This is a genomic window from Neobacillus drentensis (assembly GCF_021560175.1).
Taxonomy (GTDB): domain Bacteria; phylum Bacillota; class Bacilli; order Bacillales; family Cytobacillaceae; genus Neobacillus; species Neobacillus drentensis_A.
On sequence record NZ_CP091110.1, the window covers coordinates 898,357 to 956,027 of the forward strand.

At 39.4% G+C, this 57,671-nt stretch carries 54 protein-coding genes (2 of these 54 only partly in view); 37 read left to right on the forward strand and 17 right to left on the reverse strand.

From position 1 onward, the window contains the following. The 8 genes from ilvD to L1999_RS04290 all read right to left on the reverse strand — a co-directional run. Positions 1 to 1,008, reverse strand: partial view of a dihydroxy-acid dehydratase gene (gene ilvD / locus L1999_RS04255; RefSeq protein ID WP_215041308.1) — the 5' portion only. It extends 663 nt beyond the left edge of the window; 1,008 of the gene's 1,671 nt are visible here — the first part of the coding sequence; the start codon lies at positions 1,006 to 1,008; its stop codon lies off the left edge, out of view. 364 nt (positions 1,009 to 1,372) lie between these two features. Continuing rightward, positions 1,373 to 2,107, reverse strand: a complete 735-nt coding sequence (locus tag L1999_RS04260) for an exonuclease domain-containing protein (protein WP_235742439.1) — start codon at positions 2,105 to 2,107, stop codon at positions 1,373 to 1,375. Next, positions 2,094 to 3,083 (reverse strand): DUF294 nucleotidyltransferase-like domain-containing protein, encoded by a 990-nt coding sequence (locus tag L1999_RS04265; RefSeq protein WP_235742440.1) that lies wholly within the window; start codon positions 3,081 to 3,083, stop codon positions 2,094 to 2,096. Before L1999_RS04265 ends, L1999_RS04260 begins: the two co-directional genes overlap by 14 nt. A gap of 67 nt (positions 3,084 to 3,150) precedes the next feature. Then, entirely contained in the window at positions 3,151 to 4,413 is a 1,263-nt protein-coding gene (locus L1999_RS04270; protein ID WP_235742441.1) for an ammonium transporter, read from the reverse strand. 195 nt (positions 4,414 to 4,608) lie between these two features. Further along, entirely contained in the window at positions 4,609 to 4,935 is a 327-nt protein-coding gene (locus L1999_RS04275; protein ID WP_235742442.1) for a MerR family transcriptional regulator, read from the reverse strand. 139 nt (positions 4,936 to 5,074) lie between these two features. Further along, the gene (gene fbpA / locus L1999_RS04280) at positions 5,075 to 5,233 is read right to left on the reverse strand and encodes a Fur-regulated basic protein FbpA (RefSeq protein ID WP_235742443.1); all 159 of its coding nucleotides are present in this window, start codon (positions 5,231 to 5,233) and stop codon (positions 5,075 to 5,077) included. 21 nt (positions 5,234 to 5,254) lie between these two features. After that, positions 5,255 to 5,392 carry a hypothetical protein gene (locus L1999_RS04285; RefSeq protein WP_215041302.1) on the reverse strand — a complete coding sequence of 46 codons (138 nt, stop codon included), beginning with the start codon at positions 5,390 to 5,392 and terminating at the stop codon, positions 5,255 to 5,257. Between the two features lie 170 nt (positions 5,393 to 5,562). Next, positions 5,563 to 5,919, reverse strand: a complete 357-nt coding sequence (locus tag L1999_RS04290) for a PspA/IM30 family protein (RefSeq protein ID WP_215041301.1) — start codon at positions 5,917 to 5,919, stop codon at positions 5,563 to 5,565. Between the two features lie 405 nt (positions 5,920 to 6,324). Between L1999_RS04290 and L1999_RS04295 the strand changes: the two genes are divergently transcribed. The 3 genes from L1999_RS04295 to L1999_RS04305 all read left to right on the forward strand — a co-directional run bounded on the left by L1999_RS04295 (position 6,325) and on the right by L1999_RS04305 (position 8,599). Continuing rightward, a complete protein-coding gene (locus L1999_RS04295) occupies positions 6,325 to 7,125 on the forward strand; it encodes a basic amino acid ABC transporter substrate-binding protein (RefSeq protein WP_235742444.1) in 801 nt (266 codons plus the stop codon). A 98-nt stretch (positions 7,126 to 7,223) separates the two neighbouring features. Then, on the forward strand, positions 7,224 to 7,880 hold the full coding sequence (locus tag L1999_RS04300) for an amino acid ABC transporter permease (RefSeq protein ID WP_235742445.1): 657 nt from the start codon (positions 7,224 to 7,226) through the stop codon (positions 7,878 to 7,880). Continuing rightward, on the forward strand, positions 7,877 to 8,599 hold the full coding sequence (locus L1999_RS04305; protein WP_235742446.1) for an amino acid ABC transporter ATP-binding protein: 723 nt from the start codon (positions 7,877 to 7,879) through the stop codon (positions 8,597 to 8,599). The genes L1999_RS04300 and L1999_RS04305 overlap by 4 nt, the downstream gene beginning before the upstream one ends. A gap of 330 nt (positions 8,600 to 8,929) precedes the next feature. Here L1999_RS04305 and L1999_RS04310 read toward each other — a convergent pair whose 3' ends face one another. Both L1999_RS04310 and L1999_RS04315 read right to left on the reverse strand, forming a co-directional pair. Next, complete coding sequence (locus tag L1999_RS04310; RefSeq protein WP_235742447.1) at positions 8,930 to 9,043, reverse strand: zinc ribbon domain-containing protein; 114 nt, start codon at positions 9,041 to 9,043, stop codon at positions 8,930 to 8,932. Between the two features lie 44 nt (positions 9,044 to 9,087). Further along, the gene (locus tag L1999_RS04315; RefSeq protein ID WP_235742448.1) at positions 9,088 to 9,597 is read right to left on the reverse strand and encodes a hypothetical protein; all 510 of its coding nucleotides are present in this window, start codon (positions 9,595 to 9,597) and stop codon (positions 9,088 to 9,090) included. A gap of 272 nt (positions 9,598 to 9,869) precedes the next feature. Between L1999_RS04315 and L1999_RS04320 the strand changes: the two genes are divergently transcribed. Next, entirely contained in the window at positions 9,870 to 12,623 is a 2,754-nt protein-coding gene (locus L1999_RS04320) for a dynamin family protein (RefSeq protein WP_235742449.1), read from the forward strand. Positions 12,624 to 12,717: 94 nt separating this feature from the next. Here the strand turns inward: L1999_RS04320 and L1999_RS04325 are convergent, their stop codons facing one another. Beyond that, positions 12,718 to 14,145: a DUF5074 domain-containing protein gene (locus L1999_RS04325; RefSeq protein ID WP_235742450.1), complete on the reverse strand. Its 1,428-nt coding sequence runs from the start codon at positions 14,143 to 14,145 to the stop codon at positions 12,718 to 12,720. 168 nt (positions 14,146 to 14,313) lie between these two features. Continuing rightward, entirely contained in the window at positions 14,314 to 15,276 is a 963-nt protein-coding gene (locus tag L1999_RS04330; protein WP_235742451.1) for a D-2-hydroxyacid dehydrogenase, read from the reverse strand. A gap of 666 nt (positions 15,277 to 15,942) precedes the next feature. On the opposite strand from L1999_RS04330, the gene L1999_RS04335 reads away from it, so the two are divergent. After that, positions 15,943 to 16,710, forward strand: coding sequence for a 3-hydroxyacyl-CoA dehydrogenase (locus L1999_RS04335; RefSeq protein WP_235742452.1), 768 nt, complete (start codon positions 15,943 to 15,945; stop codon positions 16,708 to 16,710). 101 nt (positions 16,711 to 16,811) lie between these two features. On the opposite strand, the gene L1999_RS04340 is transcribed toward L1999_RS04335, so the two are convergent. Continuing rightward, positions 16,812 to 17,018, reverse strand: coding sequence for a zinc ribbon domain-containing protein (locus L1999_RS04340; RefSeq protein ID WP_235742453.1), 207 nt, complete (start codon positions 17,016 to 17,018; stop codon positions 16,812 to 16,814). 338 nt (positions 17,019 to 17,356) lie between these two features. Between L1999_RS04340 and L1999_RS04345 the strand changes: the two genes are divergently transcribed. The 5 genes from L1999_RS04345 to recQ all read left to right on the forward strand — a co-directional run bounded on the left by L1999_RS04345 (position 17,357) and on the right by recQ (position 24,880). After that, a complete protein-coding gene (locus L1999_RS04345; protein ID WP_235742454.1) occupies positions 17,357 to 18,502 on the forward strand; it encodes an acyl-CoA dehydrogenase family protein in 1,146 nt (381 codons plus the stop codon). 12 nt (positions 18,503 to 18,514) lie between these two features. Continuing rightward, entirely contained in the window at positions 18,515 to 19,669 is a 1,155-nt protein-coding gene (locus L1999_RS04350) for a thiolase family protein (RefSeq protein WP_235742455.1), read from the forward strand. Between the two features lie 140 nt (positions 19,670 to 19,809). Further along, positions 19,810 to 21,381 carry a fatty acid--CoA ligase gene (locus L1999_RS04355; RefSeq protein ID WP_235742456.1) on the forward strand — a complete coding sequence of 524 codons (1,572 nt, stop codon included), beginning with the start codon at positions 19,810 to 19,812 and terminating at the stop codon, positions 21,379 to 21,381. A 15-nt stretch (positions 21,382 to 21,396) separates the two neighbouring features. Next, positions 21,397 to 22,491: a CaiB/BaiF CoA transferase family protein gene (locus tag L1999_RS04360; RefSeq protein ID WP_235742457.1), complete on the forward strand. Its 1,095-nt coding sequence runs from the start codon at positions 21,397 to 21,399 to the stop codon at positions 22,489 to 22,491. A gap of 262 nt (positions 22,492 to 22,753) precedes the next feature. Continuing rightward, on the forward strand, positions 22,754 to 24,880 hold the full coding sequence (gene recQ, locus L1999_RS04365; RefSeq protein ID WP_235742458.1) for a DNA helicase RecQ: 2,127 nt from the start codon (positions 22,754 to 22,756) through the stop codon (positions 24,878 to 24,880). Between the two features lie 832 nt (positions 24,881 to 25,712). Here the strand turns inward: recQ and L1999_RS04370 are convergent. Next, entirely contained in the window at positions 25,713 to 26,507 is a 795-nt protein-coding gene (locus L1999_RS04370; protein WP_374104001.1) for a formate/nitrite transporter family protein, read from the reverse strand. Between the two features lie 207 nt (positions 26,508 to 26,714). On the opposite strand from L1999_RS04370, the gene yfkAB reads away from it, so the two are divergent. The 4 genes from yfkAB (at position 26,715) to L1999_RS04390 (ending at position 30,935) form a co-directional block, all read left to right on the forward strand. Beyond that, positions 26,715 to 27,836, forward strand: a complete 1,122-nt coding sequence (gene yfkAB / locus L1999_RS04375) for a radical SAM/CxCxxxxC motif protein YfkAB (RefSeq protein WP_235742459.1) — start codon at positions 26,715 to 26,717, stop codon at positions 27,834 to 27,836. Between the two features lie 133 nt (positions 27,837 to 27,969). Beyond that, a complete protein-coding gene (hprK, locus tag L1999_RS04380; RefSeq protein ID WP_235742460.1) occupies positions 27,970 to 28,893 on the forward strand; it encodes an HPr(Ser) kinase/phosphatase in 924 nt (307 codons plus the stop codon). 255 nt (positions 28,894 to 29,148) lie between these two features. Then, on the forward strand, positions 29,149 to 29,379 hold the full coding sequence (locus L1999_RS04385; RefSeq protein ID WP_235742461.1) for a hypothetical protein: 231 nt from the start codon (positions 29,149 to 29,151) through the stop codon (positions 29,377 to 29,379). A gap of 224 nt (positions 29,380 to 29,603) precedes the next feature. Further along, the gene (locus tag L1999_RS04390) at positions 29,604 to 30,935 is read left to right on the forward strand and encodes a GntP family permease (protein ID WP_235742462.1); all 1,332 of its coding nucleotides are present in this window, start codon (positions 29,604 to 29,606) and stop codon (positions 30,933 to 30,935) included. A gap of 53 nt (positions 30,936 to 30,988) precedes the next feature. On the opposite strand, the gene L1999_RS04395 is transcribed toward L1999_RS04390, so the two are convergent. After that, the gene (locus tag L1999_RS04395) at positions 30,989 to 31,834 is read right to left on the reverse strand and encodes a MurR/RpiR family transcriptional regulator (protein ID WP_235742463.1); all 846 of its coding nucleotides are present in this window, start codon (positions 31,832 to 31,834) and stop codon (positions 30,989 to 30,991) included. A gap of 149 nt (positions 31,835 to 31,983) precedes the next feature. Between L1999_RS04395 and gnd the strand changes: the two genes are divergently transcribed. Next, positions 31,984 to 32,880, forward strand: a complete 897-nt coding sequence (gene gnd / locus L1999_RS04400; RefSeq protein ID WP_235742464.1) for a phosphogluconate dehydrogenase (NAD(+)-dependent, decarboxylating) — start codon at positions 31,984 to 31,986, stop codon at positions 32,878 to 32,880. 145 nt (positions 32,881 to 33,025) lie between these two features. Here gnd and gntK read toward each other — a convergent pair whose 3' ends face one another. Next, entirely contained in the window at positions 33,026 to 34,570 is a 1,545-nt protein-coding gene (gene gntK, locus L1999_RS04405; RefSeq protein ID WP_235742465.1) for a gluconokinase, read from the reverse strand. A gap of 361 nt (positions 34,571 to 34,931) precedes the next feature. Between gntK and L1999_RS04410 the strand changes: the two genes are divergently transcribed. From L1999_RS04410 to L1999_RS04495, 18 genes are all read left to right on the forward strand, one after another. Beyond that, positions 34,932 to 35,696, forward strand: a complete 765-nt coding sequence (locus L1999_RS04410; protein ID WP_235742466.1) for a threonine/serine exporter family protein — start codon at positions 34,932 to 34,934, stop codon at positions 35,694 to 35,696. Between the two features lie 17 nt (positions 35,697 to 35,713). After that, positions 35,714 to 36,172, forward strand: a complete 459-nt coding sequence (locus tag L1999_RS04415; RefSeq protein ID WP_235742467.1) for a threonine/serine exporter family protein — start codon at positions 35,714 to 35,716, stop codon at positions 36,170 to 36,172. A gap of 164 nt (positions 36,173 to 36,336) precedes the next feature. Next, on the forward strand, positions 36,337 to 37,086 hold the full coding sequence (locus L1999_RS04420) for a C39 family peptidase (protein WP_235742468.1): 750 nt from the start codon (positions 36,337 to 36,339) through the stop codon (positions 37,084 to 37,086). A gap of 779 nt (positions 37,087 to 37,865) precedes the next feature. Continuing rightward, positions 37,866 to 39,281, forward strand: coding sequence for a branched-chain amino acid transporter BcaP (locus L1999_RS04425; RefSeq protein WP_235742469.1), 1,416 nt, complete (start codon positions 37,866 to 37,868; stop codon positions 39,279 to 39,281). 181 nt (positions 39,282 to 39,462) lie between these two features. Continuing rightward, the gene (locus L1999_RS04430) at positions 39,463 to 40,704 is read left to right on the forward strand and encodes an ATP-binding protein (protein WP_235742470.1); all 1,242 of its coding nucleotides are present in this window, start codon (positions 39,463 to 39,465) and stop codon (positions 40,702 to 40,704) included. Positions 40,705 to 40,875: 171 nt separating this feature from the next. Further along, positions 40,876 to 42,039, forward strand: coding sequence for an HD-GYP domain-containing protein (locus L1999_RS04435; protein WP_235742471.1), 1,164 nt, complete (start codon positions 40,876 to 40,878; stop codon positions 42,037 to 42,039). A 142-nt stretch (positions 42,040 to 42,181) separates the two neighbouring features. Beyond that, positions 42,182 to 43,363, forward strand: coding sequence for a hypothetical protein (locus L1999_RS04440; protein ID WP_235742472.1), 1,182 nt, complete (start codon positions 42,182 to 42,184; stop codon positions 43,361 to 43,363). Between the two features lie 205 nt (positions 43,364 to 43,568). Beyond that, the gene (locus tag L1999_RS04445; RefSeq protein ID WP_235742473.1) at positions 43,569 to 44,654 is read left to right on the forward strand and encodes a hypothetical protein; all 1,086 of its coding nucleotides are present in this window, start codon (positions 43,569 to 43,571) and stop codon (positions 44,652 to 44,654) included. Continuing rightward, entirely contained in the window at positions 44,641 to 46,809 is a 2,169-nt protein-coding gene (locus tag L1999_RS04450) for a molybdopterin oxidoreductase family protein (RefSeq protein ID WP_235742474.1), read from the forward strand. The genes L1999_RS04445 and L1999_RS04450 overlap by 14 nt, the downstream gene beginning before the upstream one ends. Further along, entirely contained in the window at positions 46,809 to 47,369 is a 561-nt protein-coding gene (locus L1999_RS04455; RefSeq protein WP_098527312.1) for a 4Fe-4S dicluster domain-containing protein, read from the forward strand. The genes L1999_RS04450 and L1999_RS04455 overlap by 1 nt, the downstream gene beginning before the upstream one ends. A gap of 12 nt (positions 47,370 to 47,381) precedes the next feature. Further along, positions 47,382 to 47,906, forward strand: a complete 525-nt coding sequence (locus L1999_RS04460; protein WP_235742475.1) for a Rieske (2Fe-2S) protein — start codon at positions 47,382 to 47,384, stop codon at positions 47,904 to 47,906. After that, entirely contained in the window at positions 47,896 to 48,087 is a 192-nt protein-coding gene (locus L1999_RS04465) for a hypothetical protein (protein ID WP_235742476.1), read from the forward strand. The genes L1999_RS04460 and L1999_RS04465 overlap by 11 nt, the downstream gene beginning before the upstream one ends. After that, positions 48,080 to 48,391, forward strand: a complete 312-nt coding sequence (locus L1999_RS04470) for a hypothetical protein (RefSeq protein ID WP_235742477.1) — start codon at positions 48,080 to 48,082, stop codon at positions 48,389 to 48,391. The genes L1999_RS04465 and L1999_RS04470 overlap by 8 nt, the downstream gene beginning before the upstream one ends. Next, positions 48,378 to 48,650: a hypothetical protein gene (locus L1999_RS04475; protein WP_235742478.1), complete on the forward strand. Its 273-nt coding sequence runs from the start codon at positions 48,378 to 48,380 to the stop codon at positions 48,648 to 48,650. Before L1999_RS04470 ends, L1999_RS04475 begins: the two co-directional genes overlap by 14 nt. A 62-nt stretch (positions 48,651 to 48,712) precedes the next feature. Further along, the gene (locus L1999_RS04480; RefSeq protein WP_235742479.1) at positions 48,713 to 49,372 is read left to right on the forward strand and encodes a sensor histidine kinase; all 660 of its coding nucleotides are present in this window, start codon (positions 48,713 to 48,715) and stop codon (positions 49,370 to 49,372) included. 20 nt (positions 49,373 to 49,392) lie between these two features. Beyond that, positions 49,393 to 50,046 carry a response regulator gene (locus tag L1999_RS04485; protein WP_275677365.1) on the forward strand — a complete coding sequence of 218 codons (654 nt, stop codon included), beginning with the start codon at positions 49,393 to 49,395 and terminating at the stop codon, positions 50,044 to 50,046. Positions 50,047 to 50,058: 12 nt separating this feature from the next. Further along, complete coding sequence (locus L1999_RS04490; protein ID WP_235742480.1) at positions 50,059 to 50,526, forward strand: GAF domain-containing protein; 468 nt, start codon at positions 50,059 to 50,061, stop codon at positions 50,524 to 50,526. Between the two features lie 2 nt (positions 50,527 to 50,528). Then, positions 50,529 to 51,557: a PAS domain-containing sensor histidine kinase gene (locus L1999_RS04495; protein WP_235742481.1), complete on the forward strand. Its 1,029-nt coding sequence runs from the start codon at positions 50,529 to 50,531 to the stop codon at positions 51,555 to 51,557. A gap of 104 nt (positions 51,558 to 51,661) precedes the next feature. Here L1999_RS04495 and L1999_RS04500 read toward each other — a convergent pair whose 3' ends face one another. Continuing rightward, the gene (locus L1999_RS04500; protein WP_235742482.1) at positions 51,662 to 53,320 is read right to left on the reverse strand and encodes a glutamine--tRNA ligase/YqeY domain fusion protein; all 1,659 of its coding nucleotides are present in this window, start codon (positions 53,318 to 53,320) and stop codon (positions 51,662 to 51,664) included. 229 nt (positions 53,321 to 53,549) lie between these two features. Between L1999_RS04500 and L1999_RS04505 the strand changes: the two genes are divergently transcribed. From L1999_RS04505 to L1999_RS04520, 4 genes are all read left to right on the forward strand, one after another. Continuing rightward, complete coding sequence (locus L1999_RS04505; protein ID WP_235744247.1) at positions 53,550 to 54,530, forward strand: Gfo/Idh/MocA family protein; 981 nt, start codon at positions 53,550 to 53,552, stop codon at positions 54,528 to 54,530. A gap of 130 nt (positions 54,531 to 54,660) precedes the next feature. Beyond that, complete coding sequence (locus L1999_RS04510) at positions 54,661 to 55,677, forward strand: 4Fe-4S binding protein (RefSeq protein ID WP_235742483.1); 1,017 nt, start codon at positions 54,661 to 54,663, stop codon at positions 55,675 to 55,677. 185 nt (positions 55,678 to 55,862) lie between these two features. Next, entirely contained in the window at positions 55,863 to 56,228 is a 366-nt protein-coding gene (locus L1999_RS04515) for an SCP2 sterol-binding domain-containing protein (RefSeq protein ID WP_235742484.1), read from the forward strand. A gap of 254 nt (positions 56,229 to 56,482) precedes the next feature. After that, positions 56,483 to 57,671, forward strand: the 5' portion of a protein-coding gene (locus L1999_RS04520) for a WG repeat-containing protein (RefSeq protein WP_235742485.1). Its footprint extends 776 nt past the window's final position; 1,189 of the gene's 1,965 nt are visible here — the first part of the coding sequence; it begins with the start codon at positions 56,483 to 56,485; its stop codon lies off the right edge, out of view.

The following is a 57,671-nucleotide window of genomic DNA, read 5'->3' on the forward strand; positions in this document are numbered from 1 at the left end:
CAAAGCACCTTCAACTTTATAAAGTTCATTGATGATGGCACTTACACCACCGGCACGATGAACATCGTCCATTGAATAATCAGATGCTGGCATAATCTTGGAAAGGTATGGAACCCTCTCAGCAATTTTATTAATCTCGCTAAGATCATAATCGATCCCGGCTTCATGGGCGATGGCTAATGTGTGTAACACGGTATTAGTGGAGCCGCCCATGGCCATATCTAGTGCAAAGGCATTATCAATGGCTTCTCTAGTAATGATGTCACGTGGCTTAATATCATTTTTAACTAATTCAATAAGATGTCTAGCAGCTTGCCTAATGAGTTCATGTCTTTCTTCGGATGTAGCAACCATCGTACCGTTACCAGGAACCGTCATTCCTAAAACTTCCATTAAACAGTTCATGGAGTTCGCGGTAAACATTCCGGAACAGGAACCGCATGTAGGACAGGCATTGGTTTCAATTTCAAGTAGTTGCTGTTGGCTGATTGTACCGTTGTGGTAAGCACCTACGCCTTCAAAAACTGAAGTAAGGGAAAGATTTTTACCTGTCGATGGTGAAACGCCAGCTTCCATTGGACCGCCAGATACAAAAACAGATGGCACGTTTGTTCTTGCGGCAGCCATTAACATCCCTGGAGTGATTTTGTCACAGTTTGGGATATAAAAAACACCATCGAACCAGTGTGCGTTAATGACTGTTTCAGCACTGTCGGCGATAATTTCACGGCTTGGAAGGGAGTAGCGCATCCCTATATGTCCCATCGCAATTCCGTCATCGACGCCAATTGTATTAAACTCAAATGGAATACCACCGGCTTCCCGGATTGCCTCTTTCACAATTTCCCCGAAATGATTAAGATGTTTATGTCCTGGGATAATGTCAATATACGAGTTACAAACTCCAATAAATGGTTTTTCTAGATCACTCGTTTTTACCCCTGTTGCATATAATAAACTTCGGTGGGGAGCACGATCAATTCCCTTTTTAATCATATCGCTTCGCATTTTTTTAGCTCCTAACTGACAATAGCATGGTTTGCCCCTTCTGGGTAACAAGTCATTCCGTCGATTGTTACAAATCGTCTGTAAATGATTGAAGATTTATTTGCAGTAATCATACAACCAATTGAAAACATGGTCAATATAGAAATCTGACAATTCTAACAAATTAATTAAGCTGATAGCGTTTTCATTATTGATCTAATAAGGAATTTGTAAATAAAAAATTTTTAAAAAATTTTTTATTCGTTACTAGTGAGTAGAAGAAATTCGGAGAAATTTCAGTAGTAAGTAAGGGAGAGGGGAATAAATGACCAATTGGAAACTACTATGCTGATAGGTGAAAATATTAGACTAGAATAGTAGTTTATCATCCGATTTTTGCCAAATACTCATAAACCTGACGTAAATAGCGGAAGCCTTTTTCTTCTGCTAGCTGTAAATAATATCTCCAAACCTTTGCTGTCATGAGGGCATCACTAAGAGCATGGTGTCGATTCTCCACCTCAATACCGCAAATCTCACAAACCTCTTCTAGTGGGGCAGATTTCAAATAGGGGTTTGAAAGACGGATGAGAAAAGAAGTATCGACAATTCGATGGTCGAATCTTGTTCGTAATACCTCGCTTGTGATTTTTTTCATAAAGGCCTGCTCGTGACTGGAATGGTGCGCGACTAGAAGATCACTTTTGATAAATTGAAAGAATTGCAGTAGTGCTTCTTGAGCAATCGGGGCAGTGCTTAAGTCTTCTTCGTAAATATTGGTTAAAGCAGATAGTTCATTTGATAGTTGAAGATCTGATTTTACTAATGTATAAAAGGTTTCCTGTTCATTTAGTTGGTCGCCTATCATTTTGACCGCACCAATGGAAATGATTTGGTCACCTTTTTCGGGATAAAAACCGGTCGTTTCTAGATCAAAGACGACCACCCTTAATTCTTTCAGCGGAACGTCTAAGCTGTTCTTTTCTTTCATTTCTCTTTGTATTTCTCTAAGGAAAGCCATCTGCTGCAATGAGGATTGATTTGGTAAACTAGCGAATAGGTTTGAGTTTGCTTTTCCAGATATTTGGCGAAAAAATTGGATCATATTATTTATTCTCATCTGAATCCTCCTTTTCTAGTAACCTTTTCATATGATGAAAGAGAGCAGCACCATTTTTGATGATTTCCTTTACCTCTCGAGCCTGTTCTTTTGTCAGTTGAGTGACAGTTAAATAATGACCTGAATCATAATCTTTATGGTCAGAAAATAATAATCGATAGGATAGCAGTTTTAAGAATTGCTTTTTAAAAAAAGCTTTGTCACTTGCAGGGAAATACACCTCTGGTATTTTGTCGAGACGTAAAAGGGATGAGGATTCGTGCAATCTTTCTTTCATTGAAAGGAGACGAATCGCATTTACATATGGAAAAAGACCAATTTCTTTGATATTTAGTTTACCGGCATGATTGCCGTGTGTTTCTGTTAAGAACTGACCTAATACATTGATTCCTTTTTTGAGATGGAGAGTATTGCTTAGTGATTTATGCAGTAAATGATGTTGCTCCATGTTTTGATAAATATAGTTCTTTAGGTTTTCAACATAGGTGTTCTCTCCATAGATCGATCTTCCGTCTAGAAATATGAGAAGATAACGGATCGATTCCCAAGTGGATTCAATCATCCAGTTCGATAATTGCTGCTCCCATTCGCTAATCGATTTACACCAGAACGGGTTGCTGGCCATCACGCCCCCGTCACAATATCTGTATCCTGCTTGAAAGAGTCCTTTCGAAATTTCTTTTCCTAATATTAAAAAGTATGATTTGGCATCAACCGATGAATCAAGATAAATCATTCCGTGGTCTTGGTCGCTCCATACCGATTGTTCCATCCTGCCAGCGCTGCCCATGACGAAGAATGTAAAGGGTGATGGTGGAGGTCCGTGTTGGGTTGAAACCTGGTTTATCGCGATGGCTGCTACCCGGTGAATCAAATCATCATGCAGCTCGTTAAGTTTAAAATGGTTATAGCAAACATTTTTCAGTTTTTCGTCTCTAATCTGAAGTAATACCGAATATGGATCATGATGCAACATGTAACCCCCTAAATTCAACTAGCAGTCATACCCTTTAAACAGGAATGACCGCTGTTAATTCCTTCCATTATTGAACTTTAATTTGCTGTTCTGCTCTTACTAATTCAGGGTAACCGTAGCTGCCGTGCTCGCTTATATCTAAACCGATAATTTCTTCTTCTTCAGTGACACGTAATCCATTCATTACTTTCTTCATTACAGCTAGAAGAATGAAGGAAACGATAAAGGCAAAGGCGGCACAGGTGAATACCCCTAATGCTTGAACACCAAGCTGGTGTAATCCGCCGCCGTAAAATAAACCTGGCTTACCAACAGTGGCTAATTCTTTTGTTGCGAAGAAACCGTTCGATAAGGTTCCCCAAACTCCAGCGGTCCCGTGAACAGATAAAGCTGCAATCGGGTCATCAATTTTAACTTTCTCAAAAAACCTGATACTATAAAACACTAATATTCCAGCGATAAAGCCAATAAGGACGGCGGCCCAGGTTTCTACGAAAGCACAGGATGCTGTGATTGCTACAAGGCCGGCTAAAGCACCGTTTAACATCATCGGAACATCTGCTTTCCCTAAGACGATCCAAGAAACGATCATGGCTGCAATTGTTCCAGCTGCAGCAGCAAGATTGGTATTCATGGCAACAAACCCGAAGAATCCTTTGTCAACCGATAACGTACTGCCTGCATTGAATCCGAACCAGCCAACCCATAATAGTAAGACGCTTAAGGCTGTGAATACTTGGTTGTGTCCGGCAAGATTGTTAGCGGAACCGTCTTTGTTATATTTTCCAATCCGCGGCTTTAATAGAATGGTAGCAGCAAGTGCTGCCATTGCTCCGGTTAAGTGAACAACCGTTGAACCAGCGAAGTCTTGTTTACCATGCTCGGCTAACCAGCCGCCGCCCCAAATCCAGTGAGCAATTGGAGGATACACAATGACTGAGAAAAGAACGGCAAATACAAGGTAAGCACTTAGTTTAGCCCGCTCTGCAAACCCGCCAAACGCAATCGTTAATGAAATACCTGCAAAAGCTAATTGGAATAAAAAGAAAACTGAACCAGAGAGTGATAAACTATCCATATCATAGCCTGAATACAAGAAATTTGAGAATCCAATTAGTGAGTTTCCTTTACCAAAAATTAAACCAAAACCGACTGCCCAAAAGATTATGGAACTGATACTAAATGTTAGGATGGTTTTACCAGCGATATGTCCAGCATTTTTCATACGAGTTGATCCTGTTTCTAATAAGATAAAACCACCGATCATTAAAATAACGAGGACTGCTCCTAACATAACCCATAGACTGTTCATTAAGAATGTCGTATCCATTTATACTCCCCCTTTTTAATGATGTTAATTTATATAACATCCTCTGTAGTTGTAACTTTACATCAATCAAGAGGTTGCATCTATAATTGTGGGAGATTTTCTAACAGGGTTTTTAGGAGGGGAGAAAATAACCTTAAATAGCCATAGAAAAGCCTCGGTTCTGATAAAAAGAATCGAGGCTTTTTCTAATCTTTGTTAGCGTCTTCGAATACCAAACTGGGCATTAAGCTGTCCTTGAATCATTTTTCTGCGGATATCTTCTTGATTCTGTTTCTTCTGTTCCCGTAACATTTCCTTTCTGATTTCATGTGTTTGAATTCCGTCCTCGATTTTGTTGGCGATATCCATTAATAGCTCGACATCGGTAAAGGAAAATTTACGGCTCCCGCCTGGAGACCGTTCAGGGAAAATCAGTTTTCTTTCTTCATAATAACGGATTTGTCTTTCGGACAGCCCAGTCAGATCTCTGACAATGCCAATTGTAATAACCTTTTTATCTTTATAAGACATATCTTTTCCCATTTTAGCCGCTCACCACACCCCGTTGTTACCATAGTTAGAATATTTTTAATATTATACGTTACATTTTCTCACATGAGAATGGATAATTGTACTGATATGCATTATTTTATGAAGTAAATTTTTAAAGGAGTAGAGGACGTTATTTTTTAGAGGGTATCGACTTCTTATAAAGAATCTCCAGTTCACTGATGGTAAGTGATTGAAGCTCGGCAGATGAATAAAAGATATCTGAACCAGCTAACTTTTTAATGTAAAACTGCTTTAGTCGTTCAAGGCCTCTTCGTAAGTGGGTTGTCAACGTCTTTCCCTCCTTTTGATATTAGGCGTTTTGCAGCTTTCGTAAAAGTTCATGTCCTTTAGAGCCCATCGTTTTCATGAGTTCCTCATATAATTCATCACGTAATTTATCTAATTGTAAGATTTGCATCGCTAATTTGATTTCATGCCGTTGATTCATGTGAATTCTCCCCTTCGATAAGTTTATAATCAAAAATTACCTGATTTTTTAGCTCTTGTCAGGGAAGATGTTAGAAAGGTTAACAGGATATTTTCTTGGGCATGGATTGATTTGAAAGGATTTCTGACTAATGAAAAAGAACCGGAAAAAGACCGGTTCTTCATGAGGCTTTAAAATTCTCCTTCAAAAGGTGTAAAGGGAATGTGGAGACGATTTTCAATTGCTCTTACTCGTTGATTGACGCGTACGAGACGTCTTTGGAGTTGAGTTACATCCCGTTGAAGTTGAGTAATTTCTCTGATTTGACGTTCATTTTGTCTCTCAAGCTGACTCACTCGGCGTTCAAGCTGCTGTGGCTGACGATTTGGGTCATAGGGGTCAAGCGGCGCATAATGATTCACTTGATCAATTGGCGCGTAGGTATGAATAGGTTCTGTTGGAACGTAGGATGAATACTGTTCTGCAGGAACATAGCTATGATACTCAATTGGCATTTGTGGAACTTGATAATATTCGTAGGGATTCATTTAGGCATCTCTCCTTATGTGATATTCCCCTATAGATTATGTAACGGTGGGTTTGGAGAAACGGCGAATGCCTATAAAGGATAATTTATTCTGAAGATAGACCTGTTCATCTACTATCTATAAATTATTCATATTTTTCATAATAATGGAAGGTGATTGGATGGAAAAATTAAAGAGTTTTATTGGATTTATTTCAGATGGATTTTACTATTTCACGAGCCCATAACCTTATTGTAATTAGGTTAAAACTTCTATGTAATAATTGATTTTATCCTATTAACTTATTAGTATAGTAAGAAAATAGAATATTGAATAAAAACACCAAAGATATTATAATCATTATAGTCTAAAAATTTTCAATGTTTAAAAAATAGTATTCATAAAAAATAATTAGGAGGCTTAAACATGAAAAAATTAAAGGTAGTGACAACTCTTATGGTAGTAGGTTTGCTCCTGCTGCTATCCGCTTGTGGTACTAGTAAAACAGGGGGAAGCGAGAAGAAAACACTAAGAGTTGTAACCGATGCGGCCTATGCGCCATTTGAATATCAAGAAAAAGGAAAAGTCGTCGGATTTGATGTTGATTTTGTTAACGCAGTTGCCAAGGAAGCTGGGTACAATGTGAATATTGAGCATGTTGGCTGGGATCCAATCTTCGTTGAGATTGAAAAGAAAACTGCAGATTTCGCTGTATCTGCGATTACCATCACGCCAGAACGTCAGCAGAGCTATGACTTTACAGTTCCATATTTCTTATCCAGAAATGAAATCTTAGTGCCAAAAGGAAGTTCTATAACAAGTGCAAAGGATTTAGAAGGCAAAAAGATTGCTGTACAAAATGGAACAACAGGACAGGAAGTAGTCGAAAAACTATTTGGGAAAAATAACCAGAACCTTAAGAAGTTTAAAAATAACAATCTCGCCATTCTTGAATTGAAAAATGGCGGAGTTGACGCCGTTGTTGCTGATAACTCAGTTATTGAAACCTATGTAAAAAACAATCCAAAAGACAACTTTAAATTCATAGAAGATGATGCTGCTTTTTCAAATGAATTTTATGGATTATTGTTACCAAAAGGCAGTAAGCTGAAGGGTGAGTTAGACAAAGCAATGAAGTCTGTTATTGACAACGGGACATATGCAAAAATCTATAAAAAGTGGTTTGGTGTGGAACCTAATACACAAACATTGAAAGACCAACAATAGTACTCTATTGAAATTGCGTAACTTCTATATAATAGGCAGTTACGCAATTTTTGCTTAATAAACGAATTAGCCTACTCAATTGTGTCGGGGGGATCGTAATGGATTTTAGGTGGGATATTATAGTAGATTATGCGCCCTTACTTTTAAAGGGGACATTATTAACAATTGGTTTTTCAATCGCAAGTATTATAATTGGTACCATTCTTGGTTTATTTATTGGTTTAGGGAAAATGATGAAAAAAAAGTTATATTCCTTGCCATTTAGATGGTACATAAACTTTTTCCGCGGCACACCGTTAATGGTCCAAATTCTATTAATTCATTTTGCCGTTGTACCAGCATTTCTTCATTCCACCAATGCCATCGTTGCTGCCATTTTAGCACTATCCTTAAACTCGGCAGCCTATGTGGCGGAAATCTTCCGGGCCGGGATTCAATCGATTGATAAGGGCCAAATGGAGGCAGCCCGTTCACTTGGGATGACACATGTACAAGCTATGCGATATGTTATTTTGCCTCAAGCTGTTAAACGAATGATTCCTCCGCTGGGGAATGAATTTATCGTTTTAATCAAGGATTCTTCATTGGCGGCACTGATAGCGGCTCCTGAATTAATGTACTGGGGACAGGCAATGCAAGGGGAGTATATGCGCCCATGGGAACCATATCTATCATCAGCGGCTATTTATCTAGTGTTAACCTTATCTCTTAACTTCCTATTAGGTAAACTTGAAAGGAGGTTTGCAACAGAATGATTCAGGTGAAAAATTTAAAAAAGTCGTTTGGGACGAATGAGGTTCTTAAAGATATTAACGTAACGGTCAAACCACAAGAGGTGGTGGTTGTTATTGGGCCTTCAGGATCAGGGAAATCAACGTTTCTTCGTTGTATTAATATGCTTGAAACCATTACTGGCGGACATGTTCTAATAGAAGGCGTTGATATTACGGATAAAAAAACAGATATCAATAAAATTCGCACGGAAGTAGGAATGGTGTTTCAGCAATTTAATCTTTTCCCCCATAAAAAGGTGATTGATAATATTATGCTGGCTCCGATGAAGGTAAGAAATATTCCTGCTGAAAAGGCGCGAGCAAAAGCAATCGAACTGTTACGAAAAGTTGGTCTTGAGGATAAAGCTGATGCTTATCCGGATTCATTATCAGGCGGACAGAAGCAACGGGTAGCGATTGCCAGGGCACTGGCGATGGAGCCAAAGATCATGCTGTTTGATGAACCAACCTCTGCACTAGACCCAGAGATGGTTGGTGAGGTTTTAGAAGTAATGAAGGATCTTGCGAAAGAAGGTATGACGATGGTGGTCGTTACCCACGAGATGGGGTTTGCGAAAGAGGTTGGGGACCGGGTTATCTTCATGGACGGCGGTTTGGTCGTGGAAGAAAAGGTTCCTGCTGAGTTGTTTGACAATCCACAAGAAGAGCGGACGAAGGCGTTTTTAAGTAAGGTATTATAGTTGGTTATTGGGAGCCTGACACAAGGGCTCCCTATTTGTTTGAGCTGTATCTGGTGGAATGTGCCTGAGAAGCTCAAATTTTGGGTGGAACGGTCAAAATAAAAGATATTTGTGCCCACAGGAGCCCGAATTTGGGTGGAACGGTCAAAATAAAAGATATTTGTGCCCACAGGAGCCTGAATTTGGGTGGAACGGTCAAAATAAAAGATATTTGTGCCCACAGGAGCCTGAATTTGGGTGGAACGGTCAAAATAAAAGATATTTGTGCCTACAGGAGCCCAAAGCTCGGTGGGACGGTCAAAATAAAAAATAATTTTGCTTATGGGGGGGCTAACCAAGAGTAAATTCACCATTCAAAAAGCAATGGCTGCAATATTTAATGCGAGTGGTTCCATTTTTCTCCGTTCCGCCGCCTAACTCATCTTTTGCTATAAGGCATCCCACAGCTTTGACAGTTTTTATAAACTCCCATTTACCACACCATCATTTCAATTTTCAAAATCAAACACTTCGGTAATCTTATCCGCTTTAATTCGGTTTTGGCAAAGCTTGAACAGCTGTGTCAAAAAATCTTCCACATCAGCAGGTGAGGATGGCAATTTAATATAAACGGTCGTCGATCCAAACATCTGTTTAAAATATGCCTTTCTCTGGTCATTTTTCCCATCGCGTTTAAACGGTTTATAGGACCAAATCAGATGGGGTCCATCCTCCAAATCTTGTATTTGCCGTATCTCGGCACAGGTAGTGGATTTATCATGAGCATACATCACTAAGTAATAGTTGTCATTGCGATGCCAATCTATGAATAAAAGATAATAGCCGAGTTCACTTTCTGGCCGGAATACTTCATATGCGGCCAATACTTGCTTGCCATTCGTCCATTGATGGAACTTTGGCAGCATCCCGCTCACGGTTTCTAGCTTCTTAAGCTCATATCTTATTGGATTTGAGCGTTGTATTTGTCCGGTTAAATAAATTGCTTGACCCTTTTCCAAATGAATATCCCCTTTAGGTATTTGTCTTCATTATACGTTGAAAATCGAAAAAAAAGGAAGAAAGACCGAAGCTATTTTTCATACCCTTAACCATAGAAAGAGGTGTTTGTCTTCAAAATGAAATACAACTGACATCATTTTAAAAAATTCCTTTGTTAGAATCGATATAATTGGGACTTAAAATCCATACATACTGCGAATAGTATATGGAATAAATATGACTCTTTTCCATATGAATGACATAGAGTGTTTTGCAATTGGAGGGAAAGAAAATGACGTTAGAAGAGCAGCTAAAACAAAAGACGTATTATAAAATGTTCATCGATGAGCATGAAAACATTCATCCGATACGCGTTCTTGGCGAAGCGTTTCAGGATGAGGCAGCAAAGGATCTCCCAAACCTATCATCGATACGCTTTGCCCAAGGGGAAGTGTATTTTCACCATAAAGACTATGAAACAGCGATTTTTAAATGGGAAAACATCACCGATGAACTCGTCCCATGGGCAAAGAAAAATATAGGTGATGCCTATTATGAACTAGGGTTGCTTTCGACTGCTGAGGATATTTATACAGCAATCTCAAGCGATAATGCAACACTAAATACCGAAGTAGCATTACAGCTATTCTCGCTTTATATCGAACGTGGGAAGCTGGAGTCAGCGGTTGCCACAATTAAAAGGACAATTGCTGCAAACCCGGAGTATCCGAATGTTACCGAAATCGCCAGAACTTTTTTCGAAGAACAGCAGGATTGGGAGCATGCGGTTGAATTAGCCGTCTCCGAAGCCATGCGTTCGGAGGATCCAAATTGGTTTCATATCCTAAATAGCTATGTAGACAAGGGTGTTACTAAAAGCCATGCACCGAGCTATTTCACCCCAACTTTAATTCGCTTGTTTCAACTAGATAAGAAAAAATTTGAACAGCTCGTCTCTTCACTATGGAAAAGTTACGAACACGAAGAATCTTATTTCTCTTGGATCAGAGAAATCAACCAGCTATTATTACAACTTGACCTCGAAAGAGAAGATAACTGGTATGAACTTTCAAAGCTTCATAAAGATGCTTATTTCGATTTAATAGAAGGCAGATATTTTATTAAAATGCTCCAAGAATTTATTCCAGACATGTTGACCAACTGGCTTCGCTTAGCGGATGAAAGAAATGTCGTGTTAGCATCTGCTGCGGTGCTTTCTTGGAATGAATTGTTCCCTGCCACGATCAGTTTATCCATCGTTTCTGAAGCCGAGCAGCTGATTAGCATAACAGAGACGGACATCAATGAACTCGAGGAGAGCCTGGCGTTATTTGATACCATCGTCGATTGGGCAGCGGCACATGAGATGGGCGAGAATAACCGATATAAATGGCTTGTCGAGCAACTGGTAGATTTTGATAGGCACCATCTCCTTATTACTGGGTTAACTGGGAGTGGAAAATCGACCTTTGTTAATACCGTTCTTGGAGAAGACCTTCAAGACAGCCCAACGTCATCACTCGTTATGTTTAGAGATAGTGATGAGGAAGAAATAATCGAAATAACTGATTGGCAGATTGCTAGCTTAGAGGGATTTACTGAATTCCAAGAGCGAATGGACCGCCGCCGTAATGCCTTAGAATCCATTATCGAATTCAAGCTTCCCAACGGATTTATGCAGGAAAACAAAGTGACCTTTATTGATACACCAGGGTTAAAGGGAAATCACAATGACCGTTATGAAGTATTAAAAAACTTGCAAGTAGCTGACACTGTCTTGTTTGTGCTGGATGGAAACTCTCCGTTTACCGACAAAGAACGAGGGGCTCTCGTACAAATACAAGAATTAGCACCTGATATTCCTGTCCACTTTTTATTAAGCAAAATGGATACGATTGTTGGTGAGCAGGAAGCGGTAAGAATATATGAAGAAACCAAGTCGAGGATTCACGATATTATCCCGGATGCAAGCGTGTTTGCCTTTTCTTCGCAATATGAACGCGGCCAGCAGATGAGGGACATTAAAGAGTTTATTCAATCGGTTAAGGTTACTAGAAATCTAGAGGATAAACGACTTGCTAAGCTATTGTTTTTTATTCGGACCACTATCGCAAGTTTATTGCAAAAACGAATTGATGTGGAAAACCAACTAGTAGAAGCGATTCGCTGGAATGAAGATATGCACATGAAATTAAATGGCGCTGTTAATCAGTTAAAGGATACGGAAGTACAAAAAACAAGGGCCATTACGAAATCGTACCGAACGATTAGGGAAAGCATTCATAAGGACATGGCCAGTACGATTCCTGCTATGTTGAAAGAATGCTCCGCTCTTATTAAGGAAGACAGCAACTTTAGTAATATTCATTTAGAACTGAACGAAGAAATGAATAAGAGACTACAAGAATACTTGGAACAAACCGTGATGCCTAAATTCTATCGTTCCTTGCAGGATTGGATTGGCTATAGCAAAGAGGAGTTTGACCAGGCACAGGAATTTTTAAATGAGATGGCTGATGGCTTTAACCAAATGTACGGGGAAGAACATCTGGCGCTTGCTTGTGATTTCAAGGTGCTTGATGATTGGCTTCGCGACACAGACCGGATGACAAGCAGATTCCAGCTGGAATCCGTCAATATTCTCCTTCGCCGGACGCCTTCGCAATTTTTATTAAAGAGTGCCGGAAAATTATTCGGGGCACTATCGCAAAACAAGGCAATGCTTTATAACAAATACAAAGCATTTGTAGAAAATGAGGATTACACAGATACAATTGAAGAAGTTAGTAAGCAATTTTTCCAGCCGTTTGAGCTGTTCGAAAAATCTCTAGAGCGTGATGTAACCTTATTCTTCAAGAGCCCGTTAAGGAATTTAACTACGGCAGCAGATGAGGCTAAGCTGGGAATTGAATCAAATCAGGAGCAACTTAATAAGATGAATACCAATCCGGAAATGTTCCGCGATCCATTAACATTATTCGGGGTAAGGCTTCGACAGTTCGAATGGATGACTGTGGCCGGAAAAGGGATACAAACTGTATATTAATAGGTAAAAGGAGAACCTTTGGGGGTTCTCCTTTTTTGGACTAACGTTAAGATTCAAATCTTTTATGCTAATTGAAGGATTTTTTACATCTATATTATTTTTTCTCAGATAACCATTTGGCGATTTTCTCAGAATCTTGGTCAGAAAGCAAGTTACTTGGCATCATCCCTCTGCCATCTTTCACAATGCTGAGGATTTCTTGCTCGCTGTATTTACCGCCCACTTTAGAAATATCTGGGCCGGCTCCGCCTTTTAAATCATTTCCATGGCAGCTAAGGCACGTTTTCTTAAAAATCTCTTCTGCCGCAGATACTGTGTCATGATTTCCATGAGAAGACTCTTTTGCAGCTTCTGTTTTCGGTGTGAACACACTGTAAGGAACAAATTGGATTTCATGAGGTACACCATCTGCGACAATTTCCGTAATTAATTTGCCTGTCTCAGTATCCCAAACCTGGACCCCGCTTACAGCGGCACCGCCAAGCGTATAAGGATAACGCTTATCCATTCCGTGGTTTAGTGTCCAAAGCTCTTTACCATCAGGAGTTACGCCAACATGGGCGGGAACTGTTGTCCCTGTTGAGCTCCACTCAATTTTATGAGTTTTTACATTAATTTTATAAATTTGATTTCCGCCTGTTGTCACATACCCATATTTGCTGTCGGGACTAAAGGTAATGTGAATCGGGCCTTCTTTTAACTTAATTTCGCCAGAAACTTCAAGTGTTTTTGGATTAATGATGGCTACCTTTTTTGCGCCCATGACGGCTGCCCAAACGTATTTGCCATCTGGAGTTAGGTTTGTACCATGAACCATCCCGCCAACCGGAATGTTTTTCACGATTTCATTCGTCTTCATATCAATCGCAACAACTTTATTTTCGCTCTCAACACTTAAGAACATGTACTGTGTATCAATGGCCTTTCCATCCCAATACATTGTTGGACTTAAATAGCAGGTTCCTTTACCTGTCTGCAAATCCTTGATTTTTTTCTTAGCAGCTAAATCAATCACGGAAAGGGTGCCATCATGCTGGTTTGCTACGTATAGATACTTGTCATCAGGAGATAAGGCAATATGGTGTGCACCTTTCCCTGTAGGGAGTCTCCATTTCTCTCTCATTGTAATTGGGTCAATGGCAATCACATAGGATGGTTCGTCGTAGTTATACCAATCTCCTGTGAATAGAGTTTTAAAGTCTTTCGTAAAAGCAATCGCGTGGGTGTCATTTAAATTGGGATAAAAATCTTTATTGGTTCTTTCATTATATGGGCCGCCTGCATCGATGGTTGAGACTAGTTTATGATACTTACCATCAATGACCCATAATTTATTGGCTGTTCCGGCGCCTACAAAAGCGATCGTTTCACTGCCAAGCTGACCTCCAGCGAGTTTCTCATCAAAGCTGGCTGACTTTGTTACTTTTTCAGCTTTTGTAGTTGTCTTTTCCTGCGTATTATTTGAACCGCATCCACTCGTAATTAAAGCCGTTAGCAGAAAAGCTGTCCATAATTTCTTCATGGGTGTTCCTCCTTTTGAATAGAGATAAGTTAACTATAATAAAAAACTTATCTATAAAAAGAAGGTCATGTGAAAGATTAATGAACTGGACTTATAGTTTCAAAGATTGGACACATGTTAATCGTTTTTAGCTGTTCTAACAGAAGTGGTTTAAAAGATAGCCCTTTTTTAATATCCTTTTCTAAAATTTACTAGATTAATGCTTGGGGTCTGTCCGGTTAGATAGGTCCTTAAATTGGGAATAAGGATGTTTTCAACGACCCGTTTGTTATAATGCTCGGTTGCTCCGGATGTGTGCGGGGTAATAATAACGTTTTCCATTTCCCATAAGGGGCTTTCTGTACTTAGCGGTTCTGTTTCAAAGACATCCAGACCGGCACCCGCAATGGTGCCTTCTTGTAAAGCAGAAATCAATTCCTCTTCCATCACGATTTCACCTCGGCCAATATTGATAAAAAAGGCAGATGGTTTCATTTGTGTAAACTGCTGTTTCCCAAATAAATGATGAGTTTCTTGTGTATGCGGCAGTGTTACGACCACATAATCACATTTTGACAGCACCTGGTCTAACTGGTCTGGTGTATACATTTCATCAACAAAATCCGCTGGTTTTCCAGAGTGCCTGACACCAAGTACCGTCATTCCAAATGCTTTGGCAATTTTAGCAGTTTCTCTTCCGATTTCACCGACACCAATTACTCCAATTGTTTTTTCATGGATCTCGAGGCTTAGGTGAGCATGGTCCCATGTTTTCGTTTGTTGATTTTTTACATAGGTATGAATTTTTCTTGTTAGTCCTAGCATTAAGGCAAAGATCGTTTCAGAGATCGGATAAGCATGTACACCGTTGGCGCTGGTTACATTAATATGTTTTGATTGCAGCTTCTCAAGAGGCAACGAATCAACCCCGGCACTCCAGGTTTGCAGCCATTGCAGTTTTGACTCAGAGGTAAGGCAATAATCAGCTAACTCTTTTCTCCAACCGGCAATGACTTCTGCATCTTTTGCATGTTCTTCCCAGACAGATGGGTCTTTGCCTGCGATTACATCCCAATCGGGGATGGTGTTTTTAATTTTCGCTATGTATTCTGGCTTTAAGTTTTGTGTAATAACTATTTTCCGTTTACTCATTTAACTCCCACCTTTATGTTGATATAGACTAATCATATCGTATCTAAACCTAAATATTAATCCTTTCTTTGAATGGGTGGTGTACAAAATTTAGACACTATTGCTTGGCGGCTACCCAAATGTTACGGAGGAATTTTTGTTCATTAGGACAAGAATAGCTGGTGGTAACCGTTTTTTGTCCACAAGAGAGCTCCATGAGGACAGGAATAACTGGAGACAAGATTTTTTTGTACGCATGGGAGCTCCATGAGGACAAGAATAGCTGGTGGTAATCGTTTTTTGTCCGTATGAGAGCTCCATGGGGACAGGAATAGCTTGTAACAACAGATTTTTGTCCGCATGAAAGCTCCATGAGGACAGGAATAGCCTGTGGTAACAGATTTTTGTCCGCATGAAAGCTCCATGAGGACAGGAATAGCCTGTGGTAACAGATTTTTGTCCGCATGAAAGCTCCATGAGGACAGGAATAGCCTGTGGTAACAGATTTTTGTCCGCATGAAAACTCTATGAGGACAGGAATAGCTTACGGTTACAGCCTTTTGTCTGGAAGAACAATCAAAAAAAGTGTACCGTATCGCACTTCCATGTAGTTTGTGCAAAAACCTCATCTGGCATAATACTTACAATCTATGAATATTAAATTGAATGTAAGGGGGTTATGGAAATATGCATATTCAAACATGCAGGGCCGTTGTAACAGGGGGAGCTTCCGGACTTGGAGAGGCTACTGTTCGCAACATCATTGAAAAAGGTGGAAAAACCGTTATCCTCGACCAATCAGAGGAAAATGGCTCACGCCTTCAGAATGAATTAGGCGATGCTGCTTTATTTTTAAAAGCAGATGTGACCAAGGAAAAGGAGATTCAAGAGGCAATCAATCAAGCGGCTGATTTCTTGGGTGAATTAAATACAGTAGTGAACTGTGCGGGAATCGGGATAGCCGATAAAGTATTGGGGAAGAAGGGGGTACATAACCTTGAGCTCTTCTCCAAGGTCATCCAAGTAAATTTAATCGGTACCTTTAATGTCATCCGTTTGGCAGCAGAGAAAATGGCAGGAAATAATGTGAATGAACAAAATGAGCGCGGTGTTATGATCAACACGGCTTCTGTGGCTGCTTTTGACGGACAAATCGGTCAAGCTGCCTATAGTGCCTCCAAAGGCGGAATTGTTGGCATGACCTTGCCGATTGCAAGAGAGTTAGCCCGGTACGGAATTCGCATAATGACCATTGCACCGGGATTGTTCCACACACCTATGTTTGATACTCTCCCGGACGAAGCAAGAATTTCACTTGGAAAAATGGTGCCGTTTCCTCCACGCCTTGGATATCCCAGCGAATACGCACAGCTTGTCCAGAGTATAATCGAAAACCCCATGCTAAATGGTGAAACCATCAGGCTCGATGGTGCAATCAGGATGCAGCCTAAGTAATATATGGGACGACAAACCATCATCTCTTTTTGGCTATGAATCTATTTCAATCGTGCCATATTGGAGGGATTCCCACTTAGGAGAATCCCTTACAAACATAATTATCCTCCAAAGAACAAATCAAGAATGTTCGAAGCGGTCGATGTTTTTTTATGATAAAACTCTGAATATCCGCATTTCTTACAAAAAACAACGGTGAATGTGTTGTGCTGAAGGTCAAACATCTTGGATAGCCCTGTTCCGGTCATTGCTACATCTTTCGTGCCAGCTTCCCTGCTTCCGCATTTCATACATCCTTTTTCACTCATCGCAATCAACTCCAAGTTTAAATATCCCAGATTATTTACGATTGAGGTTAGAAAAAGTTGCATATTTAAATGTAAAAATAATCTAAATTATCTTTCTTATCTGCTACAATAGGGGGAGACGAGCTTTATTTGGAAGACTTTTTCCAATTAATGTAGAATTACTTTTTATTTTGTAGAATAACTGTCTTTTTCGTAGAATTATCCCTTATTTTTGTAGAAAAAATCTTAGATTTGTAGAATAACCTTAGAAAATTGTAGAATCCATACAAAATCATTTTAATCTCAAACTCACATCGATAAAGTAAGCGTTTACAAAAATCGAAAGCGAGGTTACTAGAATGAAGCATCCCTATTTAAACGATGATCACGAAATTTTTCGTCAGTCATTAAGAAAGTTTTTAGAAAAAGAAGCATATCCCTTCTATGAACAGTGGGAAGAAAAGCGTATGATTCCGCGGTCATTCTGGAAAAAGATGGGGGAGCAAGGCTTTCTGTGCCCGGATATTGATGAAAAGTATGGCGGCAGCGCGGTTGACTGGGGATTTTCCGTAGTCATCAATGAGGAGCTTGAACGAGTCGGATCAGGCTTAGTGGGTATTGGGCTCCACAGTGATATTGTCATTCCGTATATAACTTCTTACGGAACCGATGAACAAAAACGGCGCTGGCTGCCGAAGTGTGTAACAGGTGACATTATTACAGCAATCGCAATGACCGAGCCTGGAACCGGCTCAGATTTAGCGAACATTAAAACTACCGCCAAACTGGAAGGTGACTGCTATATCGTCAATGGCCAAAAGACCTTTATCACGAACGGAATCCAATCTGACCTGATCCTTGTTGCGGTCAAAACCAACCCACATGCAGTTCCTAAACACAAAGGAGTAAGTCTCCTCCTGATTGAGCGGGACACACCAGGATTTTCTCGAGGAAGAAAACTGAACAAGGTGGGGCTGCATTCTCAAGATACAGCTGAACTAATTTTCGAAGACTGCCGTGTACCAAAAAATAACCTGCTGGGGGAGGAAGGCAAAGGCTTTCTTTATTTAATGGAAAAACTTCAACAGGAACGTCTTCTTGTCGCAATTGGAGCACAAACGGCTGCAGAAGTGATGCTTAAGACGACGATTGACTATGTGAAAAGCAGGGAAGCCTTTGGAAAACGAGTTAGCCAATTTCAAAATACCCAGTTTAAGATCGTTGAAATGGCAACAGAAATTGAAATGGGCAGAGCCTTTTTAGATCAGTTAATCGCAGAACACATGGAAGGGAGGAATGTGGTAACGAAGGTGTCGATGGCCAAATGGAAACTGACGGACATAGCAAAACGGGTCGCTTCCGAATGCATGCAGCTCCACGGCGGTTATGGCTATATGGAAGAATACGAGATTGCGAGGAGATTCCGTGACATCCAGGTTTCTAGTATTTACGCCGGAACAAACGAAATCATGAAAACCATTATTGCCAAAAATTTAGGATTATAGGGGGAAATAATCATGCGTGAAGTAGTCATTGTAGAAGGCGTTCGTACACCGGTTGGGAGAAAAAATGGGGTTTTAAAAGATATCAGACCGGATGACCTGGCAGGTTTAACCCTAAAAGAACTCATTAACAGGGCTGGAATCAATCCAGCAATCATTGATGACGTTATTTTAGGATGTGTGACCCAAGCGGGAGAACAGGCTGGGGATATTGCACGGGTTGCTGCATTAATTGCCGGATTCCCAATCGAAGTTCCAGGAACAACAATTGACCGCCAATGCGGCTCCAGTCAGCAGGCCGTTCATTTCGCGGCACAAGCCATCCTTGCTGGAGACATGGATGTGGTCATCGCTGGCGGTGTTGAAAGTATGTCCCGAGTGCCAATGGGATCCAACTACAAGGGAGTGGAAGAGCCATTTAGCCCGGCGTTACGGTCAAAGTATGAAATGATTCACCAGGGTCTATCGGCCGAGAGGATTGCTAAAAAATATGGGTTTACCCGCGCTGAACTTGACCAATTCGCACTGGAGAGCCACCAGAAGGCCCTTAAGGCGCAAGAAGAAGGATATTTTTCGAGAGAGATTTTTCCAATTGATGTGACCCTTCCCGACGGAACAACTGTTGTTATTAAGGAGGATTCGGGTCCTAGAAAAGGAACTTCTCTTGAAGCATTAGCCGGTCTCCGTCCAGCGTTTAAAGAAGATGGGGTCATTCATGCCGGGAATTCCAGCCAAATTAGTGATGGTGCAGCCGCCTTATTACTGATGTCTCGGGAAAAAGCAGAAGAACTTGGTCTTAAACCGCGCTTCAGGGTCCACACACGTGTGGTCGTTGGCTCAGACCCCACCTTAATGCTGACAGGACCAATCCCGGCCACGCAAAAGGCGCTTGAAAAATCAGGACTTTCGATTGATGATATGGATGTATTTGAAGTCAATGAAGCCTTTGCTCCTGTACCTCTGGCATGGTTGAAGGAGACAGGTGCCGACTCTAGGAAGCTGAATCCGAACGGAGGTGCGATTGCCTTAGGCCACCCTCTAGGCGGCAGTGGTGCACGTTTAATGGTTACGATGATGCATGAGCTTGAGCGGACAGGTGGGAGATATGGATTACAAACCATGTGCGAAGGTCATGGAATGGCAAATGCAACGATAATTGAGAGGTTGTAACCGCGTTAAAATTTGGATTCGCTGATAAAACTGTAAAATCGCTGATAAACCTGAAAAAATCGCTGATAACCCTGAAAGAAACGCTGATAAAAAAATTTTCAGTTCCAAATCCTCAAAAAGTAAATAATTGGAGGCGCCTAATGAGTACAACGATTGGCAAAATCTTTGATTTAACCGTGAAAAAGTTTCCGAACAAACCGGCTATTTACGATGTGAGAAAAAATGTCCGTTATACCTATCAAGAATGGAGCGAACAAGTGACTCGGCTAGCCAATGCCCTTTTAAAAGAAGGGGTCAAAAAAGGAGACCGCGTATCCACCTTCATGTTTAATACCGAAGAATTAGGAACAGCCCTTTTTGCCTGCGCCAAAATCGGGGCGGTATTTAATCCAATTAATTTCCGATTAACGCCGGAAGAGGCTGCGTTTATTCTTTCAGATGCCACTCCAAAGGTAGTTCTTTTTGAAAAAGCTTTGGAGCCAGTAATTGAGACGATTGCAGGCCGATTTGATCACACCGCCTTTTGGTTTATCGAGGACGAAAAGCCGGACTTTTCCGCATCCTATCAAGAAAAACTGGCAGATGCTTCGACTGAGGACATTAAAATAGAGGTAGCTGAATCTGACACCTATGCGTTTATCTATACAAGCGGAACCACCGGAAGGCCGAAAGGTGTGATGCATACACACCGTAATATGGTAGACCAAAGCGTATTATGCATTGCTGCCGAAAAGCTTGAAACAAACGATGTCGGCCTTGTTACGGCACCCATGTTCCATTGTGCCGAACTCCATTGTGCTTTTATTCCAAGGGTGCATGTCGGGGCAAGTAATGTCATTTTGCATCAGTTTAATCCGAAGGCCATCCTGCCATTAATTGAACAAGAAAAAATTACGAAACTATTTGCCGCTCCAACGATGTGGAATATGCTCCTTCAAGAAGATTTAACTCGATATAATCTCTCCAGTCTGAAGCTAGGACTTTATGGCGCGGCCCCCATGGCTCCATCGCTTGTTCACGCGCTGCATGACCGCTTAGGTATCTCTCTGATTCAGGCTTACGGGATGACAGAAATGGGACCAGCTATTACCTTCTTGTCAGAGAATGATCAGCTCCGGAAAGCAGGCTCTGCCGGACAAGCCGCTTTAAGTCATGATATTCGAATCGTCCGCACAAGAGAGGATGGTCCTTCCGATCCGGATGATATCGTTCTAGTGGGAGAAACAGGCGAGATTATTGTACAGGGGCCATGTATGATGAATGGTTATTTTAATCGGGAAGATGCGACTGAAAATGCCCTGTATAAAGGCTGGTACCACTCTGGGGATATCGGTTATCTGGATGAAGAAGGATACCTATATGTCAATGACCGTGTCGACGACATGATTATAAGCGGTGGAGAAAATATTTATCCAAGAGAAGTAGAAGACTTGTTGCATGGGCATCATGATGTCTTGGACGTGGCCGTCGTGGGTCAGCCAGATGACCGCTGGGGTGAAACGGTTACTGCCTTTATTGTAAAAAAGAATCCGGCGGTTACGGAACAGGAACTGGATGAGTATTGTAAAAACAGCGACAAATTGGCTAATTATAAACGCCCTCGCAATTACGTTTTTTGTGAGACACTTCCGCGGAATGCAAGCGGTAAAATTCAAAAATTTATTTTGCGAAAACAATTAGAGCAGCTTCTAGCCCCAGATTCCAGCAAATAGGAAAGGGTTTTGACTATGCTAAAAGGGATAAAGGTGATTGATTTTACCAACTATCTGCCAGGACCATTTGCGACTCTCAGATTAGCGGAATTGGGTGCAGAAATCATCAAAGTAGAGTCGCCTGATGGAGACCCGGCCAGGAATACAGGTGTATTGAAGGAAAATACGGGTCTTGTTTTTCTCGCTAATAACAGGCAAAAGAAGAGTATTACTCTTAATCTGAAAGAGCAGGAGGACTTGGAGATAGCACTAAGCTTGATTTCCCAAGCCGATGTAGCAATAGAAAGTTTCAGACCAGGGGTAATGGAAAAACTCGGTTTGGGATATGAAACGGTTCAACAAGTGAAGCCTGAAATCATTTATTGTTCTATCTCTGGCTATGGTCAAAATGGTTCGTTCAGTAAACTTGGCAATCATGACATTAATTATATGGCACTAAGTGGAGTTCTTTCTCAGCTTAAAGATCAACAGGGCAGACCAATTCATCCTTCGATTACACTTGCAGATTACTTGGGAGGGTTTGCTGCCAATGAGCGGATCCTTGCAGGCCTTGTTTCAAGATTTAAAACAGGAGAAGGAAGCTATCATTCTATTTCAATTACCGACCAGCTGGTATCCCTGCTTGGAAATCATGTCATGGTTGAAAAAGAAACAGGTGAGAGTACCGGAATTAATGTCCTGAACGGCAGCATAATATCCTACGCAATATATGAAACCAAGGATCAGAGGTATGTTAGCTTAGGGGCCTTGGAACCAAAGTTTTGGAAGAATTTTTGTTTAGCACAAGGTCGTGAGCATTGGTTGAGTGCCCACACTTCCAAAACAGATGCTTCCAACCAGGTCTTCCAGGAGATCACCGATCTTTTTAAAAGTAAGACGTTTTATGAATGGATTGAATTCTCCCAAGTAGTGGATTGCTGTATGGCACCTGTGCTCGAGGTGGGGGAACTGAGTGAGAACCCCTACTTTAAGGAGAAGGAACTCATCTTTGCATCGTCTTGGGGAGATTATCAGGTTAAAATGCACAGTGACTTAGCGCTTCCTGCCATTGAAGCACCACCCAAGAAAGGCGAGCATAGAGCAGAGATTTTAAATAGTATTCTCATATAAAACAAGGTAAAAGCTATCGGAGAGCCCGATAGCCTTATTTTGTTTGTAGGGTCTATTGCCTGAGCGTCAGGTAAAATAGTTAGGCTGTCAATTAAAAAGGGTTACATTACCAGGCGATCGGAAAAAATAGTAATACATCAATGATGCCTCCTCTACTCTCAACATAAAAATTTACCACATAGATTTAATTTAATAGAGCGGTACCTAATTCTAAAAAGCAGTATAATAGAGACAGTATGTAAAATTGAAAGGAGATACAGCCTTGTTTGATCAAGCACTTTCCCTATTAAAAACTCACTTCGGTTACAGCTCTTTCCGAAACGGTCAGGAGCAGGCGATCCGGTCGGTCTTAACAGGCCAGAATACCATTTGTGTCATGCCGACAGGCGGTGGTAAATCGATTTGTTATCAAATTCCAGCCCTCGTCCTTCCAGGTACCACAATCGTCATATCCCCATTAATTTCCTTAATGAAGGATCAAGTTGATACCCTCATCCAAGCAGGAATCCCAGCCACATTTATTAATAGCTCGTTAAGTTATTCCGAAGCCAATTCGAGAATCAACGAGGCCAAACAGGGGAAGTACAAGCTTTTGTACATAGCGCCGGAAAGATTGGAATCCTATGAATTTAGCGAGGACCTAAGACAGATGGACATCCCATTAGTGGCGGTGGATGAAGCCCACTGTATCTCTCAATGGGGACACGATTTCCGACCAAGCTATCGTCATATTCGGCAGATGGTTGCTAACCTGCCTCAAAAACCAGTTGTACTCGCCCTTACAGCAACCGCAACACCAAGGGTTCGGGAAGATATTTGTGATTCTCTCGAAATAGATCAAGCGAATACGATCATCACCGGATTTGAACGAGTTAACTTATCTTTTTCTGTTATCAAGGGTCAGGACCGTCTTAAGTATCTTCTTGATTACTTAAAAAAGAATCAGCAAGAATCCGGGATTATTTATGCGGCTACACGGAAAAATGTTGATCAGCTATATGAAAGACTGCGTAAGGAACAAATCAATGTTGCCCGCTATCATGCCGGGATGGGTGATGCAGACCGAGCACGGGAACAGGAAAGATTTTTAGAAGATAAAGCATCCGTGATGGTAGCTACCTCAGCGTTTGGCATGGGGATTGATAAATCCAATATCCGCTATGTAGTTCACTTTCAGATGCCGAAGAATATGGAGAGCTATTATCAAGAAGCAGGCCGTGCCGGCCGGGATGGGTTAGACAGTCAATGTATTTTGTTGTATTCTCCGCAGGATGTCCAAGTTCAGCGTTTCTTAATTGATCAATCAAGTGATCGAAACAGGATGACTCAAGAACTAGAAAAACTGCAGCAAATGGCGGATTATTGTCATACCGAGAACTGTCTGCAGGAATTTATTTTAAAATATTTTGGTGAAACAGAAACGGAAAGCTGCGGAAGATGCGGGAACTGTTTGGATTCAAGGTCCAGAATTGATGTAACCAAAGAGGCACAAATGGTGCTGTCGTGCGTGATTCGAATGGGGCAGCGTTTTGGGAAAAACTTAACTGCCCAAGTTCTAACGGGTTCTAAAAATAAAAAAGTTACTGAGCTGGGTTTTGATAGGTTAAGTACGTATGGAATCATGAAAAATCAGGGTGCTAAAGAAGTGGGGGATTTTATCGAATTCCTGATTTCACAAGAATTAATTGCGATTGAGCAAGGACAATATCCGACCATCTTTGTCGCTGCAAAAGGTAAGGAGGTCCTCTTAGGCAGCCAGCAGGTCTACCGAAGAGAAGCTGTTCAGGTCAAAGAAGTTTCGAAAAACGATCCGCTATTTGAATACTTGAGAGAAGTACGCAAGCGAATTGCTGAAACGGAAAATGTACCGCCTTTCGTCATCTTTTCGGATGCGGCACTTAAAGATATGTGTGCCAAACAGCCAAAAACCAACGAGGAATTTTTGCAGGTGAGCGGAGTAGGGGAGCACAAGCTGCAAAAGTATGGTCTGGAATTTATTCAAGCTATTCGTAAGTTTCTTGAGGAGAATCCAGAGTATCAAAGTGAAGAAGTACCAGCATCGAATCCACCGAAAAAATCGGCCAAAAGGGCGGTTCGTGATTCTCATTTAGAAACGTATAGCTTATATAATGAGAATCTGTCTTTAAATGAAATTGCTGAAAAGAGGGACTTATCTCTCAAAACGGTTGAGGAACATATCATCCAATGTGCACAGCAGGGGATGGAGGTGGAATTTACGGAACTCATTCCTGGGGAATATCTGCCATTACTAGAGCAGGCTGTGGAAGCAGCAGGAAGAAGCCGCTTAAAACCGATTAAGGAACTTCTGCCTGAAGAAGTCAGTTACTTTATGATTAAAGCATATCTTTATTTTTTAAGTAAAAAATAATCTTGTTTATACTATGAACGGTGTGCTACAGCAGTTATGAGTGGTTTATAACCGCTGATGAGCAAGAGTTGAAGGTGCTACGACAGATAAGAGAGGTTCATAACTGCTGAAGAGCAAGAGTTGAAGGTGCTACGACAGATAAGGGAGGTTCATAACTGCTGAAAAGCAAGAGCTGAGGGTGCTACGACAGATAAGAGCGGTTTATAACTGCTGAAAAGCAAGAGCTGAAGGTGCTACGACAGATAAGAGAGGTTCATAACCGCTGAAGAGCAAGAGCTGAAGGTGCTACGACAGATAAGAGCGGTTCATAACTGTTGAAAAGCAAGAGCTGAAGGTGCTACGACAGATAAGAGCGGTTTATAACCGCTGAAGAGCAAGAGTTGGAGGTGCTACGACAGATAAGAGAGGTTCATAACTGCTAAAAAGCAAGAGCTGAAGGTGCCACGACAGATAAGAGAGGTTCATAACTGCTGAAAAGCAAGAGCTGAGGGTGCTACGACAGATAAGAGAGGTTCATAACTGCTGAAGAGCAAGAGTTGAAGGTGCTACGACAGATAAGAGAGGTTCATAACTGCTGAAAAGCAAGAGTTGAAGGTGCTACGACAGATAAAAGAGGTTCATAACTGCTGAAGAGCAAGAGCTGAAGGTGCTACGACAGATAAGAGAGGTTCATAACTGCTAAAGAGCAAGAGATGGAGATCCTACGGCAGTTATGGAGAAACCTCGCCATCTCTTTGAACTGCGGCGAGGTTTTTATCATTAATAATTGTCGAAATCCTTAAGTTATTGTAGATATTTCCCTGGAAATTTGTCGATAAAAAGGGAGATTTCCTTAGTGCGCCTGCTCTTTATCGTACTCTTCTAAAAATGGTTTATTAGCATAGTAATACATCATCGCCATGAAAACCGCACCGCCAATTAAGTTACCAATCGTTACCGGAACCAAATTATGGACGACACCTGCCCAAGAGATCGTTCCTGGATGATTTAAAACCAAAGCAATTGCGAAGGTACACATATTAGCAATACTGTGTTCATATCCAGAAAGAAAGAAGCAAAATACAAACAACATCATTGCAAACATTTTTGGGCCATCCCCTTTTAACCCCATTGGAAGGAAAAAGGCCATACAAACGAGCCAGTTACAAAGAATAGCCCGGAAAAATAATTGAGTTGTTGGAACCTGCATTTTGATTTCCACAACATGAAGTAAAAAACTGTTCACGGACGAATCAGCAAAAAGTCCGGTAGTAAAGATAATAAAGGCGAACACCAATGCTCCTAAAATATTTCCAATATAACTGCAAATCCATAATTTTATGACATCTAGCCACGCCATTTTTTTCCTAAGGGCTGCATAGGTGTAGTAAAATGTATTACCGGTAAACAAATCACCACCGCCATAGGCGATTAAAATGATTGCTGCCCCAAAAGTAAGTGCTGCCATAGGATAGGCGAATGGAGAATGTTCAAGATAGAAAAAATTCCCCGTTTTAAAGGCGACAATGACACCAAAGCCAATAAACATACTCGCAAGCATGGCCCTTAGTAGATAGCGAAGGATACTTTGCTTAAAAATCTTAATCTTTTTTAAAGCGAGCTTTTCTGCCTCGCTTAAAGGTTGCATTTCCAAGTTGAATTCCCACCATTCTAACGTTTAATATTATTTGTATATTGTAAACTAAAATAGGCATGGTATGTATCTTTTTGGAGAGTTTTCCTAGAATATACACAATTACCATAACATAAACTTTTGTAATAGTTATAACAACCCATTTTTCTAGTAATAAGCTATAATAAAAAGGTTTTGAAGACTGATTTTTAAGGAGTATGTATGTTAACTAGAAAAAAGATAACCCCAAAATATGATCCATGGGAAGCTTACTTAGATATTGAGGAGTATGGAAAGCCGCTGCTTTCAAATATTGAATTCACCACAACAACACTATGTAATATGCGCTGTGAACACTGTGCGGTCGGTTATACATTGCAGACAAAGGATCCGCATGCATTGCCGCTTGAACTGCTATTAAAGAGATTAGACGAAATTCCAACATTGCGCTCTTTAAGTATTACAGGGGGAGAACCGATGCTATCGTTATCCTCTGTAAAAAATTATGTTGTTCCGCTTTTAAAGTACGCCCATGACCGTGGTGTAAGAACACAAATCAATTCGAATTTAACCCTTGATTTAGGTCGTTATGAGCTAATTGTTCCTTATTTAGATGTCTTACATATTTCACATAACTGGGGTACAGTCGAAGATTTCGCTCAGGGCGGTTTTGCGAGAATGGAAAAAAAGCCTGATAGTAAACAACGGGAAGCCTATTTTACAAGAATGATAGAAAATAGCCGTGAACTGGTGAAGTCAGGAATAATAGTTTCTGCTGAAACCATGTTAAACAAGCGGACACTTCCACATTTAGAAAAGATTCACCGTCAAATAGTCGATGAGATGTTATGTCAGCGGCATGAGATCCATCCCATGTACCCGAGCGATTTTGCCAGCGACCTTGAAACCTTATCACTTAGAGAGTTAAGAGAGGCTATCCATCATTTATTGGATATTCGTGATGAGAAGATCTGGATGTTGTTTGGAACACTGCCCTTTTATGCTTGCAGTACTAATGAAGAAGATTTAGTCCTTTTAAAACGATTATATAATAGTAAAAATGTTACCGTCAGAAACGATCCAGATGGCCGTTCTCGTTTGAATGTGAACATCTTTAATGGTGACATCATTGTAACGGATTTTGGTGATACACCAGCACTAGGAAACATTCAAACAACCAATTTGTTACATGCATACCACAATTGGCAATCCTCTAAACTAGCAAAAGAATTAAGTTGTCATTGCCCAGCTGCAGCTTGCTTAGGTCCCAATATTTTAGTGAAAAATAGTTATTATCAAGATATGGATTTTTCAACTCTAAAGGCAAATGTGGTAAAATCCTAATAAATTTATAAGGTTAACCAGTTTCCTGGTTGACCTTTTCTTTATGGTATAAGATAGAAATTCTCATTCTCTTTTGTAAAGGATGATAAAATCAAGATTAAGAAAGTGATTTAGGATGGAGAGTGCCATTGACTTGAAGATATTAACAGTTGAAGATTTAGTTCGGAAATTTTCCTTGGAGGTACTGGCCGGGGAAAATCAATTACAAAAAACCATTACACAAGCTCGATCTCATCGTCCGGGTTTAGAATTCGTTGGCCACTTTGATTTTTTTCCGACTGAACGTGTTCAAATCCTTGGAAGAAAGGAAATTACCTATTTGCATAAGTTAAGCATTGAGGAGCGTCAGATACGAATAGGGAATATCGTTAAATACCACCCTCCATGCTTTATCGTTACAGCGGGACAAGAAGGTCTAACCTATTTAACCCAATATTGTCATGAAGAGGGGATCCCGTTGTTATGTAAGTTAGAACCACAAACGACTTCTGAATTTATTATGAAGCTTGATGCTTATATGGTAAAAAAGTTAGCACCAGAAATCGCCGTCCACGGGGTTTGTATCAATGTATATGGAATGGGCATTTTACTTCGAGGTAAATCAGGTATCGGCAAAAGTGAAATTGCCCATACAATGATTGGCAGAGGTCATAGGCTGGTGGCTGACGATATTGTTGTCTTAAAAAAACTTAGTCCAAGAACCATTCTCGCCACACATGACGGAAAAACGAAGGAATTTCTTGCTCTTAGAAGTGTAGGCCTATTGAATGTCGTCCGTTTATATGGAAGGAAAGCTTTTCAGGATGAGACGAGAATCGCGCTCGATATTGAGCTAACCAAATGGCAAAAAAATTCCCTTCATAATGAATTAGATCTCGAATCTAGATTTACGGAATATATGGGCGTTCGAATCCCTCATATTGAGATTCAGCTCCAACCTGGCCGTGATGTTGCAGGCTTGATTGAAGCCGCAGCCAATAACTGGCTTCTTAAGCAGGAAGGATACAGTGCTGCAGAGGAGTTTATGAGACGACTGGAATCTGATTTCAGCTTGTAAAAACAAGGAAGGCAAAATCCTTAATTCCTTTTTTTTCAGAAATCTGTATTTCTAGTGGTGGGCCAAGCCACCATCATGTATAAACTTAGTGGTGCAGGGCATGGGACAGAGCATTTTTGGCATAAAAATGTCCTGGATATTGTAAGCGACTTTTTCGATAAACATTTAAAATAATAAAAGTTTGTTTGAAGAGACATTAATTTGTCTCTTTTTTTTTTGCAGTTTGGAACAATAAAAGGAAGAGGAGGGAAATGAATGGATCATATTCAAGTATTTTTACGAAGCAAGAATTGGCTGGATACCGATTTAGACTCAAGGTATATTAATGTTAATCACCCCTATGCGATCCTTGTTTCGGAGGATGAAGGGCAAATTACCTTAAGAGGAAATTCTGGAATCGACAATGGCCAGAATGGTGAAGAGATTTTTACTTTCACCTCTTTGTATGAGCTCCAGGAATGGTTTGAAAATAATATTGGAGAGTAGAGACGGGGTAGTTTCACCCGTCTTTTTGCTGAATTAGGGGCATTTTTTTTTTAATTATTCATTTATAGATAAAGAAAAAAATATTTTGTTTACCTACTAAACAAAATATTTTTTCAAAATAAATGTTGAAATAAAAAAATTTTTTTCGTATAATCAATTTTGTTGGAAGTGCTTTCATCGCATTTCTGCAAAAATAGAATAAAACCTAGAGGGGTGGCAGTTTAATGAATGCCTATTTATTACTAGTTACACTGGTCTCAATTGTTATAGTTATTTTAGGAGTTTCATTGTTTAAGTGGCATGCGTTTATTAGTTTAACAGTTGCAGGATTATTCTTGGCAATTATGTCGGGATTAGGTTTAGATAAGATTGTAGCCGCTTACGAAACAGGAGTTGGCGGTACGTTAGGGCACTTAGTCGGTATCTTGGCTTTGGGGACTATTTTAGGAAAGATGTTGTCTGAATCAGGCGCAGGTTTGCAGATTGCAAATTTCTTTATCAAAGTATTTGGTGAGAAGAAACTGCCTTGGGCCATGTTTTTATCAGGGTTTGTCATTGGGATCCCTGTTTTCTTTGAAGTTGGAATTTTAATTTTATTACCGCTTGTAATCTCCATTCAAAAAGCATCAAAGCAAAATATCTTATTAATTGGTTTACCAGCGATTGCAGGCTTGTCAATTGTTCACGGACTCGTTCCTCCACATCCAGGTGCAATTGCTGCGATTGGACTTTATGGGGCTAATCTCGGTAAAGTATTACTTTATTCTTTAATTATTGCAATTCCGGCCGGCATTATTGGCGGACCACTATTTGCGAAATTTATCAATAAACGTGTAATTCCGGTTGGAGAACCTGAATTAGTTCGGATTGATGACCAAATGAATAAAAAGTCATTGCCAAGTGTAGGAATTTCTTTTCTAACGATCTTAATGCCTGTTATTTTAATGGTCTTAGGAACAGCAGCACCCTACTTACCAGTATCAGCTGGATTTGAAAAGTTTTTAGTGTTTATTGGAAGTCCAATTATTGCTTTATTAATCTCTTGTTTCCTTGCTTTTTATTTCCTAGGCTTTCGCCAGGGAATCGATAAAAATAAGATACAGAAATTCACAGAAGAATGTATTCTCCCAGTAGGATCGATTGTGTTAATTATCGGTGCCGGTGGTGGATTTAAGCAGATTCTGATTGAAAGTGGAGTAGCAAAGGTTATTGCCTCTATGTCTGAAGGAATGTCATTATCTCCTCTTGTATTAGCATTTTTGATTGCTGGATTAATTCGAATTGCAACTGGCTCAGCTACCGTTTCTTTAACAACGGCAGCGGGAATCGTTGCCCCAATTGTAGCTAACATGTCAGGTGTTAACTTAGAATTACTTGTTATCGCTACAGGAGCAGGTTCGTTAATGTTCTCTCATGTTAACGATGCCGGTTTCTGGATGGTGAAAGAGTATTTGGGTCTTTCCATTCAAGAAACATTTAAAACATGGACTGTCCTGGAAACGTTATTATCCTTCATTGCATTCGCAGGTGCACTTATTCTTAATATTTTCGTATAAAATGAAGAAAGAGGATGGCCTTAGGTCATCCTCTTTCAATATGAATGAAAAAACTAAATTCTTGTATCGGATATCGCTTCTCTTACTTTTCCTAGTGATTGTTTTGCCTTTTCTTTATTAAGGATCATTATATTTACATAGAGCGCGTCAATGAGGCTTAGTTGGGCAATTCTGGATGAGAGTGCTTCGGAACGGTATTCTGTTTCTTCTGAACTAGTAAAAAGTGCTACATCCGAATACTGGCAAATTGGCGATTTTGGAAAACTTGTGATGCCAATTGTTTTTGCCCCATTTTTTTTAGCCGTCTTTAATACATTGAGAGTGTCTTTATTTGTGCCAGAGTGGGAGATCACCACAGCAACGTCATTTTCTCCTAATTGTGAAGCAGACATCAGTTGGAAATGGGTATCAATAAATGCAAACGCTTTAATTCCGGTGCGCACAAATTTATGAAAAGCGTCCATTGCTACCACATTAGATCCACCGGTACCGTAAAATTCAACCCGTTTGGCCTTCATTAGCAGACCAACTGCTTTTTGAATAGAAGTTTCATCAAGGATTTGTAAGGTGTTTTCTAACGTTCTGATATTTGAATGGAAAATCTTATCGGCCACCGTTTTTTCATTATCGTTTTCATTTATTTCCTCATGAATCTGCTGAATGGGTTCAATGATTTCAGATGCAAGAGCAATTTTCATGGCTTGATAACCCTTAAAGCCAATTCGCTTGCAAAAGCGGAATACAGTAGCATCAGCCACTTGCAAATCCTCGGCAACTTCATTGATGGTATTATGAATAATTTTATCAGGATTTTCCAAGATATAATCTGCAACTTTTTTTTCTTTTTCACTAAGCCGAGCATAATAAGATCGTATCTTTCCCAGACAGTTTTGAACCATAACTTGTTTTCCTCTCTATAAAAAAAATCGTATCTTTAGTATAGCATGAAATTTTCTGAAAAAATATTTTTTCAGGTAATATTTGATTTAAGAAATAAATTTTCATATAATGTAATTATCAAGAAAAATTTATTTCGGAGGTTTTACTCATGGAAATTGGATTAATAGGATTAGGAAAAATGGGTTATAATCTTGCACTTAATATAATGGAAAATAATCATCGAGTAGTCGCGTTTGACGTAAATAAGGAAGCTGTAAAAAAACTAAGCGAAGATGGAGCGATTGGTGTGGAGTCTATTTCTGCACTTGTTAATCAGCTTTCCTCTCCAAGAATCATATGGATAATGGTTCCTTCTGGGCCCATCACTGAACAAGTGGTTGAGGAGCTTAAGGGCGTGCTGGCAGAAGGTGATATAGTTATTGATGGTGGAAATTCACACTATAAGGACTCTATCCGAAGGGGAACAGAACTTGGTGATAAGGGCATCCATTTCTTTGACGCTGGTACGAGCGGCGGTATGGCAGGCGCTAGGGAAGGTGCCTGTATGATGATAGGCGGGAATAAAGAGATCTTTAGCACAATTGAGCCGGTTATTCGTGATATTAATGTAGAAAATGGCTATTTGTATGCAGGAAAGAGCGGCAGTGGCCATTTCTTGAAAATGATTCATAATGGAATAGAGTATGGAATGATGCAGGCAATAGCAGAAGGGTTTGAAGTTTTGGAAAAAAGTGATTTTGACTTTGATTATGAAAAGGTTGCGCGCGTTTGGAATAATGGTTCCGTCATCCGCTCTTGGCTGATGGAACTAACAGAAAACGCCTTTTCAAAAGATCCGAAACTCGATTCTATTAAAGGGGTTATGCATTCTTCTGGTGAAGGAAAATGGACAATTGAGACAGCGCTTGAACTTCAAGCTGCAATGCCGGTAACTGCATTGTCATTAATGATGCGATATCGCTCATTAGAGGAAGATACGTTTACCGGTAAAGTTGTCGCCGCATTAAGAAATGAATTTGGCGGCCATGCCGTTGAAAAGAACTAAAAGGGTAATAAAGAAGCATCCGATATTAAGCCGGATGCTTTCTTTTTTTTAGGAAGTATAAACTTTGAAAATTGGCCAGCTCCAGCGCCCTAGCGGCTAGTTTCCTTGGCTATGCCGCTGACCAAGGCGCTTGCGCTTTTCTAATTTACTTTATCCATTTCTCTTGAAAACTTGTAATTGGGCCATATTCATTTTCTAAAACACGAGAGACACGGATATAGATTGGGGTTAGGTCATTATAAATTTCTACATTACTTTCAATTGGCTGATGGGTATGGGTTGAGCCTACTAATTCAGACATAATGGAAAAGTCCTCGATTTCCCCCAATGCATACATACCTAGAACGACAGCACCAAGACATGAACTTTCAAAGCTTTCTGGGACAACAACCTCTTGATTGAAAATATCAGCCATCATCTGCCGCCATAATTCAGACCGGGCAAAACCTCCAGTTGCTTGAATTTTGGTGGGAACGCCAATAATCTCCTGAAGTGCAAGTAAGACAGAATATAAATTTAAAATGACACCTTCTAGTACCGCGCGAATCATATGTTCCTTTTTGTGATGAAGTCCAAGACCGAAAAAGGACCCTCTTGCATGGGCATTCCAAAGTGGTGCACGTTCCCCTGCCAAATAAGGGTGAAAAATAAGACCGTCAGCACCTGGAGCAACCCGGGAGGCAATTTTGGTTAATACTTCATAGGGGTCAATGCCCAACCGTTTCGCTGTTTCTACTTCGCTTGAAGCAAGCTGGTCACGCACCCACCTGAAGGTCATGCCGCCGTTGTTAACCGGACCGCCAACAACCCAATGATTCTCTGTCAGAGCATAGCAAAAAATTCTTCCTTTTGGATCTGTAACCGGTCGATCCGTTACCGTCCGGATGGCCCCGCTTGTTCCAATCGTAACAGCAACGACGCCAGGGTCGATCGCATTCACACCTAAATTGGAAAGAACTCCATCGCTTGCGCCAACTATAAAAGGAGTTTCAGCAGGCAAGCCCAACTCTGTGGCAAATGGCTGTTTTAAGCCTGTTAAATAATAGGTAGTCGGGACAGGCTCAGCTAGTTTATCACGGCTAATTCCTGCTACCTCTAAGGCTTCCGCATCCCAAGCAAGCTGCTCAAGGTTAAACATTCCAGTTGCTGATGCAATCGAATAGTCGATGACATATTTGCCAAATAGCTTGTAGAATACATACTCCTTTATCCCGATAAATTTACTGGTCTGATTAAAGAGTTCAGGCTTGTCGTGGCGCATCCAAGTAATTTTACAAAGTGGTGACATTGGGTGAACTGGGGTTCCAGTCCTTCGATAGATTGCAAGTCCATTAAGATCGTTTTTAATCGTTTCAGCCCAGGCAGTTGCCCGGCTGTCTGCCCATGTTATACAGCGGGTAAGCGGTTTATTTTCACCACTCATGGCAATGATACTATGCATGGCAGAACTAAAAGAGACAAGTTTAATTTTTTTTGAATCGATTTCCCCTTTGCTGATCGCGACTTTGATTGTTTCCACTACTGCTCGGAAAATTTCATCTGGGTCTTGCTCAGCAACCGAGGGGGTTGGGCTATAGAGTGGGTATTCCACATGGTGCATACTTATGACAGTCCCTTTATCTTTATAAAGAACTGCCTTTGTACTAGTTGTTCCGATATCAACGCCAAGATAGTAAGATATGTTATCCATTAGACAATCTCCTTCATTATTAAATAGAAACTTTTGACTGAAAAAATGCCTCTAAATAATAAAAATATGAAAAAATTTTTCCTATAACGTAATTGTACCTGAAATAATTATTGATTTAAAACCTTTTTTCTTATTTAAGATGGTTTTAAACCTATGGAAATAGTATAGGTAAATACTTTAAAGACCAACCATATCTCATTTTTTGTTAAAAAGGAACTTTATATGTAGTATTATGGAAAAACAAGTATAACCGGGGGAATTTATACCTTTAAGTGCTGCTTGTTTTTTTGAGTTATTGCTTCCAATCCTTCTTTTGTTTTAAACTAGATATTAAATGTTGAAATATGTGGTGAATGAATAGATGGAGAAAATGGTGGTTGAACAGACTTATGAAATTATGGAAGTATGCCTGCTTGCAGGGAAAATTATGCTTCAAAGCGGTGGGGAAACTTATAGGGTTGAAGACACTATGATGCGGATAGCCGCTTCCTTTGGTATTGAAAAGTCTCACAGTTATGTTACTCCAACGGGGATTATTTTCTCAGCGGAGGGGTCAGAGCCCACAAAAACAAAACTGATCCGAATATCAGAGCGGTCAACAGATTTAAAAAAGGTTGCCATGGTGAATAGTATTTCGCGTAGTATTAGCAGCGGAGAATTGGATTTAGAGGCAGCCTTGCACAAATTAAAGGACATCGAAGAGCTAAATGTCACTTTTCCTTTTGCCTACCAGGCAGCCGCTGCATCGCTTGCCAGTGGTTGTTTTATGATAATGTTTAACGGAGGATGGAATGATTTTATCCCCGCAATGATTTCTGGCGGGGCAGGGTATATAAGTTTTATTGCCTTTCATCGTTTTGTGCCAATTAAGTTCTTTTCAGAGTTTTTAGCTTCATTCGTAATCGGATTACTTTCATTATTATTTGTTAGAACCGGTGTGGGGCATAAATTAGACACGATTATCATTGGTTCAGTCATGACGCTGGTGCCCGGGCTGTTAGTTACCAATGCCATTCGGGATCTAATGGCTGGACATTTGGTATCAGGTCTGTCAAAAGGGGCTGAAGCTTTTTTGACGGCGTTTGCGATTGGGGCCGGTATTGCGTTTGTATTATCATTTTTATAGCCTGGAGGTAAACGAGGATGACCATCTTTTCACAAGCTATAACCAGTTTTCTTGCGACAGCAGCGTTTGGGATCCTGTTTAATGCACCAAAGGAATCCTTACTAAAATGCGGTCTAATAGGAATGGGTGGATGGTTAATTTATTTTCTTCTTGTGGAATATTCACAGGATCCGATCGTGGCAACATTAGCTGCAACGATTTTTATTGCGCTCCTCAGCCAAGAGATGGCGAAAATTTATAAGATGCCCGTGATCATTTTTAGTGTTGCCGGTATTATTCCATTAGTTCCCGGCGGGCTAGCGTATGACGCGATGAGAAATATTGTTGAAAATAATTATAATGATGCGATTGCACTCGCTGCAAAAGTCCTAATGTTGTCAGGTTCAATTGCTTTTGGTTTAGTCTTTTCAGAAGTCATTAATCAGATTGCAAAAAAAATGAAACAAGTTAGAATAAAATCAAAAAATCTCCTTTAAGAAAGGGGATTTTTTTAAGGTTAAATTAAGAAAAGGCAAATATAATAATAGCTGGTAATAATTTTCCTTTATCCAAAAAGTAAAATTTGGTATGGTTATATAATAGTAACTTACTAGTTTATCAAGATCAGCAAAGAATTTAACAAGGAATGGTTTATCTGCATATGAAAAAATTTCTAATTATCATTGGGATTCTCTTACTGTCCGCTGTTGGTGTAAGGACGATATATGCGGTCGTATCTGAGAGGCAAGCAGCTGCAAAGGTTTGGGAAGCGGTTCCTCTAAATGTACGGGAAGTGGAACTTCAGGCGAAGGAAGCTCCCAAATTACCAGATAGTATCATATTGGATGTGCCATTAATTGAGCAAATGGATGCACCATTGCTTTATAACGGCTGTGAGGTGACCAGCCTTGCGATGATTCTAAATTATGCTGGTATAACGGTAACAAAGAATGAGTTAGCTGAAGACATTAAAACAGTCCCGTTCACCTATAGTAATGGCAAAAAAGGAAATCCTAATATCGGATTTGTCGGAGATATGGCTCATGGACCTGGACTCGGAGTTTACAATGGACCTGTATTCGAATTAACGCAGAAATATGCAGGAGACAGAGCTGTAAATCTAACAGGTAAACCATTTTCTGAGATTTTAAAAGAGGTAGGACAAGGGCATCCTGTTTGGATTATTACCACGTCAAGCTTTGCACCAATCTCTGTTTTTCAAACTTGGGATACACCCCAGGGGAAAGTTAAAATTACTTTTAGCGAACATAGTGTAGCTGTAACTGGATATGATGAAAATTTTATTTATATAAATAATCCATACGGTGGAAAGAATATGAAATTAAATCGTGAGAACTTCATAAAAGCTTGGGAACAAATGGGGAAGCAAGCGATCGTTATAAAAAATTAATAAAGAGTCCTGTATTTTTGTGTACAGGGCTCTTTATTATCGATGAAATTGGACGAAGGCAGAGGGAATATCCCTCTGCCTTCTTTTTTAAAAAAGATTCATTTAGTTAGAACCTATTGTAACTTGTGAATGGGTGTGGTAATTAATATCAGCCATTGCAAGGTAAAAATTCAATTTATTGTAATTGTTAATAAAAACAAGTTTGCCGCGGTTATTCTTCCACCTGATGGTTTTATACCTAAACGATGTAAGCCCTACCTCTCTTACATCCTAACGGCTCCGAAGCCGATCCAGTGTGAATAAGTTTTTATCTTAAAACATAAGCAGAATGCCAGAAAAAAATTCTTACATTGCATTATCTTCTCTATTACAAGTTACTGTTTATTTGTGAGGCACAAAAACTAATATTACACTATATTTTCTCCTATGTCAATATTTTTCAAGCTTCAATTAAGAATATCGTATATATCATACATAGGTCAGAAATTTGTTCGTTCGGAAAAGCACGGCGAAAAAATAAAAAGTTAGTTCTTTTTATTTTTTGATATATATATAATGATTTTCTGAAATAACGTATTAAGTGTGTAAAACAGTTGAAGATAGTAAAAAACAAGTGAAAATAGTGTGTTCTTTTGGGAATTAATGCCTTGGAACTATTTTGAAATAATTTATTTTTTAAAAATTTATTGCTTTTTCTGAAAAATGATATTATTATAGCCAATATAAGTTTTAAATATTTTTTCAGAAATTTCCGAAATCGACCCAAGGGGGGTTATATAATGAATTTATTTAGAAAGAAATCAATACAAGAGCTTATTAAAGAAGTTGGTCAAAGGGATGTAACCTTAAAGAAAGAGTTAGGAGCATTTGATTTATCAATGCTTGGAATTGGTGCCATTATTGGAACGGGTATATTTGTGCTAACAGGAGTAGCTGCTGCCGAACATGCAGGTCCTGCCTTAATCCTTTCCTTTATCATATCTGGGTTAGCCTGTGTATTTGCAGCTTTATGTTATGCTGAGTTCGCTTCAACAGTCCCGGTTTCTGGAAGTGCTTATACTTACAGCTACGCTACCTTTGGTGAGATCATCGCATGGATTTTAGGCTGGGATTTAATTCTCGAATATGGGCTTGCATCATCAGCAGTAGCCAGTGGTTGGTCAGGCTATTTCCAAGGCTTATTAGCAGGGTTTGGAATTCATTTTCCTAAAGCAATCACTAGTGCTTATAATCCTGCAAATGGAACGTTTATTGATGTTCCAGCTATCTTAATTGTATTCATTATCACAATGTTACTAACACAAGGTGTAAAAAAATCTACCCGATTAAATACGATTATGGTTCTTATCAAACTGGCAGTTGTCGTATTATTTATTGTGGTTGGAGTATGGTATGTTAAACCAGGTAATTGGACTCCGTTTATGCCGTTTGGATTCTCTGGTGTGACGACGGGTGCAGCTACAGTCTTTTTTGCTTATATTGGTTTTGACGCTGTTGCTACAGCCGCCGAAGAAGTGAAAAATCCGCAAAAAAATATGCCGATTGGCATTATTGCATCACTATTAGTTTGTACGGTTTTATATATTCTTGTATCTGGTATCTTAACAGGGATTGTTCCTTATCAACAGCTAGATGTTAAAAACCCAGTAGCGTTTGCTCTTAACTACATTCACCAGGATTGGGTAGCAGGATTCATTTCGGTAGGAGCTATTGCCGGTATCACGACAGTATTATTAGTTATGATTTATGGACAAACACGTTTATTCTATGCAATCAGCCGTGATGGCTTACTGCCTAAGGTATTTTCTAAAGTAGATAAAAAGAAGCAAACACCAATGGTGAACTCTTGGATCACTTGTTTATTGGTATCAATCTTTGCAGGGTTAGTTCCATTAGGAAAGCTTGCAGAATTGGTAAATATCGGAACACTATTTGCCTTTATGACTGTATCTGTTGGAATCTTATATCTACGTAAAAACAAGCAGGCACCAAAAACAGGTTTCCGTGTACCGTTTGTACCCTATATTCCGATTCTTGCTTTCTTATTCTGTGGCTATTTAGCTCTTCAGCTTCCAGCCATATCATGGATTAGTTTCGCTATTTGGCTAGTGCTCGGATTGTTTGTTTATTTTGGTTATGGACGCAGGCATTCAACGCTAAATTATAAAGCTGACCGAATCAAGAACGTCAGCTAATCAACTCGGAAAAAGAACTTGCTTTTGGCAAGTTCTTTTTTTTGATTGAATTAACTCGAAAAATGTCGAAAATACACGATTTGATAAAAAAAATGTCATTTTAATTCTTAAAAAAATGGTAGAATAGGAATGGGCTTGAATAACTACTTTTTTAATACAAGTGAATTAGGGAGAAACGAATATGAAAGAGGGAAACAGAAATCCCAAGTTATTTATTGAAGAGAGAAAGGCTATTATTTTATTTTTATGGTTGTTTTATATCGTATATTATTCATTTGAGATTTTTTATTACTTAAGTAAATCGACAATATATAAAGAAAAAGATTTAATATCCACTAGTATGGTAAGCCTAGGTTTATTTTTAGTTGTTTTAATCTTTGGAGTCTATTTTATTAAAAAGGGTAATCCTTTTATTGTTAAGTATATATACATTTACAGTTACTTAGGAATTGATTTAGTTGATACATTACTGACGTATTGGGGTAAAGATATTCCATATACATCTGGGAATATTGTAGAGGTATTATTTTTCTTATATAGCCCGATTTTTGTAAATAAGCGGTTCTTTTGGTTAGTGTCATTGGGGCTTATCGGTAAAGAAGTAATTTTAGGCTTAATTTTACAAAGTATGAATGTATTAATGCCAATAGTTATTTATATTATCCTTTCCTTAATTGCTTATACTGTACTAATTCGGTTTAATTCTTATATCAAATCTATAACTGCTGTTTATGAAGAATTACGTCATAAAGAGAAGTTAGCCGTTATTGGTCAAATGGCTGCAGGGATAGGTCACGAAATTCGTAATCCTTTATCATCCTTAAAAGGCTTTGCTCAATTACAGCATGAGCGCAGTCCGAATTCAAATGAGTTCTATCCTATCATGATTCAAGAAATTGATAGGATTAATTCAATTGTTAATGATTTAATGTATCTAGGTAAACCAAAAGAAATAAATTTTGAAAAAGCGCGGATTGAAGAAATTATTGCTTATACTCTTTCAATTACTCAACAACAGGCCGAGATGCAGGGAGTTAAGATTGAGACGTTTATGGAAGGTCCTTTACCACCGATTGAATGTGATGGAAAACAATTGAAGCAAGTGTTTCTTAATTTAATAAAGAATGCAATTGAATCCATGGTTGATGGTGGTAGGATTAAGATAAATGTTAAAACTGTCTCCTCTAAAAAAATGTATATCTCCATCCAGGATGAGGGGTGTGGAATAGAGGATAGTAACATCTTAAATTTAGGAGAACCTTTCTTTACCACAAAAAAGGATGGAACAGGACTTGGGTTAATGGTTACAAATCAAATCATTAAGGATCATAATGGAAAGTTGAAAATTGAGAGTGTAATTGGAGAAGGTACAGAAGTAAAAGTTTCTCTACCGATAATGCAGAAAAATCAAATCAAGAAATAGTTCTATAATTCTACAAAAAATTGCACAATAAAGTATGCTATGCGTTTTTTCTATGTTATATAATGTAGAGTAATAGGGTATGCTAATTTATTTTAGGGAATTATGACATTATCGATTAAAAGTATCTCTACAAATTTTTTAGTAGTGTGTCATGCGCACTTGGAGGATTATATGTTACCACATGAAGAACAACGTACCGTTAAATGGTTTCTAATATTTTTTTATATAATTATGTTGGGCTATGACTTTTTCTACTATTATTTTTTGCCGGTGCATGTAAAACATGTGGAAGGCGGATTACCTAGTAACTTTTGGTATTTAAACTATATTGTTTTATTCTTATTGATTCCAGTTATATTTTATTTAATAAAAACAAACAAGCAATTTTGGGTAAAATATGTGTTTTTTATTAGCTATCTATTAACAGCTTTTACTGTTGATATAGTTTCCTTTTATCACAGTGATAGAACTTATTCTAGTGGTAATGTAGTAGAAGTGTTTTTAATTTTCACATTACCAATCTTCCTAAATAAAAAATATTTTTGGATAGTAAGTTTAGGTGTTCTTGTAAAGTATGTTTTAACAGCTATTATCTTAAATAATACTTATCTAATTCTTCCAATTATATTATTTGCTGTTATATCAGTTCTTTCCTTATTTTTATTGGTTCGCTTTCAAGGCTATGTCCGTGCTATTAAAATTTCTTATGATAAACAGTTAGAGGGTATGGTAAAGGGAGTAATTGCAACTCTTGAGTTAAAGGATCCATATACCAGAGGGCATAGTGAACGGGTTGCAAGCTATGCACTGTTACTAGCTCGAGAAATTGATAAGTTATCCAAAGAGGAACAAAAGTCTTTTTATTATGCATGCTTATTACATGATATTGGGAAGGTGCATATACCTGATCATATATTAATGAAACCTGAGAGGTTGACAAAAGAAGAATTTGAAATTATTAAATCACATCCAAGTGTAGGTGCAGAAGCAGTTAAGGATGTTGAGGGAATACAGGATAGCATTTGCGTGATTCGTTCACATCATGAACGATGGGATGGGAAAGGTTATCCAGATCAATTAAAGGGGGAAGAAATTCCTTTGCTTGCTAGGGTTACAACTATTGCAGATGCTTTTGATGCAATGACATCCTCCCGTTCTTATCGGGCAGCAATGCCTGTTGAAGAAGCATATCAACGCATTATTGATGGAGAGGGTTCCCAGTTTGATCCAACGTTATTGGAAGAATTCAAAAAAGTATTCCCTGCCTGGGTTGAATTTCATAAAAAATATCCGTGGACTAAACAATGGGAATTACCTAAGGAGGTGGAATTATGAAAATCCGTAAGCTTAAAAAAGTAAAAACAACTTGCTGGTGGTGTCCATTTGTAGGATTATAAGCAGATTAAAAGAAGGATGCTAATTATAATTTGGCATCCTTCTTTTAATCTTTGACAAAAAAAGTGAAAAGGGTGTTTCCATGTGCCTAACACTAAATTCTTCTTTATTGTTGGTTCCAGTCGAGATTAGGAAGGATAAGTACAATTACATTGTAGAAGATATAATTTCAGGTGAGTTCTATGAAATGCCTGAAATCTGTATTGATGCAATCAATCTGATTTATGAGGGGTTGCGTTTAGGGGATATTCAGAAGGCACTAATTTTAAAATATCCTGATGAAGTGGTTGACCTTATTGGTTTTGCTGAACAGCTAATGGATATGCAACTTATTGCGGAATTTGACGGTGTAAGACTTGAACGGATAGAGAAGCCCGTGGATAGATTAGGCTTTTTATGGATTTCACCCACAATGGGCCGTTTCTTTTTTAATAAAACATCATATTGTGTTTATGCCGCTTTATTTGTTTTAAACCTTATCCTTTTTATCAAAGAACCTGTATTATTTCCACACTATAAAGACCTGTTTATTTTCAAATATATGGCGTTAAATATCCCTGTATGGCTTTTATTAACCTTCTTTTTAGTCTTAATCCATGAATTCGGTCATGTATTAGCAATGAGGGCCTATAATCTGCCAACTAGATTGGAAGTTGGCCACCGTTTATTCCTTGTTGTTTTAGAAACCGATATGTCATCTGTTTGGAAATTACCCTCAAAAAAAAGAAATGTTCTATATTTAGCCGGTGTCTCTTTTGACATTGTGATATTATCAATTGCATTAATTAGTAAGCTCATCGCTCCAACTAGTACAGATATTCTCCAAGGTATATTGAATATTATAATATTAGACACTTTCATCCGAATGGTCTATCAACTATGTGTTTACATGAAAACTGATTTTTATTATGTTTTAGAGAATATATCTGGCTGCTATAATTTAATGGAAAATGCACAGCAAATGATAAGCAAGAGACTTCCCATATTTAAGTCTAATGAAATAAAAGATGATGTGTTTGCCGGGGAAAGGAAAACAGTCCTTATTTATTCCATTTTTTATTGTATTGGGGTTTTATTGACCGTTTCTCTCTATATCTTCTTTTATATTCCACAAGTGTTGTTTGCTTTGAAAAAGGTTTTTCCAGGTTTCTCACATGGACCTGGCTCGACATCATTTTGGGATGCGACTGCTTTCTCTTTACAAATAATAATTGGTATAGTCCTTCTCCTATACTCATGGCGGAAAAAGTACATTCAAAGGTAAACCTGTATTCGGACAACGGCAAGAATCTCTCCTTCTTTAAAACTCCACCACTCGTTTGTGACAGGAATTTGTCTAAAATAACTTTTTTAGGGGTTTTTCACCCGCATAATAGGGGATTTCCCTGATATAGATAACACTTCTATTTTTCTTACAATAAGGGTAAGAAAAAACGGAAGTGTTATTTTTTTTGAGGAGGATCAAGAAAATGCAATCAACCACTGTTGCAACGACCAAAAAAGCGGGACGCACTGTTAATGATGCCTTTGCATCACACTTTGCTAAATCCATGTTTTTAACCATCGTCGGACTTATCATTTTAACCTTTATCGGAACGAGAATGTTTACACATATTGACTTAAACTTATACGGATATATGGTCGGAACACTTGTCTTCATCGGCGGTTTCTTCTATCGCTTCATTGCATGGGGTGAAAGACCGCCAACTAAAATTATTATCAAAAAAGGTTTAAAGCTTTTATTCAGAAAAAGTACTCCAAAAACAGCAGTTAGTCATCTCGCCATTTTTGACTTCATCCGGAACCGTGGTGTGTACCGCTGGGTGCAGCATATCCTAATCGGCTGGGGTTGTGTCCTTGCCTGTATGGTTACGTTCCCGCTCGTGTTCAGCTGGATGTATTTTACAATGGAAGACAATGGATACTATACGATCGTGCTTTTTGGGATGAACCTTATGAATGTTAAAGCAGATGGATTCATTGCCTGGATGTCCTATAATGCCCTTAATATTGCCGCAATCATGGTAACAGCTGGTGTATGTATGGCTTTATATCGCCGTTTAAAAAACATGCAAGCCCGAGCAGAACAAAAATTTATGTATGATTTTTTACCGCTTTACTTATTATTATTTATTTCAGTTACGGGCTTACTGCTAACCTTTCAAAACGTAGTACTGCACGGCTGGATGCAGCCGCAAATGTCACTAATCCATCAATTTTCAGTAATAGTAACATTAATTTATTTACCATTTGGAAAGCTTGCACATATCCCATTCCGGCCAATGAGTGTATTCGCAAGAAACTACCGTGAACATTACGCTGAACAAGAAATGAAAAAATGTAAAGTGTGCGGAGATCATTTCGTATCCGTTGAACAATCAAAGGATGTCATAAATGTATTAGGCGTAAATGAGATGGAATTTAACATGGAAGACGGCTTTAATCTTGCTGAGTTATGCCTGCCATGCCGAAGAAAATATCGTATAGCTAGATTTTCAGGATTCCCAACACATCAAGTAAAGGTTAAGGAGGCAAACCAGAATGCAAAGGGATAAGTTTTTTAAAGAAATTGAAAATGTACGCCACCCAAATGAAACGCTTGTTAAAACACATTGCAGTTACTGTGGTATGCAATGCGGGATGAACTTGCGAGTAGATACAAGATCAAACAAAATTATTGGGGTTGAACCTCGCTATGACTGGCCGGTAACGGTTGGAAAAATGTGTCCAAAAGGGGTTACGGCTTATCAGCAAACAAACCACCCCGATCGTATTTTAAAACCGTTAATTCGTGACGATGCTTCCTTAAAAGGAACGAAAGAGGGATTCCGAGAAGCGACATGGGAGGAAGCGTATCAACTAATCGCAAAGAAATTCACGGAACTTCAAGCGAAATATGGCAAAGATACATTATCCGTCTTCAGTGGAGTTTCCATGACAAATGAAAAATGCTATCTAACAGGAAAATTTGCACGTGTGGCACTGCAAACACGCTATATCGACTATAATGGACGTTTCTGTATGTCAAGTGCTGCCGGCGGTTTCCTTCGTTCTTTTGGTGTTGATCGTGGTTCAACATTACCTTGGACAGATATCCATGAAACTGATTGCATGTTTATTGCAGGAAGTAATACAGCTGAATGTCATCCAACGTCTATGTTCCGTGTTTGGAACGTACAGGAACGAGGCGGTTACTTGATTGTAGCTGACCCACGTGAAACGCCAATCGCTAGACGAGCAGATGTTCATTTAGACTTAAGACCAGGAACGGACCTTGCACTTGCGAACGGAATCCTTAACCTTTTAATCCAAAACGGATATGCTGATGAAGAATTTGTCAATAATCATACAAATGGTTTTGAAGAAACAAAGGAATTAGTAAAAGAATTTACCCCCGAATATACTAGCGAAATTACTGGTGTTGCACCTGAAAAAATTATTCGTGCAGCAGAACTATACGGAAAGGCGCCTAATGCCATTGTTATGTTTGCACGTGGAATTGAACAGCAGCACAAAGGGGTAGATAACGTGTCTGCCTACACAAATATGGCACTAGTAACAGGGAAAATTGGCCGTCCAAAATCAGGTGTTGCTACATTCACTGGTCAAGGGAATGGTCAAGGCGGCCGTGAACATGGTCAGAAATCAGATTTACTACCCGGATACCGTAAATTAACCAATCCAAAGCATGTAGAAGAAGTCTGCAAGGTATGGGGGATTACCCCTGAAGAAATGCCACAGCCAGGGGTTTCTGCCTATGAAATGTTTGAATTAATGGAGCAAAAGACAATACGAGGGTTGTACTTACTTTGTTCTAACCCAGCAGTATCTGCTCCAAATTTAAACTTTGTACGCAAAGCGCTAAAAGACCTGGATTTTATGGTTTGTGCTGACTTTTATCTGTCTGAATCAGCAGAATTTGCTGATGTGATTCTTCCAACAGTTACTTGGTCTGAGGATGAAGGAACAGTTACGAATCTTGAAGGACGTATTATTAAAATCAATAAAGCGCAGGAGCCGCTAGGTGAATCAAAGCCTGATTGGCAGATTCAAGCCGAGCTGGCCGAATACATTGGCAGAGGAAAGTATTTCTCCCATTTAAAAACAGCTAGAGATGTTGCTGATGAATTCCGTTTAGCTTCCAAAGGTGGTTATGCTGATTATTACGGTGCAACATGGGATAAAATTGACAAGCAAGACGGAGTATTCTGGCCTTGCCGAGATGAAAAAGATCCTGGTACACCACATATGTTCCTAGATAAAAAATTCTATCATCCAGATGGGAAAGCAAAAATTTGTGCCCTTCCATATCGTCCGCCTGCTGAAGAGCCAGATGCAGAATATCCATTGCGCTTAACGACAGGACGCGTTGTGTTCCATTATTTATCTGGAAATCAAACTCGCCGTATTCAATTTTTACGAGATATGTGCCCAGAGCCATACGTAGAGGTGCACCCAGAAACAGCAGCAAAATACAAGATTGAACATGAAGAATATGTCCACCTGTTTACTCGCAGAGGTGAAGCAGAATATAAAGTGAAAATCACAGAGGCCATTCGTAAAGATACTGTGTTTGTTCCTTACCATTTTGGCCACGATCAATCTATTAATCTACTAACGATTGCAGCGTTAGATCCGATGTCAAGGATGCCAGAATTCAAAGCATGTGCAGCGCAGATAGAAAAACTTACAAGAAAGGCGGTTCTGTAATGAAAAAGCGATTATATTTAGAACTTGAAAACTGTATAGGATGCCGTTCTTGTTTAGCTGCCTGTACGCAATGCGGCGGACATGAAGAGCGTAACCGTAACTATGTTTACGACGTTAATCCGCTTGTTAACCGTCAAACCATGCCGCTGATGTGCCTTCACTGTGTCAATCCAGCGTGTGCGAGAAGCTGTCCAGCTCAAGCGATTCAAATTCATGAGACTGGAGCCGTTTTATCCGCGCTAGTTGAAAAATGTATTGGCTGCCAAAACTGTACGATCGCATGCCCGTATGGAATACCAAAGTTTGATACAGAGCAGAATTTAATGTATAAATGTGATTTATGTATCGACCGTTCAAAGGATGGAATTCCACCGATGTGTGCAAGTGTTTGTCCATCCAATACATTACAATGGTTGACGGACGAAGAAATTGAAGCTAAGCAAAAGCAATTTAACCTTGATAATGGCAAATGGGTAACAAGCATGCCTTACTTAGAAGGCGAAACAAATGTGAAAGTGAACCTTCCTGGAATCCTTCAGGGCGTCACTAAATTGTTTTAGGAGGGATTCGATATGACAGAGAAAAATAATAAAATCCCGTTCAATGAAGATAACTATACACACAATATCAATCGAAATAATGAACGAAAGCTGGACCGCCGCGGTTTCATGAAAACATTGGTCGGAGCAGCAGGTGTATTCGCGGTTTCCTCTCTTCCTTGGGGGGCGTTAGCAGCGAAAGAGCTATCGGGTCTTAGTGATAAAAAATACCCGAAGCACAAAATTACAGATGTTAGTGCAATCCCAGTGGGAGATGCCGTTGATTTTGCCTTCCCTGGTGAACACGACAGTGCCATTTTAATCAGACTATCTGAAAATAAATATGTAGCCTATCAAAATGCCTGTACACACCTCCGCTGTCCCGTGTTTTGGAAAAAGGACGAAGGTGAGATGTTATGTCCATGCCACCACGGGAAATTTGATGTGAAAACGGGAGAACCGATTGCCGGGCCGCCGAGACGTCCGCTTCCTGAAGTTTATGTAAAGGTAGAAAACGGCTCTGTTTATGCCGTGGGGGTGAAGCGTTATGAAGCGTAGTTACGTACCCGTTGGCCTCCTTTTAGCTGTACTTATGTTAAACATAATTTTTACACAATATATGGTCCATCAATATTTCTATCAAAATTATACGAACACCATCATTGCAGCTGTTATCAACGTCATTTTATTTCCGATTGCCTTGCTTATTTATAAAAAAGGTGTGAATGTCCATGACTAGTGAGACGTATATTGATTTTTGTTTCGTTAGACCAGAAACAGGTGGATTTGCCTTGGTGATTGAAGAGTTATTGAAAAAGACCTTTGCGAAAAAACGATTAAATTGGTTTTTAGAAGAAAAAACAAGTGAAGGTATTGAAATGGTAGTGGCAGAAATTAAGGGTATGAGCAATTGGCAGTCTGAAGAAGAGACGATTCAATTTATCGAAGAGCATGCTGACGAGGAGTTTTGGGAGTATTTGCAGGGGTACAAAATGTTCATCTATCCAGTTTTGAGAGGATGTAATAGCTGTGGAACACATTAAATTGGCAGATGTTGAACAATTTACTGGAGCTGAGGTCGACATCATCATTGGGGATGAACAAAACAGCGAACAAGCATCTACAGTAAGGAAAATCATAAAAAAAGTTCAGTATTGCCCTGATCAAACCCATATTCGTCTTTATTTTGATCATTTTTATTTTCTTGCGGTTCCGCTCACCAGCCATGTCAAAAAGTCAGAAGGAGTATGGTCTGCGTATGACGCGGAAAGTGGGTTAACCTATACAATGAAAAAGGTTTAGGTCTTATAATAAGAGCCTGCCTTTTTTAATACTATCAAACAATGGTAAAAGGGGGGACATGAATGGATGGACTACAGATAAATCAAAAAATTAATTCTTATATAATTGATTCACAGGAAGCGGAAATAAAACGGATTGCTTTAGAGCTGCATGAAGGTGTTGGCCAAAATTTATATAGTATTTTAACAGGATTGCAGTTTGTGGAATCAGGATTATCTGAACAGAATATGAAAAGCTATGTGCATGAAATGTCGGAGCTCATTGAGAAAACAATCCAGGAGATCAGATTGTTATCTGTAGAATTGCATCCTCCAACCTTGACCACCTTTGGATTACTTCCGGCAATGAAAAGCTATCTAAAATTATATACCTCTACGTTTGGTATTTTGGTGGACCTAACAACAGCTGGTGAAGAAGCGATTCTGCCAGAACGCTCCAAAATTGCGGTTTTTCGTGTATGCCAAGAAGCGCTAACCAATATTGCCAAATATGCCGATACATCGAAAGTGAAAATGACCTTCCATTGGTCAGGAGCAGAATTAAAGATTACCATTGACGATTTTGGTAAAGGATTTCAACTTGAAGATCATGACGGTACGCATGCCTCACATTCATTAGGAATTGCCATGATGAAAGAAAGAATGCATCTCACTGGCGGCAAGTGTGAGATATCTTCTAAAATAGGGGAAGGGACATCAATTAAATTGTCATTACCCTTATAGTTGCAAAGGAGAATTTATCATTGATAAAAATTCTGTTAGTAGATGATCATGCAGTAGTCAGAAGCGGTTTAAAGATGTTGTTGAATACCAATCCTGAAATGGAAGTAATTGGAGAAGCCTCAGAAGGAAACGAAGGAATTAAAAAGGCCTTAAAATTAAAACCTGATGTGGTTGTTATGGATTTAAGTATGCCGCATGGAAAAGACGGCTTATCAGCCACAACAGAACTAAAAAAGCTCATGCCTGAGATAAATATTCTAATCTTAACGATGCATGACGACGAGGAGTACCTCTTCCGTGCCATCGAAGGCGGGGCATCTGGCTGTATTTTAAAAAGTGCGCCTCATGCTGAGTTAATGTCTGCGATAGAATCAGTAGCCAGAGGGGATGCCTATCTCCATCCTGCCGCACAGAAACGATTAATGGAAGAATACTTAGCGGGGGCAAAACAAGATAGTAATGATTTGTACCATCTTTTGTCTGATCGTGAACAAGAAGTGCTCACCCTTATCGCCAAAGGGTATTCAAACAAGGAAATTGCAGAGCAGCTCGTCATTAGTGTTAAAACGGTTGAAACCCATAAAGGAAAAGTGATGGAGAAGCTGCAAATGAAAACCCGGCCAGAGCTGGTAGAGTATGCCGTGAAAAAAGGGCTCTTAGGTTATGGGATATAAGGGGAGCGCGGGATGACTGAGATACAAGAAATACAAGCGGTTATTGACGTATGCGACCAATTAAAGAAACAGGTTGGCAGTGATTTTGTCGGCCTTGCCATCCAAAATAGAGTCGGTCCGGACGTAAAGTGGCATTATGCTGTTGGCAATTTAAATGATAAATATAAACGGATTACCGTACGTTTTGGGAAAGGCATAGCTGGAAAAATCATATCCACAGGGACCCCGATGATGATGGAGAATTTTCCCCATCAAGTAACAGGGAAGGTCACGGACTATCCAATTGCTCTTGCTGAAAAGCTGAGCACATGCTATGCCGTTCCGTTATTTTTTAATGGTATACCAAAAGGGGTCCTGCTGGTTGGTAATCGCGAATCTCGTTCGTTTAGCGATCCGGACCAAGAATGGGTAAATGATTCAGGTCAGGCTTTAGAAGCGATTTTAAGGGATTATATTGGATTTAATCAGGGGGATAGCTAGAGATGGATATGCAGAAGACGAGAAACGAACTGATGGATTATAAATTTGCCCTTGATGAATCTTCAATAGTTGCCATTACCGATTCGCGAGGGACGATTACATATGTGAATGATCAGTTTTGTCATATCTCCAAATACACTCGGGATGAGCTCATCGGATATGATCATCGGATTGTCAATTCAGGCTATCATTCCAAAGAATTTTTTAAAGAGATGTGGAGAACAATCGGAGCGGGCAAGGTTTGGAAGGGTGAAATACTAAACAAAGCTAAAGATGGGACTCATTATTGGGTAGATACTACAATTGTTCCGTTTTTAAACCAACAAGGAAGGCCCTATCAATACGTTGCCATTCGGTATGAGATTACCGAAAGAAAGCGTGTGGAACAAGAGCTTCAAAAAATGATGAGCTCCATTATTGATGTTCAGGAAGAAGAACGAAAGCGTCTGTCACGTAATTTACATGATGGAATTGGACAAAATCTCTATAGTCATTTAATTACCATTAATCGCTTAATGTCAGAAGTCGATCATCCACTGTTGCAGCAAATGCAGGAAGAAGCAGCACAATTAATTGAAGAGATTCGGGAAATCTCGTGGGAACTGCGTCCTTCCGTTTTAGATGACCTTGGGTTAGTCCCAGCGATCCGGTCTTTTTTATCTCGTTATTCTGACCATTATAATATCGATGTCTACTTTGATTGTGTGTTAATCCAACGTCTTTCGATTAGTATTGAACTGACCATTTACAGGATTATTCAAGAGGCCTTAACCAATATCCGGAAATATGCGGAAGTTACAGAAGCAGCAGTTACGATAAGGGAAATGGATGATATGGTCCGGGTTATGGTTGAGGATAAGGGGAAAGGGTTTGATGTAGATAAACAGACCCTTGGAGTCGGTTTGTTCAGTATGGATGAACGGGCACGCTCTGTTGGTGGTGAGTTATCGATTGTCGCTTCACTAGGGAAAGGCACGAAAGTGATTTTAGATATACCAATAGCAAACGACAAAGAACCAGGCTTTCAATAAGCCTGGTTCTTTGTCGTATAATAAGGAGTTTATAAGTTGGACTTTGGCATGATCCAGCTTAAGTCCAACTTATAACATTCGCTAAACGGGCCTTTCCGCTGCTGTTATAGCTTAAATGAACTCTTAAGAGAGACGATTCTGTTAAAAACAAGCTTATCAACGGTCGTATCCTTAGGGTCGACGTTGAAATAGCCGTGGCGGAAGAATTGGAATTTATCCTGCGGTCTGCTTTCTCGCATGTTTGGCTCGACAAAGCCTTGCAATACCTCTAATGAATTTGGATTTACATGATCAAGGAACGACGTTTTTACTTCCTCTTCCTTTTCCTCTTTAGTTTCCAAAATAAGCGGCTCATATAGACGGAATTCAGCTGGAACAGCATGCGTAGCTTCTACCCAGTGGATCGTTCCTTTCACCTTTCTGCCGGTAAAGCCGGTTCCACTTTTAGTCTCCGGGTCATAGGTACAGCGAAGTTCGACAACCTCACCATTTGCATCCTTAATAACTTCTTCGCATTTAATGAAATAGGCATGTTTTAAACGAACTTCATTACCAGGGAAGAGGCGGAAATATTTCTTTGGCGGATTCTCCATGAAATCATCTTTTTCAATATAAATTTCGCGAGAAAATGGGATTTTCCGCATCCCCATGTCCGGATTTTCTGGATTGATCTCCGCATCAAGTAATTCTATTTGCCCTTCTGGGTAATTAGTAATCACCACTTTTAATGGGTTAATAATCCCCATTGTCCTTGGAACCTTTAATTTTAGATCTTCCCGGACATAGTGTTCAAGCATTTGTGAATCTACCGCTCCAGAACCTTTGTGAACACCAGTTTCCTTTACGAAGGCACGAATGGACTCTGGCGTAAAGCCTTTTCTTCTCATTCCGGAAATAGTTGGCATACGCGGGTCATCCCAGCCATCGACAAAGCCTTCTTCTACTAATTGTTTAAGCTTCCGCTTACTCATCACGGTATTGGTCACATTCAAACGGCCAAATTCAATTTGCTGCGGTGTGCTTTCCATTTCACATTGTTCAACTACCCAATTGTATAAAGGGCGTTGATCTTCAAATTCAATCGTACAAATTGAGTGGGTTACCCCTTCAATCGCATCCTCAAGCGGATGAGCAAAAGCATACATAGGGTAAATGCACCATTTATCGCCAGTATTATGGTGTGTCACATGAGAAATCCGGTAAATAACAGGGTCACGTAAATTGATATTCGGTGAACTCATATCGATTTTTGCCCGGAGTACCTTTTGACCATTATCGAACTCACCAGCACGCATTTTTTTAAATAGCTCTAGGTTTTCTTCAATGGATCGGTCACGATAAGGACTATTCTTTCCTGGCTCTGTTAAGGTACCACGGTATTCACGGATTTCTTCTGCTGACAAGTCATCCACATACGCAAGGCCTTTTTCAATTAATAATACCGCCCGGTTGTACATTTCCTCGAAATAATCGGAAGCAAAGAATAAGTTATCCCATTCAAATCCAAGCCATTTCACATCTTCTTTAATGGAGTTTACAAACTCGATATCTTCCTTTAACGGATTGGTATCATCAAAACGTAAGTTGGTTAGTCCATTAAATTCATCAGCTAAACCGAAGTTTATAATGATTGATTTAGCGTGTCCGATATGTAAATAGCCGTTTGGCTCTGGTGGGAAACGTGTCACGATTTTTTGGTGTTTACCTGATTCCAAATCTTTTATCATCGTATCTTTTATGAAATTGGATGTTTGATTTTCCACCTTTTCAACCTCTTTTCATCAGTGTCTGCTATGGCCCTCGAGTCTTGGCCCTGCACTTTTCTTCATATCTATTACATATAACATAAAATCTGATATTTTTCCATTGTTCCCAACAATTGATGTTCGAAACAGATAGAATATGGAAAAATACTTGTTTATATTGGTAAGCAGGGCTTAAAAAGGATAAAATGGAAGCTAAAAGTAATCGATAGGAAGAGGTAATAAAATGATTAAGTTTGCAACAGTAGGGACTGGATGGATTACGGAAGCTTTTATTGAAGCAGCAAGACTTAGTGAACAATATGAATTAACTGGAGTGTATTCACGAAACGAGGAAAAAGCGAAACAGTTTGCAAATCAATATAACGCTTCTCACTATTTTACTGATTTAGAAGAAATGGCAAAAAATGAAGATATCGAGGCCGTGTATATTGCATCGCCAAATTCACTTCATTTCGAGCAGGCACTTATTTTTTTGAAAAATAAAAAGCATGTGATCTGTGAAAAACCAATCTTCTCTAATACGGCTGAATTAGAAAAAGCCTACCAAACAGCGGACGAGCATGGTGTCTATTTATTTGAGGCAATCCGAAATATACATACTCCAAATTTTAAAATCCTCAAGGAGAAACTGCATATGGCGGGCGAACTAAGAAGTGCGATTCTTCCATATATGAAATACTCCTCCCGCTATGATCAATTTCTTGAGGGGCAGGAACCTAATATTTTCTCAAGCGTCTACTCCGGCGGGGCATTGGTTGATTTAGGGGTGTATCCTTTGTATTTAGCAGTCTGCCTGTTCGGCGAACCTAAAAAGGTTTCGTATCATCCTGTTGTATTGCGAAGCGGTGTCGACGGCAGTGGAACATTAATATTGGATTATGAGGGATTCGTTTGTACCATTCTTTGTTCTAAAATTGTCGATTCCATTATTCCATGTGAAATCCATGGTGAGAAGGGAACGTTTGTGCTTGAAGATGCCGCCCCGATTTCAGAAATGAAGTTCCATGATACACGTACAAAGGAAAGCGAAATCCTGAGTGTGGACCAGGAAGAACAAAACATGGTTTATGAATGTATGAATATCGCCAATATAATAGAAACAAATAATCATGAAGAATATGAGCAATTAAGGGAATGGAGTAAAATCGTCCTGCGGATTACCGATGAGGCAAGAAAGCAGAATCATATTGTGTTTAAGGCAGACTAATTTATTTTTTGACAAATTTAAGAATGGCAATGTGACATTTTTTCGACATAAAGGAATCAGATGATTTATATCACTTACCTCCAAAAAAGCGTTCATTATAGTTAGGTTAATAATGAATGGAGGAACCTTTATGAAGTCAAAAGCTTGGTATAGGAAGCAATTGAAACGTAAGCCCGTGCAAATCACCAGATATGCCATTCAGGCTGTGTTCTTGTTGTTTTCACTCTATATAGGACTGCAATTTTATCAATTTTATGATCATTTTGTAACAAATGGGAAAACACCTTTCGTGGAGCGTCCAGCTGCTGTCGAGGGATTTTTGCCAATAAGTGCCCTTGTTGCCCTAAAGGTTTGGCTGACAAGCGGGGATTTTGATGTGATTCATCCGGCTGGTCTAGTTTTGCTTTCATTTTTTGTCGGAGCAGGAATTCTTCTTCGTAAATCCTTTTGCAGCTGGATTTGTCCAGTGGGTACAGCCAATGAACTGATTGCCTGGTTCGGCAGAAAGATATTTAAACGAAACTTTGATATGCCAAAATGGCTTGTCTGGCTGTTAACCCCAATTAAGTATGTGCTGTTGTTACTTTTTATCGGTATGGTCCTTCAAATGGATATTTTTAATGCCAAAAGTTTTCTTGTTGATAACTATAATAAAGTTTCAGATGTGAAAATGCTGCTCTTATTCTTAAACATTAGTGGATTTACCTTGAAATTCATTATTGTTCTTTTTATTTTATCTTTATTCTTTCGGAACTTTTGGTGCCGTTTTTTATGCCCATATGGTGCATTCATTGGCCTAGGTTCCATTTTAAGATTGACAAAAATTGAACGGAATATTGATACCTGTACCAACTGTGAGATGTGTACAAAGGTATGCCCGCAGCGATTAAAGGTTCATGAGGTGGAAAAGGTTACCTCTCTTAATTGCTCTGCCTGCATGTCATGTGTGGAGGCATGTCCGATTAAAGATACGTTAAACATGACAGTTGCAAATAAAAAGGTAAATAAATGGTTTGTTCCGGTTACTTTCTTTGTTTTATTCTTCATCGTAATCGGTGCAGCGAAAATGACCGGCCACTGGAATACCATTATTACTTACAGTGAATGGAAGCAATTAATCCCGGAAGCCCGGTATATTGGTCACTAAAAAAGATTCTTTTCGTAAACAGCCATAGAGAAATAGGCAGCCAGAAGTGGCTGTTTATTTTTTATCCTTGCATTGCCCTTATTTTTTGGTGGAAAGTTCAGAAAACTTTCACTGTAAAATATCAATATGTATTAGTATCATGGAGTTATAGAAAAGCCTGATTTTGAGACTATGGGGGAATCTGGATGGCTAAAGCGATTAGAGAGTATTCGTTACCTGAATTAATGGAGCGGATTGAAGAAATTTTTAATGCAAATCCTGAACCAATTAAAGGTTTTAACGGAGTAGTTCAATATGATGTTCACGGTGAAGAGACAGGAACTTACCAGCATTTTTTTAAAGATGGGACATTAATCATTAAAGAAGGGGTTGAAACCACTCCGGATGTCTCCATGGCCTTATCATATGATAATTTTAAGAAATTTTTATTAGGTAAACAAAGTGGCGCCGTTGCTCTATTAACGGGAAAGGTAAAAGCCAAGGGTGATATAGCAAAGGGCATGAAAATAGAAACGATTCTTCGAAGATATAATCTTAAAGAACCTTTTTAATCATCGAAAGAGATAAATCGGCATTTGCCGAATTTGTCTCTTTTTTTTGCGAAAAAAAGAAAAAAATGTAATTACATGAAACGGATGTATACATGTATTATAAAGCATTCTTTGACAGTACAATGTGAAGGACCATTTATAAGAGAACCTTAAATAGTACACTTTCAAAAGTGTGCTATTTATTTTATAAAGAAACATCATCACACACACCGCCTAACTCATTCATATATATAGTAAAAAATGGGTGAGCAACAATGGTGGGATCTAATCGAGAAGTACGTCTTGTGATGCCTTACCTCCCAACAGGAGCAGAAATCGAATATCTAGACAATCAGGCCATTCTTAGTTGGGAAGATTTAGATGGGGATGGAATAAATGAAGTCTTTGGATTTTATCGGTATCATCAACAGTCCTATTTATTTGTTTTAAAGAATCGGTATACAACCCTATCCTATTTTCCGGTTTCGAAATTGGTCAAGGAACGGGCGATCCGAATCCTTAATGAATTTTTTGAAACAAGAGCCGTTTATTTATATCCTGCATCGATAAGCGGAATAGGCGGAAACAAGTGGGGATATATCAATGCGAGAGGCAAATTTATTCTCCCTCCAACCTACGACCATGCTGCAGATTTTCAAGACAATGGTTTAGCGGTCGTCGGACTTATAGATAAATCAGGCATTATCGACGAAAAAGGATATTTTATTGTGAAGCCCGAATATGATACGATTCAGCCGTTTTCGGAAGGACGTTCGGTAGTTAATGACCGTCAAGGTTTCAAGGTTATTGACGAAAGTGGTAAAGAGGTTACTGAAAAAGCATACTCTTTTATCCATCCCGAATATAAGGAAGGCCGCGTAGAAGCTGTGGAAATAGATGAGGACGGAAATGATCTATATGGATATTTAAATAAACAGGGGAAAGTGGTAATTCCCCTAACCTATGAATCGGCCAGTGAATTTACAGAGGGCAGAGCCGTTGTAAAAACAAAGGGAGAACAGTACCAATTAATTGACCTTACTGGAAACGTATTGCATACCTATCCCTATGCATGGGTGGGTAATTATGGTCAAGGCCTTCTTTCGTTTAAGAAAAATACCGATGGATTATATGGCTATATCGATGTTGAGGGTAACATGGTTATTGAGCCAAACTATACAACTGCAGGACGATTTATAGACGGGCGTGCCATTGTCAGTCTGGAAAGTAATCGGAAGGAGCTCTATGGATTAATTGATCAAAACGGACAATTTGTCATGAAAGCACATTACAATCAAATTTTATCTATTGGAGAGAAACGTTTTGCCATTGGGAAGGAGATCGATTCGAAACAAGCTTGTAGGCGATCTATTTTCGCCTTGGCTGACCATGCAGGACATGTTTTGACTGGATTTATTTTTCATGAAATGGGGAACTATCAGGACGGACTAGCGTCTGTCTCGG

Bases quoted from the DNA above. Each gene is read 5' to 3' on its own strand.
- L1999_RS04260 (WP_235742439.1), bottom strand. From the start codon at position 2,107: ATGAGAATAAATAATATGATCCAATTTTTTCGCCAAATATCTGGAAAA.
- L1999_RS04265 (WP_235742440.1), bottom strand. From the start codon at position 3,083: ATGTTGCATCATGATCCATATTCGGTATTACTTCAGATTAGAGACGAA.
- L1999_RS04270 (WP_235742441.1), bottom strand. From the start codon at position 4,413: ATGGATACGACATTCTTAATGAACAGTCTATGGGTTATGTTAGGAGCA.
- L1999_RS04275 (WP_235742442.1), bottom strand. From the start codon at position 4,935: ATGGGAAAAGATATGTCTTATAAAGATAAAAAGGTTATTACAATTGGC.
- L1999_RS04285 (WP_215041302.1), bottom strand. From the start codon at position 5,392: ATGAATCAACGGCATGAAATCAAATTAGCGATGCAAATCTTACAATTA.
- L1999_RS04290 (WP_215041301.1), bottom strand. From the start codon at position 5,919: ATGAATCCCTACGAATATTATCAAGTTCCACAAATGCCAATTGAGTAT.
- L1999_RS04295 (WP_235742444.1), top strand. From the start codon at position 6,325: ATGAAAAAATTAAAGGTAGTGACAACTCTTATGGTAGTAGGTTTGCTC.
- L1999_RS04300 (WP_235742445.1), top strand. From the start codon at position 7,224: ATGGATTTTAGGTGGGATATTATAGTAGATTATGCGCCCTTACTTTTA.
- L1999_RS04305 (WP_235742446.1), top strand. From the start codon at position 7,877: ATGATTCAGGTGAAAAATTTAAAAAAGTCGTTTGGGACGAATGAGGTT.
- L1999_RS04320 (WP_235742449.1), top strand. From the start codon at position 9,870: ATGACGTTAGAAGAGCAGCTAAAACAAAAGACGTATTATAAAATGTTC.
- L1999_RS04325 (WP_235742450.1), bottom strand. From the start codon at position 14,145: ATGAAGAAATTATGGACAGCTTTTCTGCTAACGGCTTTAATTACGAGT.
- L1999_RS04330 (WP_235742451.1), bottom strand. From the start codon at position 15,276: ATGAGTAAACGGAAAATAGTTATTACACAAAACTTAAAGCCAGAATAC.
- L1999_RS04335 (WP_235742452.1), top strand. From the start codon at position 15,943: ATGCATATTCAAACATGCAGGGCCGTTGTAACAGGGGGAGCTTCCGGA.
- L1999_RS04340 (WP_235742453.1), bottom strand. From the start codon at position 17,018: ATGAGTGAAAAAGGATGTATGAAATGCGGAAGCAGGGAAGCTGGCACG.
- L1999_RS04345 (WP_235742454.1), top strand. From the start codon at position 17,357: ATGAAGCATCCCTATTTAAACGATGATCACGAAATTTTTCGTCAGTCA.
- L1999_RS04350 (WP_235742455.1), top strand. From the start codon at position 18,515: ATGCGTGAAGTAGTCATTGTAGAAGGCGTTCGTACACCGGTTGGGAGA.
- L1999_RS04355 (WP_235742456.1), top strand. From the start codon at position 19,810: ATGAGTACAACGATTGGCAAAATCTTTGATTTAACCGTGAAAAAGTTT.
- L1999_RS04360 (WP_235742457.1), top strand. From the start codon at position 21,397: ATGCTAAAAGGGATAAAGGTGATTGATTTTACCAACTATCTGCCAGGA.
- L1999_RS04370 (WP_374104001.1), bottom strand. From the start codon at position 26,507: ATGCAACCTTTAAGCGAGGCAGAAAAGCTCGCTTTAAAAAAGATTAAG.
- yfkAB (WP_235742459.1), top strand. From the start codon at position 26,715: ATGTTAACTAGAAAAAAGATAACCCCAAAATATGATCCATGGGAAGCT.
- L1999_RS04385 (WP_235742461.1), top strand. From the start codon at position 29,149: ATGGATCATATTCAAGTATTTTTACGAAGCAAGAATTGGCTGGATACC.
- L1999_RS04390 (WP_235742462.1), top strand. From the start codon at position 29,604: ATGAATGCCTATTTATTACTAGTTACACTGGTCTCAATTGTTATAGTT.
- L1999_RS04395 (WP_235742463.1), bottom strand. From the start codon at position 31,834: ATGGTTCAAAACTGTCTGGGAAAGATACGATCTTATTATGCTCGGCTT.
- gnd (WP_235742464.1), top strand. From the start codon at position 31,984: ATGGAAATTGGATTAATAGGATTAGGAAAAATGGGTTATAATCTTGCA.
- gntK (WP_235742465.1), bottom strand. From the start codon at position 34,570: ATGGATAACATATCTTACTATCTTGGCGTTGATATCGGAACAACTAGT.
- L1999_RS04410 (WP_235742466.1), top strand. From the start codon at position 34,932: ATGGAGAAAATGGTGGTTGAACAGACTTATGAAATTATGGAAGTATGC.
- L1999_RS04415 (WP_235742467.1), top strand. From the start codon at position 35,714: ATGACCATCTTTTCACAAGCTATAACCAGTTTTCTTGCGACAGCAGCG.
- L1999_RS04420 (WP_235742468.1), top strand. From the start codon at position 36,337: ATGAAAAAATTTCTAATTATCATTGGGATTCTCTTACTGTCCGCTGTT.
- L1999_RS04425 (WP_235742469.1), top strand. From the start codon at position 37,866: ATGAATTTATTTAGAAAGAAATCAATACAAGAGCTTATTAAAGAAGTT.
- L1999_RS04430 (WP_235742470.1), top strand. From the start codon at position 39,463: ATGAAAGAGGGAAACAGAAATCCCAAGTTATTTATTGAAGAGAGAAAG.
- L1999_RS04435 (WP_235742471.1), top strand. From the start codon at position 40,876: ATGTTACCACATGAAGAACAACGTACCGTTAAATGGTTTCTAATATTT.
- L1999_RS04440 (WP_235742472.1), top strand. From the start codon at position 42,182: ATGTGCCTAACACTAAATTCTTCTTTATTGTTGGTTCCAGTCGAGATT.
- L1999_RS04445 (WP_235742473.1), top strand. From the start codon at position 43,569: ATGCAATCAACCACTGTTGCAACGACCAAAAAAGCGGGACGCACTGTT.
- L1999_RS04450 (WP_235742474.1), top strand. From the start codon at position 44,641: ATGCAAAGGGATAAGTTTTTTAAAGAAATTGAAAATGTACGCCACCCA.
- L1999_RS04455 (WP_098527312.1), top strand. From the start codon at position 46,809: ATGAAAAAGCGATTATATTTAGAACTTGAAAACTGTATAGGATGCCGT.
- L1999_RS04460 (WP_235742475.1), top strand. From the start codon at position 47,382: ATGACAGAGAAAAATAATAAAATCCCGTTCAATGAAGATAACTATACA.
- L1999_RS04465 (WP_235742476.1), top strand. From the start codon at position 47,896: ATGAAGCGTAGTTACGTACCCGTTGGCCTCCTTTTAGCTGTACTTATG.
- L1999_RS04470 (WP_235742477.1), top strand. From the start codon at position 48,080: ATGACTAGTGAGACGTATATTGATTTTTGTTTCGTTAGACCAGAAACA.
- L1999_RS04480 (WP_235742479.1), top strand. From the start codon at position 48,713: ATGGATGGACTACAGATAAATCAAAAAATTAATTCTTATATAATTGAT.
- L1999_RS04490 (WP_235742480.1), top strand. From the start codon at position 50,059: ATGACTGAGATACAAGAAATACAAGCGGTTATTGACGTATGCGACCAA.
- L1999_RS04495 (WP_235742481.1), top strand. From the start codon at position 50,529: ATGGATATGCAGAAGACGAGAAACGAACTGATGGATTATAAATTTGCC.
- L1999_RS04510 (WP_235742483.1), top strand. From the start codon at position 54,661: ATGAAGTCAAAAGCTTGGTATAGGAAGCAATTGAAACGTAAGCCCGTG.
- L1999_RS04515 (WP_235742484.1), top strand. From the start codon at position 55,863: ATGGCTAAAGCGATTAGAGAGTATTCGTTACCTGAATTAATGGAGCGG.